Origin of the sequence: Nostoc sp. (genome assembly GCF_036919495.1) — a bacterium.
GTDB lineage: Bacteria > Cyanobacteriota > Cyanobacteriia > Cyanobacteriales > Nostocaceae > Nostoc.
Window position 1 is genome coordinate 1 of the sequence record NZ_JBALBZ010000179.1, and the last position, 57,671, is coordinate 57,671.

General features: G+C 41.2%; 37 protein-coding genes and 1 pseudogene. 14 read left to right on the forward strand and 24 right to left on the reverse strand.

The genetic code is table 11. The features are described 5' to 3' along the window. Positions 1–61 precede the first annotated feature (61 nt). From V7K25_RS25725 to V7K25_RS25735, 3 genes are all read right to left on the reverse strand, one after another. Positions 62–904, reverse strand: a complete 843-nt coding sequence (locus V7K25_RS25725) for a hypothetical protein (RefSeq protein ID WP_335161869.1) — start codon at positions 902–904, stop codon at positions 62–64. Continuing rightward, positions 894–4,277 (reverse strand): tubulin-like doman-containing protein, encoded by a 3,384-nt coding sequence (locus tag V7K25_RS25730; protein WP_335161871.1) that lies wholly within the window; start codon positions 4,275–4,277, stop codon positions 894–896. The genes V7K25_RS25725 and V7K25_RS25730 overlap by 11 nt, the downstream gene beginning before the upstream one ends. A gap of 616 nt (positions 4,278–4,893) precedes the next feature. Further along, entirely contained in the window at positions 4,894–5,556 is a 663-nt protein-coding gene (locus V7K25_RS25735) for a GIY-YIG nuclease family protein (protein ID WP_335161873.1), read from the reverse strand. 125 nt (positions 5,557–5,681) lie between these two features. Between V7K25_RS25735 and V7K25_RS25740 the strand changes: the two genes are divergently transcribed. After that, entirely contained in the window at positions 5,682–6,611 is a 930-nt protein-coding gene (locus tag V7K25_RS25740; RefSeq protein ID WP_335161875.1) for a carbohydrate ABC transporter permease, read from the forward strand. Positions 6,612–6,797: 186 nt separating this feature from the next. Continuing rightward, the gene (locus V7K25_RS25745; protein WP_335161945.1) at positions 6,798–7,454 is read left to right on the forward strand and encodes an Rpn family recombination-promoting nuclease/putative transposase; all 657 of its coding nucleotides are present in this window, start codon (positions 6,798–6,800) and stop codon (positions 7,452–7,454) included. A gap of 28 nt (positions 7,455–7,482) precedes the next feature. On the opposite strand, the gene V7K25_RS25750 is transcribed toward V7K25_RS25745, so the two are convergent. Next, positions 7,483–13,200, reverse strand: coding sequence for a translocation/assembly module TamB domain-containing protein (locus V7K25_RS25750; RefSeq protein WP_335161877.1), 5,718 nt, complete (start codon positions 13,198–13,200; stop codon positions 7,483–7,485). A gap of 265 nt (positions 13,201–13,465) precedes the next feature. Between V7K25_RS25750 and V7K25_RS25755 the strand changes: the two genes are divergently transcribed. From V7K25_RS25755 to V7K25_RS25785, 7 genes are all read left to right on the forward strand, one after another. Beyond that, positions 13,466–13,912 (forward strand): DUF3110 domain-containing protein, encoded by a 447-nt coding sequence (locus V7K25_RS25755; protein ID WP_335161879.1) that lies wholly within the window; start codon positions 13,466–13,468, stop codon positions 13,910–13,912. Positions 13,913–14,022: 110 nt separating this feature from the next. Further along, positions 14,023–14,949 (forward strand): N-acetylmuramic acid 6-phosphate etherase, encoded by a 927-nt coding sequence (murQ, locus tag V7K25_RS25760; RefSeq protein ID WP_335161881.1) that lies wholly within the window; start codon positions 14,023–14,025, stop codon positions 14,947–14,949. A gap of 648 nt (positions 14,950–15,597) precedes the next feature. Then, entirely contained in the window at positions 15,598–16,800 is a 1,203-nt protein-coding gene (locus V7K25_RS25765) for a response regulator (RefSeq protein ID WP_335161883.1), read from the forward strand. Between the two features lie 590 nt (positions 16,801–17,390). Then, on the forward strand, positions 17,391–17,753 hold the full coding sequence (locus V7K25_RS25770; RefSeq protein WP_335161885.1) for a response regulator transcription factor: 363 nt from the start codon (positions 17,391–17,393) through the stop codon (positions 17,751–17,753). Between the two features lie 123 nt (positions 17,754–17,876). Beyond that, positions 17,877–18,350, forward strand: a complete 474-nt coding sequence (locus tag V7K25_RS25775; RefSeq protein WP_335161887.1) for a chemotaxis protein CheW — start codon at positions 17,877–17,879, stop codon at positions 18,348–18,350. 119 nt (positions 18,351–18,469) lie between these two features. Beyond that, the gene (locus tag V7K25_RS25780) at positions 18,470–21,778 is read left to right on the forward strand and encodes a GAF domain-containing protein (RefSeq protein ID WP_335161889.1); all 3,309 of its coding nucleotides are present in this window, start codon (positions 18,470–18,472) and stop codon (positions 21,776–21,778) included. Between the two features lie 338 nt (positions 21,779–22,116). Then, on the forward strand, positions 22,117–25,764 hold the full coding sequence (locus tag V7K25_RS25785) for a hybrid sensor histidine kinase/response regulator (protein ID WP_335161891.1): 3,648 nt from the start codon (positions 22,117–22,119) through the stop codon (positions 25,762–25,764). 161 nt (positions 25,765–25,925) lie between these two features. Here the strand turns inward: V7K25_RS25785 and V7K25_RS25790 are convergent, their stop codons facing one another. Genes V7K25_RS25790 through V7K25_RS25800 form a run of 3 tightly spaced genes read right to left on the reverse strand, consistent with a single transcriptional unit; the run spans position 25,926 to position 28,734 of the window. Next, positions 25,926–26,651, reverse strand: a complete 726-nt coding sequence (locus tag V7K25_RS25790; RefSeq protein WP_335161893.1) for a Uma2 family endonuclease — start codon at positions 26,649–26,651, stop codon at positions 25,926–25,928. Positions 26,652–26,705: 54 nt separating this feature from the next. Continuing rightward, positions 26,706–27,602: an ABC transporter permease gene (locus tag V7K25_RS25795; protein ID WP_335161895.1), complete on the reverse strand. Its 897-nt coding sequence runs from the start codon at positions 27,600–27,602 to the stop codon at positions 26,706–26,708. A gap of 46 nt (positions 27,603–27,648) precedes the next feature. Continuing rightward, positions 27,649–28,734, reverse strand: coding sequence for an ABC transporter substrate-binding protein (locus V7K25_RS25800; protein WP_335161897.1), 1,086 nt, complete (start codon positions 28,732–28,734; stop codon positions 27,649–27,651). A 423-nt stretch (positions 28,735–29,157) separates the two neighbouring features. Between V7K25_RS25800 and cruF the strand changes: the two genes are divergently transcribed. Together cruF and cruG are read left to right on the forward strand one after the other, a co-directional pair. Next, positions 29,158–30,069 (forward strand): gamma-carotene 1'-hydroxylase CruF, encoded by a 912-nt coding sequence (cruF, locus tag V7K25_RS25805; RefSeq protein WP_335161899.1) that lies wholly within the window; start codon positions 29,158–29,160, stop codon positions 30,067–30,069. Positions 30,070–30,231: 162 nt separating this feature from the next. Continuing rightward, entirely contained in the window at positions 30,232–31,461 is a 1,230-nt protein-coding gene (gene cruG / locus V7K25_RS25810; protein ID WP_335161900.1) for a 2'-O-glycosyltransferase CruG, read from the forward strand. 85 nt (positions 31,462–31,546) lie between these two features. Here the strand turns inward: cruG and rnhA are convergent, their stop codons facing one another. The 3 genes from rnhA to V7K25_RS25825 form a co-directional block, all read right to left on the reverse strand. Further along, positions 31,547–32,455, reverse strand: a complete 909-nt coding sequence (gene rnhA, locus V7K25_RS25815; RefSeq protein ID WP_335161902.1) for a ribonuclease HI — start codon at positions 32,453–32,455, stop codon at positions 31,547–31,549. A gap of 427 nt (positions 32,456–32,882) precedes the next feature. Beyond that, the gene (locus V7K25_RS25820; RefSeq protein WP_335161904.1) at positions 32,883–35,081 is read right to left on the reverse strand and encodes a CHASE2 domain-containing protein; all 2,199 of its coding nucleotides are present in this window, start codon (positions 35,079–35,081) and stop codon (positions 32,883–32,885) included. A gap of 174 nt (positions 35,082–35,255) precedes the next feature. Then, positions 35,256–35,540 carry a hypothetical protein gene (locus tag V7K25_RS25825; protein WP_335161906.1) on the reverse strand — a complete coding sequence of 95 codons (285 nt, stop codon included), beginning with the start codon at positions 35,538–35,540 and terminating at the stop codon, positions 35,256–35,258. A 414-nt stretch (positions 35,541–35,954) separates the two neighbouring features. Between V7K25_RS25825 and V7K25_RS25830 the strand changes: the two genes are divergently transcribed. After that, positions 35,955–39,815: a hybrid sensor histidine kinase/response regulator gene (locus V7K25_RS25830; RefSeq protein WP_335161908.1), complete on the forward strand. Its 3,861-nt coding sequence runs from the start codon at positions 35,955–35,957 to the stop codon at positions 39,813–39,815. Positions 39,816–39,832: 17 nt separating this feature from the next. Here the strand turns inward: V7K25_RS25830 and V7K25_RS25835 are convergent. The 3 genes and pseudogenes from V7K25_RS25835 to V7K25_RS25845 all read right to left on the reverse strand — a co-directional run. Continuing rightward, positions 39,833–39,979 (reverse strand): annotated as a pseudogene (locus V7K25_RS25835) (ABC transporter substrate-binding protein); the annotation flags it as partial. 329 nt (positions 39,980–40,308) lie between these two features. Next, positions 40,309–41,349 carry an aliphatic sulfonate ABC transporter substrate-binding protein gene (locus V7K25_RS25840; protein WP_335161910.1) on the reverse strand — a complete coding sequence of 347 codons (1,041 nt, stop codon included), beginning with the start codon at positions 41,347–41,349 and terminating at the stop codon, positions 40,309–40,311. A gap of 214 nt (positions 41,350–41,563) precedes the next feature. After that, positions 41,564–42,457, reverse strand: a complete 894-nt coding sequence (locus V7K25_RS25845; protein WP_335161912.1) for a sulfonate ABC transporter substrate-binding protein — start codon at positions 42,455–42,457, stop codon at positions 41,564–41,566. 16 nt (positions 42,458–42,473) lie between these two features. Between V7K25_RS25845 and V7K25_RS25850 the strand changes: the two genes are divergently transcribed. Further along, complete coding sequence (locus V7K25_RS25850; RefSeq protein WP_335161914.1) at positions 42,474–42,698, forward strand: hypothetical protein; 225 nt, start codon at positions 42,474–42,476, stop codon at positions 42,696–42,698. 559 nt (positions 42,699–43,257) lie between these two features. Here the strand turns inward: V7K25_RS25850 and V7K25_RS25855 are convergent. The 11 genes from V7K25_RS25855 to V7K25_RS25905 all read right to left on the reverse strand — a co-directional run bounded on the left by V7K25_RS25855 (position 43,258) and on the right by V7K25_RS25905 (position 55,774). Then, positions 43,258–44,121, reverse strand: coding sequence for a TauD/TfdA dioxygenase family protein (locus tag V7K25_RS25855; protein ID WP_335161916.1), 864 nt, complete (start codon positions 44,119–44,121; stop codon positions 43,258–43,260). Positions 44,122–44,161: 40 nt separating this feature from the next. After that, the gene (locus V7K25_RS25860; RefSeq protein WP_335161918.1) at positions 44,162–45,268 is read right to left on the reverse strand and encodes an aliphatic sulfonate ABC transporter substrate-binding protein; all 1,107 of its coding nucleotides are present in this window, start codon (positions 45,266–45,268) and stop codon (positions 44,162–44,164) included. Between the two features lie 311 nt (positions 45,269–45,579). Beyond that, on the reverse strand, positions 45,580–46,761 hold the full coding sequence (locus V7K25_RS25865; protein WP_335161920.1) for an acyl-CoA dehydrogenase family protein: 1,182 nt from the start codon (positions 46,759–46,761) through the stop codon (positions 45,580–45,582). Between the two features lie 273 nt (positions 46,762–47,034). Next, the gene (locus V7K25_RS25870) at positions 47,035–47,526 is read right to left on the reverse strand and encodes a hypothetical protein (RefSeq protein WP_335161922.1); all 492 of its coding nucleotides are present in this window, start codon (positions 47,524–47,526) and stop codon (positions 47,035–47,037) included. Between the two features lie 78 nt (positions 47,527–47,604). Next, on the reverse strand, positions 47,605–47,739 hold the full coding sequence (locus tag V7K25_RS25875; protein ID WP_335161924.1) for a hypothetical protein: 135 nt from the start codon (positions 47,737–47,739) through the stop codon (positions 47,605–47,607). A gap of 56 nt (positions 47,740–47,795) precedes the next feature. Further along, entirely contained in the window at positions 47,796–48,854 is a 1,059-nt protein-coding gene (locus tag V7K25_RS25880) for an ABC transporter substrate-binding protein (protein ID WP_335161926.1), read from the reverse strand. 19 nt (positions 48,855–48,873) lie between these two features. Beyond that, entirely contained in the window at positions 48,874–49,203 is a 330-nt protein-coding gene (locus tag V7K25_RS25885; protein WP_335161927.1) for a ferredoxin family protein, read from the reverse strand. Beyond that, positions 49,200–50,825 (reverse strand): FAD-binding protein, encoded by a 1,626-nt coding sequence (locus tag V7K25_RS25890; RefSeq protein WP_335161929.1) that lies wholly within the window; start codon positions 50,823–50,825, stop codon positions 49,200–49,202. The genes V7K25_RS25885 and V7K25_RS25890 overlap by 4 nt, the downstream gene beginning before the upstream one ends. Before the next feature lie 549 nt (positions 50,826–51,374). Beyond that, the gene (locus tag V7K25_RS25895) at positions 51,375–53,189 is read right to left on the reverse strand and encodes an iron uptake porin (protein ID WP_335161931.1); all 1,815 of its coding nucleotides are present in this window, start codon (positions 53,187–53,189) and stop codon (positions 51,375–51,377) included. A 767-nt stretch (positions 53,190–53,956) separates the two neighbouring features. Continuing rightward, on the reverse strand, positions 53,957–54,961 hold the full coding sequence (locus V7K25_RS25900; protein ID WP_335161933.1) for a glycosyltransferase family 2 protein: 1,005 nt from the start codon (positions 54,959–54,961) through the stop codon (positions 53,957–53,959). Between the two features lie 105 nt (positions 54,962–55,066). Continuing rightward, on the reverse strand, positions 55,067–55,774 hold the full coding sequence (locus V7K25_RS25905; protein ID WP_335161935.1) for a TVP38/TMEM64 family protein: 708 nt from the start codon (positions 55,772–55,774) through the stop codon (positions 55,067–55,069). A 663-nt stretch (positions 55,775–56,437) separates the two neighbouring features. Here V7K25_RS25905 and ssuD point away from each other — a divergent pair. Further along, positions 56,438–57,586 carry an FMNH2-dependent alkanesulfonate monooxygenase gene (gene ssuD / locus V7K25_RS25910; protein WP_335161937.1) on the forward strand — a complete coding sequence of 383 codons (1,149 nt, stop codon included), beginning with the start codon at positions 56,438–56,440 and terminating at the stop codon, positions 57,584–57,586. The last annotated feature ends 85 nt before the right edge of the window (positions 57,587–57,671 follow it).

Here is a 57,671-nt window from a genome sequence, read left to right on the forward strand (position 1 = left end):
TAGTCAACCGTTTTGAAAGTTCTTGGCATGAATTGAGATGCATTGGTATCTTACTGTGTCACTAAATGCGGTTCTCCGACAACCTGCTAGATAAGACAACTGTATACCCCTGCTGTCGAGCTTTGGTGATATAAGGCTCCCAGAGAACAGCAACTGCTACATTTTGATTGGGGTCTTGCAAAAGCTTCCAAGCTTCAGATGCATCTGCTACCTTATTCACTTGAAAATCTGACAACTTGAACTGCTCAAATTTAGTACTTAGCATGAGAGCCAGATATTCACTGGGGGTATCACCAGCAAAAGTAATGCTCAACTGCTTTCCCTGCGATCGCAACTGCTGTATTAATACATTAAGATCCAAAAGTGACTTCAAGTTGGAATACTTTTTTGTATTCAAAACAACCGCATCTGCACCGATTGTGCGGTCAATTAGCCCAACAATTTTCCCTTGAGGTTTTTGTTTGAGAAATTGATCCAATGTCGTTACTAATAAGTTAGCTTTCCCCTGGTTCAAAAGTTCAGAGCGTTTAGCCTGATCGAATTCATCTTCATAATGCAGGTTAACTCCCGATTCTTTGCTAGATTTAAACTCTTTACTCCGAAAGGTACTGTAGCCACTAAAGGTGTCACCTAGAAGAGTTAGTTCTTCAGTTTTATTAATGTTATTTTGGACACTTGGAATGAAGTTGAATGACTTTTTACTTAGTAACCAAAAACCACCTATCCCTAAACCAGCAGTAATAATAATAGCTAAAGGTAATATTACTCGATTATTAGAGTTACTTTTTGTAGGTGAATTACTCTGATCTAGCTTTTTTCCGCAAATTTCGCACTTTTTTAGAGTTGAGGCGTTCTTATCATGACCACACTTAGAGCAAGTAATATTATTGTGTTCATTTAGCATCTTTTTGTCTCGCTTCTGTTAATCCCAGTTCTTCTTGTATATTTGCTTCCATAGTAGAAACTTGTTTGTTAGTCAGCCCTAATTCTTCTTGAAGTTCAAGCAACTGTGTCTGTTGCTCAAAATCAATTTCAGTATTGCTTTCTAGAAAAGCTCGATACATTAAACCATATTCATAGAGAGCTTGTTGCTGAGAATGCCCACAGGAGAATTTAGCAATAATTTGGTCAGAGGTTGCTTGAGAAATGCCATATTTTTGGCGAAAATGATTTAGCATTTGTACTTGATTTTCAGAAGGATTGCCACGACGGTAACAGGTTTCTACTAACTTGGTGAACTTTTCTAAATTACTGTTCAGGTCTTCTGATGCTGTAGAATTGGCTGGTGAAGTTTTGGGAAGTTCAGCAGATTTTTGCACAGATGCAGATATAGTTTCAGCAGGGATAAATAAGCTGTAATTCTTTACGTAATCCTCGATTGCTATTTCCTGCTTACGGAAGTTAATATTGTCTTTACCACCAGTAAGAGTCTTTTCTAGTTCTCTCAAATGTGCCATAAGTTTTTGGTAAAGCCCCTGTTTCTCAGATTTAGTAACCGCTTTTTGACCGACATTTTGTAGTGCATCTTCCAAAATCTCCCGGACTCTGCGATTATGGTCACTAACGAGGTATTCTTCGGCTTCTTGCCAGTCATTTCCAAGAATCTGGGTCTTTTTCAACCCTGTCAATTTGTCTTGATAGTGAAAACGTATTTCAGAGTATTTGGTAATTGAATTTTCTTCCTCAACCACTAAGCCAAAAACTTGAGCCAGAATCAAATTTTGTTTAGCCTGGACTTCAGCTTGAGTTGCCGGCATATGGTCTTGAAACTGGCGATAATCCTGATGGGTATGCAAAGGATTCTTATCTGACTGAGACACAGACCGATAAACTGTCCGCATCCTATCCATCCCCTCAATCAGCCTGAGAGGAAAGGCTCCTATTTCTTGAACAAAGTAAATGTGGTGAGAGTCACCTAAAGGACGAATATCTTTATCAGTAAGTGTGCTAGTCTTACGAATCATCGGGAGTATTATACTTACAGCCGGGTCTGTAGGTTTATTACCACCTTGAATACCGACTATGGTTTGCCGCTTTTCTGCTCTATCTTCCCAACCTAATCGAGCCTGCTCTTGACTGAAGCGTAAGAAAGGCTCACTTTTTTCAAAGATAGTTTTAATCTGAGCTTCCTGTTGTTCTACAGTTGGGTACTCTTCCAGGAATTTGCGAGCCGTAGAGATTTGCATCTTACCACTACCGACAAATTCATCTAGAGAGCGATTGAAAATCCGCTCAAACAAATCCTTGAGCCTCAAGTTGTCAAAAGTATATAAATCAAATAGTTTTGTCCCTAACTCTGTCAATATCTGCTGCGAAATTGTCTGGTAGATATTCTCCTGCTTTTCTGCAATAGTCTTGTTATAAATTTCGTCTACATCTTTGCTGTCATAAATTAAAATTCCGTTGACTGTTAGTACTCCAGTTTCACGAACATAAGTTTGCTCTTGGTCAACAAATCGAGCTTTTAATATCTCGCAGTTGCGTTCTAGAGCAGTTAAATCTACCAGTAAACGCTCAATTTGTTCCTTCAAACTATCTAACAGAGATACTGCTAAAGTACGGGCTTTTACTTCTACTTTTGATATATACAGCGATTCCAAAGCCTGTGTAATTCCCTTGAAGTCTTCATCAATTAGACTTTTGCGATTCAGTGCATAAATGAGTTGTTTAGCATGATCATCTATCTGCTTGAGTAGAACTTGTAAGGTATTAGTTGCAGAATTCTCTTTAGGCAACCAGTTTTTTTGTCGGTCTTGGTCAAACTGGCTACGATACTCTGTAAAGATGTCTAGAAGTACTTCTAGGAAATGGCGAGCAAACTTTGGGCCACGAAAACGGTCTTCAATGATTTTGTAGACAACTTGACGGAGTTCTTGGCGTTTTTGGGGAATCAGTTGGTTCAAGTTATCCCACATCTTCTGAAAGTAATCACTCCAGCGCCTTGGGTCTGTATCACTGTCGTAAAAGTGAGACTTGTATTTGTCCTGTTCTACTGAGATGAAGCGCTGTAGGTTCTCGAAGGGAATATTTAGGTCGTTGCGACGTTTGCGTAAGCCTGCTACCCAATCAGCCACCTCCTTGCTATAGGGTTTCATGTTATCGCCAAGGCTAATGCTGTTGAGTAACTGATGCTCATTTTCAGATTCTGCTAATCGTAAATTAGGCAGGATTTCTGTTTTAATCACATCACGCATCGCCGCCGGGGAGGGAGTAGGGTTAGTCCACCAAGTAATTAAGTGACCTCCTAATCGTAAGGCGCAAGCATTGAGAACCCGCTCTACGGGAAATTGAATGCTTGAAAGCCCGAAACTAATAAAATTCTGAGGATAACCTTTGGAATCAGGACTAGCCCAATGTTTGCGAATATTGTCACGGACAAGTTTTTTGTATTGACTGAATCCAGAACTGAAGTCCAGAAAAATATTTTGGGAAACCATCTCCAAAACAGAATTTAGGCTAGGAAAAGTTACTTTATCGTTGCTGTTACCAACCAAGTAACAGAAGTTAAAAGGTACATCCTGGCTACTTTGGGAACTGATGCGATCGCTCGGATTCGGGCTATACTGAGTTTCAAAACGAGTATCGTTGCGTGAATAATGGTTTAGTTCCATTAGGGCAGTATAGGCATTAGCTATTACCCTGTCACCAAGCCCTGCAAAGGCTCCTGGAAGCACTAAATAAGCTGAGGATTGAGGCAAATCAGAAGGAGGAACCCAGTCTCGTAAGTTATAGGCAATGTCAAGTACCATACCAGAGCCAGTCCCCCCTGAAAGAGAGCAAACTATGAAAATGTTGACACCTTTATCTAGCTGGACTCCCCAACGATCCAGCATAAACTTTTCATGGCCAACAATCCTGGATCTAACGTTGTTGAAGCTAGTTTTAATATTTTGGTAGTTCAAAGTGAAAGCAAACTTTCCCAGCGATCGGATTTGTCCGGCTCCAGCTAAGATTGAATCAGTGCCCTTAAGCTGACTGGGAAACCATTCAGCTAAATGTTCGTAGGCAGAAAGCTTATTTAGAATAGCCTTAGCGTCTTCTACCTTAGCCCACACCTGTTCAGATGGGCGAAGTGAAATGTCTTGCTTTAACACAACCTGTGGTTCAGAAACCTTTGCATTCTGTTCGGTGTCAATGTGTAAAAATGACAGAATAGGTAAAGCATCCAGGGAGCCGTAAGTCTCTACAATCATTCGGCGGACTTTGATTAAAACTTCCTTTCCAGTTCCTCCCAGTCCAATTACTACAGTGGGAGTCATTCCGATGTAATCGGCCATTTGTAACACTCACTTTGCTAAAATTTACTATATTATGTAGTTTTAGTAACATTTGCTAACTTTAGCTATTTCACACCACTGCAATGGCTGCAACGCGCTAAAGCCTGTGTTTATTAAAACTTAAAGTTTTTGCTATGTCACTTGAAGCAGGCAGAAAATTTTGACCAATAATCTGCTTTATACTGCTTGATTAAATAAAGTCGAGCTTATTCCTTCCAAATTCGTGAATGCAACTATGTTGCTGTCATAGTTGATACTTGAAAAATTATCTACTCAAGCTTAGAACAAGCTAACCTGTCAACCCATTGGTACATTTACGGTTCTTTTGAAGAGTTGCAACAAATGACTCTAATAACATTGAAGATATACAGCAATGCTAAATAGAGCATTGCTGAAAAAGTAATAATTTACAGCAAAATTCAGGAGCAGAGCAAGGAAAGCTTTGCTAAGGAGTCAAAATTGGTGAATTAAGTAGTAAAACAGCCTTTTATAGATGGCTTTTAGGTTTAGGTTGTGTACTTGAGCAAGTTGAAATCCGTTGTATAGCGGTTTTCTTTTGGATGAGCTACGCGATAGGAATTACTTTATCAATATAAACAACTAATTTAATTGACACCTAATACTTGGTTTCTTGTGTCTGTGCGTCAATAATTACACTCCAGTCATCATTTGTCACAGCAGCTTCAAGTTGACGCTGACGTTCGGCTATAGTCGCATCTATTATTTCTGACTCTTTAGAGAGGGTTGTATCAGCCATTGCTTTCCGCAGTTTTAGCTTTTTCTCCTCGTAAGCTTGACGTTCCGCCTCTGACATTACCGCTTTTGCAGCTTCGCCTACTGTACTAGCCCACATTTCGCTTTCAGTTGCATTACCAGGTGGTGTATTTTCAAGTTCTGCTATCCACGCATCTCTCAAATCTTCCATTTCTTGACGCTTGGGGAACTTGAATGCTTGCACACGTACAAAAGCACACTTTTGCTGACCATTTTGACTGACATGACCGTTTAGGGAAAGCAACACATTCCGAGAATAGCCAATGTACTGCGTAGTGCGTTCTGCATCCAATACTGCATAAACACCTGCAATTTTAGCGTTCTGAGCAGATGCACTCCAAGCCTCAAGGTTAATAATTTCAGTACCATCGTTTGCCAGTTCAGGGGTTATACTCACCTCAGTGGCGGTGTGTTCGTCGTCAGAACTATACAAAAATTCATGCAGTCCACGGTGGTTTATGGGGACATTTTGATGTTCAATTGGCGGGTTATGTTGAGTTTCCATCACAGTTTATCTCCGAGTTATTAATTAGCGTTACGCAAATATATCCCTTTAGAATATTGAAGCTTAAATCTACTCACATCCCCAAATTGTTGCTGACAAAGCGAAAACAACTATTAGACCTTATTATGAATCAATTAACACCTAAAAATTGGATATTTATTAAACAGCGACTGACCCCTTATTTATTTTTACTACCCGCTTTAGTTCTTTTAGGCTTAACAGTCTTTTGGCCTGCACTGCAAGCGTTTTACCTCAGCTTTACCAGCTACGAAGATATTGCCCAGCCGCCACAATGGATAGGTTTTGCCAACTTCCTCAAGCTTTGGAAGGATGCAGTTTTTTGGAAAACCTTGGAAAACACTTTTTTATATCTTGTGGGTGTAGTCCCAATTTTAGTAATTGCTCCCCTAGTGCTGGCAATTTTGGTAAATCAGAAACTGCGGGGGATGAATTGGTTTAGATCCGCATACTACACTCCAGTGGTAATTTCAATGGTGGTTGCCGGAATAGCTTGGAAATGGCTGTATGCAGAAAACGGATTACTGAATCAGTTTTTGAAAGCTTTGGGTATTTTTCCAGAGGGTATTCCTTGGTTAACTAGCCCAGAAAAAATTTTTGGTATTGTACCAATTTCTCTTGCCAGCGTCATGGCTGTCACCGTGTGGAAGGGACTCGGCTACTACATGGTGATTTATTTAGCGGGGTTGCAATCAATTCCTGCTGATGTGTACGAAGCTGCTGCGATCGATGGTTCGGATGGTATCAGCAAACATTGGGATATTACCATACCTTTGATGAAGCCGTATTTAGCACTAGTGGCGGTGATTTCGGCTATTTCTGCCACCAAAGTTTTTGAAGAAGTATACATTATGACCCAAGGAGGCCCACTCAGTAGCTCAAAAACGATTGTTTATTATCTATACGAGCAAGCTTTTGGTAACTTGGAAATCAGCTATGCTTGCACAATTGGTTTAGTGCTATTTTTGATAATTTTAGGATTATCAATTTTGCGATTAGTTATCAATCAAGAAGGCGGAGATAATATCACAATCTGATATTGCCCTATCAGCCACGATAATCTTAAAATATTTAAATATCCAGAGTGCATGAAAACAGACACGATTTTTTATACATTATTCCAAACTATTCCAGGTGTCTTATTTTAACTTTTGGAACAATCTCAAGCTCTGGCGTTACACTACCAATTTACCTCAGTGTAAATCAAAGAACTAGCACGTCGTATCGATGGTTTATTCCTACCAAAACCTGACTTCCCAGAAGACCCAATCTATTTTGTTGAGGTACAGTTTCAGCGCGATGATGATATTTATTGGCGAATAATAACAGAAGCTTTCCTGTATATAAACCAATATAAACCTCAACGTCGTTGGCAAGCAGTATTGCTTTTTGCTCAACGCAGTCTCGACCCAGGTGTGCCATTTATTTATCAAACATCATTGGCTCAACAGCAAATTCGGATAATTTATTTAGACGAGTTAGATGATGTCCCATCGTCTTCGATTGGGCTAGGTGTGATTAAGTTAGTAGTTGCAACAGAAGATAAAGCCGTACAGCAAGCGAAAAACTTGATAAATCAAGTACAGCAAACGGATGAAGCTAACCGTAGCAATCTCTTAGAATTAGTAGAGAGAATGCTTATCTATAAATTTGTCAACAAAACTCAACAGGAGTTGGAAGCGATGTTTGGATTAACCGATTGGAGACAAACTAAATTTTACCAAGAAGTAAAGGAAGAAACAAAACTGGAGACTATACCCCGTTTGCTTAAGTTTGGTTTAAGTATAGAGCAAATCGCCCAAGCATTAGAATTGGATGTTAAACAGGTACGACAAGCTATTGATAAGCAAGGAAAAGAGGGAACAGGAAGTAATTCGTAATTCGTAATTCATAATTGAAGAGATTTATTTAAAACCGTGTTTGATACTCCACTACTGCACGACTATCATCGCTTAAATTAGTGGAGGCGCGGACACGAAACTTATCGTTTATCCGGTAATTCACACCCCACTGAAAAGGGTCATTTGTTGTCAAAATTTTGATGCTGGAAACTGAGATTTTAGAAGAAATATCAACCCCAGCCTCTGCTGCTAATTCCAAAGTTGAACTGCTCCTTCCAGCTTCGGGATTATCAGAAATAACAGTAGGAAATATCCGCAGTTCACTTAAGCCAAAGCTACTCCCAATCTGGTTAAAAGCTGACTGAAAATTGTTGAACACAGCCGAACCTGCGATGTTAATCAAACCCAAAGTACTGTCACCTCGTCCTTGGGTGTCTACAAACCCACCTCCTAAAAGTGCCACAATTTCGGTTTGACTACGTGACGGACTACTTGTTAATTCTAGATTTTCATTCAGTTTGCTGGCTAGACCGTTGATAGTGGCTTCGACTCGAACACTCTCTAATGCTGATAAACCTGTGGTATTTACCCGGCTGAAGTCATTACTTTGGGTTACGTCTAGTACCTTGGCAAATAGCCGAATATCTAAGTTGGGGTCGCGGGGTTGAGAGGGACTAAAAGTTGCGGTGTGTGTATAGCCACGAGCAAGGTTAAATTGGGTAGTAAATAAATTTACCCCGCCTTGTTCTAATCGGATAGTACCATCGGGTATTGGCTGATTGATTGAGCCGTTAACTATGAGATTACCAGTTGCGCGGAAACTGAGAATAGGTGGACGGGTAATTTGAACGTTTTTACCGAGTTCTAAATCTAGATTATTAAATCTAGCAACCGTATTTACCGTCCCATTCTCAATTTGAGATTTACTCTGCTTATTGGCTTTTGTGGGTGATACGCCAATACCACTATTTGCAGATGAAGCGGTGCTGGTAGATTCTGCCAGCAATACCTGACCATCAAATAAATTTATTTTACCGCCAATTACCGGGTTAAGGACAGAACCGATAATCTGTAAATTACCGCTAGCGCCTCCCAAATAAAGTCCCTTCAAATTTAGCTCCAGCTGATCGAGATTAACAGTCAAGGGATTGTTGATAGTCACGTTCTCATTGTTGAAAATGGGAATTTCTCCAGCAGCTTCTACCTTCCCACGGCTAAAGCTACCTTGAAGATTTTCTACTAAGATGCTGTCAAAATTAAACAGCACTCTACCTGTGACATGTCTCAGCTTACGTGGCAAAGCCTGGGCTGAAAAAGTAGCATCATTAATAGTAGCAGTTCCATTTACTTCGGGTTTTTGCAATGTTCCGCGTACTTTGAGGTCTACTTCTCCTCCACCTTTCTCAAATACCACTTGATTAGTCAATGCGTTTAACAGCGCCAATCCCTCGTTTTCTAACTTCATGTCTAAACTGATTTGATCGCTGTCTGGTGCGACGGAAGCAAAAGGCAATTTATAAGGGATGCTACCAGTAATATCAACAGGTTTTGGCCCAGCAACTGCTACGGTACTATCAAAGTTTAAGCGTCCGTTAGCATAGCTGAAACTTGTGATCGCTGAATCTATTTTGTTCTGATTCAATAATCCTTCTGTAATTTGCAATTCTCCTCTAGCTTGGGGATTAGCAATGCTGCCTGCTAAAGCTGCTGTACCGTTAAGATTACCTCTGATTCCAACTGGTAGTTTGACAAAATTATTCAGTACTTGTGCTGGCAAATTATTTACCCGCAACTGGCCAGATTGTTCATCACCGCCAACGTTACCTGTAAAAGCAATCAGCCTGTTTGCAGATTCAAGCCGTAAAGGTCGCAAACTCAAAACACCGTTTTCAAAGTTGCCTTCGGCAATCACTTTATCGGCAGTATAATAACGATTCAGTTCTTCCTTTTTACCCCAGGCAAAGTCTTGTCCATTCAAATTAAAATCCACTGATAATCCATTGGCTGTAGCTGTATTTACAGCCACTTCCCCGTTGAAAGTCCCCTTTAAGTCTGCCAAATCTGGTATAGGAGTAGAATTAAGTCGCTTTTCTTCCTGTTCTTCTACCAAAGCTTCTATTTCAGAAAATCGTTGGATTTGAGTTAATAAAGGTTGATTTTGCGTTCCTTGGGGGGTGGTGGTTAGATCCTCTGCTGTGCCGTAGATTTCTGCTGAACCACCTGGCAAGTTTTGTAAATCAAATACCTGCGCTACAGTTAGAACATCTTGGATCTCTCCCTGGTTGACTTTCAGTTTACCTTGCAGCTGAGGGCCTTTCGGGCTTTGAGCAAAACTACCGACAAAGGCGTAGCTACTTTTGCCTTTGACAAATTCGCTACTGGTGAGTGTGCCTTTACCATCACTGTAGCGGAATTGAGCAGCTATTCGATCGCCTTTAACCCTGCCAATTTGCGGATTAGCGATCGCTAAATTCCCCGTTGCTGCCAATGTCTGCTGATTAAACAACAAATCCCCAGTTAACAAGCCAGCTATCTTACCAGTACCCAATCTAGTAATTGCTGGTGGAGTCAAATTCAATATTTGTAAGGGGAAATTTGCAAGTTTGAGCGTCCAATCATTCCCTTGAGCATTACCTATAGCTGATGCTTGCTGCCATTTTACTAAGAAGGATTTCGGGCGATTATTGGCATCTAAATTGAAGGCCAGGCGATCTCTGCCGAGAAGCCCCTTTGAATCTACGCTATTACCCGCCAAGTTCAAATTTAAACCGCGTCCCTGTGCTGAATCGATGTTTCCAGTTAACAACGGCTCAAAAGCAATATCTTGAACAACCAAGTCTCGTAAATTAATTTGCCCTACCACATTTGGCAAGGGCAGCTTACCAGTGATTTGACCATTAAAATCTACTCTCCCCGCCACAGCAACCTGATTAGGAAGATTGATCGGTAACTGTTTTAAGTTGTAATTCTGGGCTTGGACGTTGAGATTTAGAGCAGTAATTTCCGGTATACCTGCTTTTCTTGCATTGGCTAATATGTTACCAGTAACACTTAAACCGGGAGCAGTTGCTCGTTCAATGGTAAGCCTTTCACCACTCCAAGCGATCGCAGCCGTCAGAGGTTGCTCAAAACCAGGGATACCTTGAGATAATTGCACCTGTCCAGCAGCACGTACATCAGCTAATTTGGATGATCCAAACGTCCCAGCTAATTGCAACTGACCGCCAAACTTACCCCGCAATTGTTGATTTAATCGATTTAATTCCAAACCTGAAGCATTAACTACAGCTTGATAGCGACCATTAGCCAATTGGATATTAGAGGCTGCGATCGTTCCACCGGCAAGATTCACCCGTCCCTGACCACTGGCTTGGATAGTTTGCGGTTGAAAGGACTCAACAGAACCCGCCACGTTTGCTTGACCAGTTAACGTCCCTCGAAACTGCGGTGGTACTGCTGCTAACTGCTGCAACGGGACATTATTTGCTTGAACTTGTGCCTGATATACACCATTCGCCAAGTGGATATTAGAAGCTGTAATAATCCCACGCGCAACATTTATCTGCGCTTGACCGTTGGCTTGAATAGTTTGCAGCTTAAAAGAATTAACAGAACCCGCGACGTTGAACTGACCAGTTAACGCTCCTTGGAACTGCTTTGGTAGTGTTGCCAACTGCTGCACAGGAACATTATTTGCTTGAACTTGCGCCTGATATAAACCATTCGCCACTTGAATATTAGAAGCTGTAACCGTACCACCGCTAATAGCAAGACGACCCTCGCCACTGCCACGGAGGGTTTTCAGGCTAAAATTATCTCTGTTGCCTGCGATTTGGAACGTACCCGTCAATGGGTTATTTAAAGCTGGGGGAGACTGTTTCAATATTTGTCCCAACCGCACACCATTAGCTACGAGTTGAGCAGAGAAGCTTTGGTCTTGTAGTTGGATATTAGAAACTGCAACTGTACCGCCGCCAATTTCAACTCCTCCACCATCAGTGCGAATCGTGGCAATTTTAAATGGTGCTGTGCTTCCTGAAATGATGAGACGACCATTAAACTGTGCTTCCGCCAAAGAGACATTTTGCAGTTGACTTTTGTCTACAAAGGGTTCCAATTTTACCCCAGAGGCAACAGCCACAGCTTGCCAACGCTGATTGACATAGCTACCAGTTGCCCGGACAGTACCACCACTTACATTCAGAGCTACATTGCGGAAAGAGACATTGCGATTTGGAGCCATGCCTGTGGCAACTCCAGAGAAGAACGCAACTTCACCCGTTCCTGGGTAAGTACCGTTAGGAGCCTGGTATTGTACCGTAGTTTGGGCATTTGTGGGAGGGCCAGTTAGTTGGGCAGTACCTGAGACATTGCCGATTTGAAAGTTGGGTGTTATGTCATAAACTTTTGCGATCGCATCTCCTGGAACATTCTTGGCGGCAAAATTTATATCCAGTCGCGGATTTTTACCGAGTTGAATTGTCCCAGCGCCCGTGATATCACCACCAACTTTAGCTTTACCTTGAATATCTTTCAGGGTAATTAAAGAGGAACTAGTAGCAAGTTCAAACTTACTACTGATGCTATTAAAATCAACTTTGTCAATCCGAGCAGTTTGAATAGTGGTAACTGTACCTGAGAGAATTGGCTCTTTAGTTGATCCAGTAATCTGCAAATCAGCTTTTACTTGCCCCGCAATCGGCATAGGTAGTTTTACCTTGAGAGTCTCTTGGGCATTAGCCAAACTCACCGCATTTACACGCGCTGCCAACTTAATGCCTGCTTGAGAGTCGATGATTCCCGTAGCCACGAGGGGAATTTTGCCGTAGTTGCTAGTAACATTGTTTAACTGCAACTCCGTTCCCTGGAAGCGAAGATTTCCTTGGCTATTGCTCAACAGTTGTGGGACTTTGGGCACTTGAACTGTTACGCCTTGCACAGTAGCGTTGCCATACAATAAAGTCCGTTGTCCTGGTGCTAACCTAACTAACAAGTCGCCATTGGCTCGACCCGCCTGTAAGCTCACTGGTATCTTAATTAATCGATAAATATCCGCAGCCAGGAAGTTTTGCGATCGCACTTGAAAGTTCCCTGCTAGCACCCTAGAACGCGTCTCTCCCTGAATAGAAATACTGCCACCACTGTCTGCTTGCCCCCCCACATCAAACCTGATCAACTTGTTATTTGCTAAAAGTTGGGCAGAACCGTTGATTTGAGAAAATGTTACGGGAGATGAGGGGGATCTTGCTCCCCCTGCCCTCTTCTGCGGCATCAAGGCCAGCTTGGCATTGCGAAACCACAATTTGTCCAAATCGGTTTTAATAGCAGCGCCTTCACGCGACGGCGCTATATTAGTGGAAACCCAGCGCCCTTGTTTATCCTGTTCAATGTAAATATCTGGGTTGACTAAGGTAACATCTAGCTTTAGGTGGCGGTTAAAGATTAGTTGTAAAGGGTCAAAACCAACCTCTACAGCTTCAATTAGGGCCCGATCTGGATCTGTGGATGTGGCTGGGATAGCTGAAGCCCCAAACTGCACTCCCGTCAACGAAAATTGTGTGACTTTTCCCAGTTTTACCGGACGGTTGAGTGTAGTAGTGAGATTTTGTTGTGCTAAGGGTGTTAACTCTGTTTGGACAAAAGTCCACAACCGACAAATACCAACAATAACTCCTAACAGCAAAAGTCCGCCCAAAGCAATGCTACCCCGACTCAACACCAGCAACCATAGACGCTTGCGGATAGGGCACAGTGAGGGAATATCTTGATTGGGAGATTTAGTCATTTGCTTTTACAGTATTAATTGCCAGATGTTGCTGGCACACACAAGCATTAACTGACACGCTGATTCAGTATGCCATTTCCAGGATACGCCAACTAAACCCAAGACCTCATTGGTTGAGTTACGGTATTTGCTTAATCCAATACTTATGCTTCATAATATTGGCGTTTTCAGTTAAATCTGATCTGAATAGAGTGAAAATTGTTCCTGTGACTTTCGCTGAGGCACAACGTAGAACTTTAATATAGATAGACCTTAAAAAAGACAAATGATTACACCAATGCGTGTTTTTGTGTTAATTTTTAATGCTCGAACAGAAAATGAGGGAATTCATACCATTCGGGAAGGCGATGCTTACGGCGGCAAGCTACGCAATAAAATTCTGATGTTCGAGTCAGAAGACGACGCCACCCGCTTTGCCCTGATGTTGGAAGCTCAGGATTTTCCCTCACCTACACCAGAGCCGTTCGATGCTGAGGAAATCAAGGAATTTTGCGAAAGTGCTGGATATGAATGGGAAATCATCCCAGAAAACAGCAATTTAGTTGTAACTCCCCCAGAACTTAACGTCGAACAAACCGACTGGCAAGTAGATGCCCAGAAAGAGGATACTGTTGAAGACCCCTTCCCTCTCAATCAACAGCCACTAGAAGAACCAGAATTGTCTGATTCTGAACTAGAGAAGATGCGTCGCAAATTGGAAGGATTGTTGTAATTAGTCATTAGTCATTGGTCATTGGTCATTGGTCATTGGTCATTGGTCGTTAAGTGACTAATGACAACGGACAACGTGACAACGGACAACGGATAAAGGACAAAGGACAAATGACAAACTTGCAGGAACGTGGGCATCTTTTAACCGAGCTGGTAAATCCTAACAGTCTTAACTTAGACCAGCTCAGTTCTCTAGAATTGGTGGAGCTGTTTAATAGCGAAGACCAAAAGGCAGTCGAGGCGGTTGCGGCGGCGAAAATTCAATTGGCACAAGCAATTGATAGCACCGCAGAGCGTTTGCGACACGGAGGACGCTTATTTTATATTGGTGCGGGCACAAGTGGCAGGTTAGGAGTATTAGATGCTGCTGAGTGTCCACCTACTTTTTGTACGCCGCCAGAGTTGGTACAGGGGATAATTGCTGGTGGTGCTGGCGCACTGGTACGCAGTTCGGAAGATTTAGAAGATAGCATCGAAGATGGGGAGGCTGCGATCGCAGGGCGACAAATTACCCAGCTAGACGTCGTAGTTGGCATTACCGCAGGTGGGACAACGCCTTATGTCCACGGTGCGCTTCATGCTGCTCGTCAGAGGGGAGCCAAGACTATTTTTATTGCCTGTGTTCCCGCAGAACAAGTTAGCTTTGATGCCGATATTGACATTCGCCTATTAACAGGGCCAGAAATAATCGCTGGCTCAACTCGCCTGAAAGCTGGTACAGTCACAAAATTAGCTTTAAATATCCTTTCCACTGGGGTGATGGTCAAACTAGGCAAAGTTTACGGTAATCGGATGGTAGATGTGGCAGTAACAAATCAAAAGTTACGCGATCGCGCCTTGCGAATTTTGCAAGACCTTACAGGTTTAAGTCGGGAAGCAGCTGGTTTTTTATTAGAACGCAGTGGTAAATGGGTGAAGCTAGCGCTATTGATGCACTGGACTGGTTTAGAAAAAGACGAAGGCGATCGGCTTCTTTCAGAACACCAAAGTAATCTTAGGGCAGCTGTTATCAGCTATCAAAACCACAACAAACCTTAAAGAAGTTTTCCTAAATAAATACTTGATACACTTAAAGATTATTAGTGATAATTTCAGGTGTGTAGAAAGACGCATTAGCGTTGGCGTAGCCTCTCCAAGAGTTGCCCAGTTCAATTTTGCGTCTCTCTCCAAGTAATAAATATTAATAAATGTAAATAATAATAAACACTTTATAAGATATATTATATTGCCAATCTAAAAAGTGAAATCTAGAAAGAGACTGCCAATATTTTTTAAATAAAAAATCAGAAATTATACGGATATAATTTCGTATGGAAATTATTAAACTTAAAGATATAAATACTGAACGCATTTTTTTTAATGATGTGGGCTACACCAACCTATTTGAGTCATAAAAATTGCCGAGAATTAACTCTGTGCTATATAACTTTATTTACTAGTAATATTTTTGCTATTATCCTATATCCCTTGATTTTAATAAACTTGATTTAGACTGCTACATTCAAAATGTATTGGCACTTATTGACCTAATCTGCTGACCACTATATAGCTAATACAGGTCAGTGGAAATAAACCTACCATTCCCAACAGCCAGAAAGCACAAAAAATTAAAGCCTTTTGACTTTTGACTTGCGGTATCAGTGTGGGTTTTTCAATAGCTGGCTTTATTAATACAAGGAACAAAGTATGACCCACTCCGAACTTATTTTTTCAAATAACCTAGTTAATGAATTTAAAACTTGTACTCAGCTACAATACAATGGTAAATTAAATATTAAAAGTTCTAAAGGTAGCCAATGGACTTTTTATTATCGGCTGGGGCGGATAGTTTGGGCAACAGGTGGAACTCATCCCTTCCGCCGTTGGCGTAGACAGATGGCTCAAAATTGTCCCCAGATTGATGTTGATAAATTGCAGTTGCGTTTGCAAGACGTAGCAATAGATTACTGGGATTATCGCCTTCTAGAAATCTTTCATAAAAAACAAAAAGTTCAAAGAGAACAGATTCAGTCTATTGCCGAAAACACCATAGCAGAATTATTATTTGACCTAGCTATGCAAGGAAATTTTGCTTCTATAAGTTGCAATCGCAACCAAGAAGTTATCTTAGAAACACCAATAAGCTTCACAAGTGCAGAAATGTCTGTAAAGCACATGCAAGACTCATGGAAAATTTGGTCAGAAGCAGGTTTAGCAAATTTTTCTCCTGACTTGGCACCAGTTCTACGCCGACCAGAACAACTTCAGCAGATTGTAAGTCCATCTGTCTACAAAAACTTTGTAAATTTAATCAACGGCAAATTAACTCTGCGAGATTTAGCCGTGAAAATGAAGCAAAGTGTACTGCCACTCACCCGTTCATTGCTTCCCTATATCCTTAAAGGAATCATCGAATTGGTGGAAATACCTGACATGCCCTTAGTAGTGATGGAGGGCAACAATAAGCCTATCACCGCACAACCAAAGAAATCAATTGCTCCACTAGTCGCCTGCGTAGATGATAGCCCTCTGGTCTGTAAAATGCTAGAGGATATTATCACTTCTAATGGACTAAGGTTTATCAAAATTCAAGATGCTGTACAAGCTCTCCCAACCCTCATTCAGGATAAACCAGACCTGATTTTCTTGGATTTGATTATGCCAGTCGCCAGTGGTTACGAAATTTGTACTCAGTTGCGACGAATATCTGCCTTCGCCAATACACCAGTAATTATATTAACAGGTAGTGATGGTCTTTTAGATAGAGTTCGTGCTAAAGTAGTGGGTTCTACAGATTTTATAACTAAACCTGTAATGCCTGATAAGGTAATGAGTATAGTACGTAAATATTTACCTACGCCGAGTATATCCATCGACAAGAGTCAAGCTAATTTAGAAGTTTGTAAGTAGGGAGAATTAATAATTTTTATTAATGATTAATTATCAACTAATCTGATTAGTTTTACAATTTAATTCCTCAGCATGATCCTATTGCTTAACAATAGCCATCAGAAAAAAACTTACAACCGATAAACTTTTCCACCACAGTAAACATAAAATTACTGGGGTGATAAATAAGAAGTCAAAATTTATAAGATGCAAGTAGGTGTTGCTATTGAATCCACCTAATTTTTTATATAAAATCGAAGTTTATTACGTAACTAAAACATATATTAAATTGTGTTCATTAAGTACTTTTTCGGAGGTTAATATATAAAGATTGTATCAAAATTAGACAAATACAGATTTTGTATTTATAGCAGTCCTATTTTATCTGTGAATATTATTTACGACAAGGAGTTAGGAGCTGGTAACACAAGCCAGAAGTCAAAATCTACGCATATTTTAATTTTAGGCTTTCTAACTGTTTTCAAATGGTAAGTTGATTTCTGCCAACCTGTACTATTTTTTAGTCCCTTGGATGTCTTTGTTCACACAGAATTTAGGATTTATATGTCTAATTTGTTTACATTCTTAAAAAGTTTTAAAGGGTAATTACCATGAATACTGTTTTAGTTGTTGAAGATGGCTTAACAGATATGGAAATAATCAGCCGTTACTTGCAACAGGCAGGTTACTCTGTCATTAGTGCCACAAGCAGTGAAGAAGCTCAAGACAAAATCGATAAAAATAAGCCAGACCTAATATTTCTCGACGTAATTTTACCAGGTAAAAGTGGCTTTGAAATTTGCCGAGAGTTGAAAAATAATCCCAATACTAGCAAAATACCTGTGGTTTTTTGCTCTACAAAAAATAGTGATGTAGATAAAATTTGGGGTAATATGTTAGGCGCTGATGGTTATTTATCAAAACCGATTGACCGAGAGGAACTAACGGTAGTGTTAAAACGATTAATTAGCTAGCAAAAATTTGATAAATTCGCAAAAAACTAGAAGTCTATATTTCTAATTTAGAACCTCTACAAAATAAAATAATACTGCAAATAGTGGCTAGAGATAAATAATCAAGCACAAAGGAAAATAATTTTGGAAACTAAGGAAAAGTTCTTAAGTTTTAATTTGGGAGTTAGGGATACAGCGATAATTTCGTTACAACACATCACAGAAGTGTTGCAAATATCATTACCAGAAATATGTGGCGTTCCTCAAATGCCTAGTAGCGTCTTGGGTATTTATAACTGGCGCGGTGAGATGCTTTGGTTAGTAGATTTAGAGGCAATGTTAGGTTATCCTCCAATTTCGCAAGGAGCAAATTTACTTTCAAAAATGATGGCGATTGTTCTCGAAAATAAGGGTAAATATTTGGGGCTATTAGTGCGACAACTGATAGATATTGAATGGCTAGATACTCAGAGAATGAAACCCCCAACTAGCGAATTATTTTATCCTAAAATCTCACCTTTTTTACAGGGATACTTTATTAATGATTCTGAGGATATGATTTTTAATTTGGATGCCATAACAATTATCCAATCTCCCATGTGGAAAATTCATAATTGAACGGTTAATTGTGGGTGATTAGGCATATTAACAATTCCTAATCGTTTTAGCCAAACACTAGTTCCTTGTTATCTACCTAATAACCAACTATTACTCTAATAAATCTTGAGGTTAATAAAATGACATTTTTGTATAACAATAGCAATGAAAAGCAGGATTTAATCTCTGAAGTAGAAAATATAAATGGGAGCGCTAATATAACAAATATTGCTAGCAATGAAATATCCTTATTAAACGCGATCGCTCAGGAATTTAAAACTTGGCGGCGACAGTTGCAAGACATTGCAACTCACATGCGCCAAGCGCCAGACTTTGATACACTACTCAAAATTACTGTAGCCCAGATTAGAGAAAAAATTAGCTGCGATCGCGCCTTAATTTATCAATTTACTTCCCTTGATTCAGGTAATGTTTTAGCAGAATCAAGAACACTAGGTTGGACACCAACTTTAGGCGAAAACATTCCCGGAATTATTTTTGGTTTATATACCAATCAAGACTATATAGAACCTGTAGTTATTGACGATATCAGTCAGATTCAACTTAGCCCTTATCAAAAGCAACTCCTAGATAAATTTCAAATTAAAGCCAGTTTGAGTTTACCGATTGTAGTAGAAGGTAAAGTATGGGGGTTACTGGTAGTAAATAATTGCTTATCAACGCGGCAATGGCAAGAAGTAGAAATTAGCCTCCTATCCCAAATTACAACAGAACTGATCTACAAATTGCAGAGTTTTGAATTCAAAAAAGAAGAACAACAACGACTACTAGCAAAAAAATCAGTAGCTAAAGTCATCGACAAAATTTTGCGGGTATCAAATGTCGATAAACTTTTTCAAACAACTACTCAAGAAGTACGGCAATTACTAAAATGCGATCGCGTCGGCGTTTATCGCTTCAAACCTGACTGGAGTGGCGAGTTTGTCGCTGAGTCAGTGGGTAATGGCTGGGTAAAAATGGTCACCCCTGAGTTTTATATGGTTTGGGAAGATACCCACTTGCAAGACACTCAAGGAGGGCGTTATGCCAAGGGTGAAAGTTTTGTGGCCAAAGACATCTATAAAATGGGTCATGCTCAATGCCACATTGATATTTTAGAGCAGTATGAAATGAAGGCTTACATCATTGCGCCCATATTTGCTGGAGAGAAATTATGGGGCTTGCTGGCAGCTTATCAAAATTCTGGGCCTCGTGATTGGCAACCTTGGGAAGAAAGCTTTGTAACCCAAATTGGACTGCAATTTGGTGTGGCTATCTCACAAGGCGAATATCTAGAACAGATGCATAAGAAATCTGAGCAACTAGCCCAAATAGTTGAACAAGAAAAAGCTTTTACTAAGATAGTAGGCCGCATCCGACAATCTTTAGATGTAGATAGCGTCTTCAAAACAACCACTCAAGAAGTACGTCAATCACTACGATGCGATCGCGTTGCAGTCTATCGTTTTAACCCTGACTGGGGTGGCGAATTTGTGGCTGAGTCTGTGGGTACTGGTTGGACAAAACTGGTAGGCCCTGATATTAAAACCGTTTTGGACGATACCTACTTACAAGAAACTAAGGGAGGTAGGTATGTCAGAGGCGAAAACTTTGTTGTTAATGATATCTATCAAGTAGGGCTTGCTCCTTGCCATATTGAGATTTTAGAGCAGTTTGAAGCCAAAGCTTACATAATTGTTCCTATATTCTTCGGGGAAAAATTGTGGGGTTTGCTGGCAGCTTATCAAAATTCTCGCCCCCGTGAGTGGGAAACCTGGGAAGTGACTTTTTTGGTTCAGACTAGCTTGCAATTTAGCCTAGCTAAATCACAGATAGATTATTTAGAATTAGTTCGGTTGAAATCTGAGAAACTAGCTCAGATAGCGGAACAAGAGAAAGCTGTCACTAAGATCAGTAACCGCATTCGGCAATCTTCAGATGTAGAAGAAATCTTCAAAACAACCACTCAAGAAGTACGGCAATTACTGCGATGCGATCGCGTCGCAGCCTATCGCTTCAACCCTAATTGGACTGGTGAATTTGTAGCAGAATCAGTAGCTCATACTTGGGTAAAACTAGTAGGCCCCGATATCAAAACTGTCTGGGAAGATACCCACTTACAAGAAACTCAAGGGGGTCGATATGCCCAAGGGGAAAACTTTATTGTTAATGACATCTATCAGGTAGGTCATTCTCCTTGCCACATTGAAGTTTTAGAGCAATTTGAAGCTAAAGCTTATGTAATTGTTCCTGTATTTGCTGGGGAACAATTGTGGGGATTGCTGGCAGCTTATCAAAATTCTGGAACTCGTGATTGGGATGAATCGGAAGTCACCTTGTTAGCACGTATTGGCAACCAGTTAGGGCTAGCATTACAACAGACTGAATATTTGCAACAAGTACAAGGGCAGTCAGCCAAATTAGCAGAAGCCGTAGCCCGAGAAAAGGCAGCCAAGGAGTTACTACAACAACGATCTATTCAACTGCTAACAGCCCTTAGACCCGCCCTAAATGGCGACTTAACAGTACGCGCACCCATTACAGAAGACGAACTAGGCACGATCGCCGATGCTTACAATAATACCCTGCAAGCACTGCGGCAAATCGTTCTTCAGGTACAGGGGGCTGCTCAACAAGTTGCTCAAACTTCCGGTAATAGCGAGGCTTCACTAACGGGACTGACTAATTTAGCACAACAACAATCTGAGGAAATTACCGCAGCTTTAGGTGAGATTCAACAGATGGTGGACTCTACTCAAGCTGTAGTGACGAATGCTGAGTTAGTGCAAGTAGCGGTGCAACAAGCCAATGAAACTGTTGTGTCTGGCGATACTGCAATGAACTTAACTGTAAAAGCAATCCAAGGAATTCGTGAAACCGTTGCTCAAACCAGCAAGAAGATTAAACGCCTCAGTGAATCTTCGCAAAAAATCTCCAAAGTGGTGAATTTGATTGGTAATTTTGCCACACAAACAAACGTACTGGCTTTGAATGCAGCCATTGAAGCCACCCGTGCAGGCGAATATGGCAAAGGCTTTGCAGTTGTAGCTGATGAAGTCCGTTCTTTATCTCGTCAGTCAGCAGCAGCAACCATCGAAATAGAAAAATTAGTCCAAGAGATTCAAGCAGAAACCGGAGAAGTAGCAGTAGCAATGGAAACTGGTATTCAGCAGGTAGTAGAAGGTACAAATCTTGTCAATGATACTCGCCAAAACTTGAATGCGATCGTTTATGCAACTGCCGAAATTAGTCAGCTAATCGAGCGAATTACCGCAGCAACTCAAAAACAAATGACGCAATCTGTAACAGTTACAAAATCAATGCAAGATGTAGCAGAAATTGCTAATAAGACTTTTGCGGAATCTCAAGAAATTGCTGCTGTGTTCCAAGATTTATCAGGGATGGCGCAAGAGCTATTAACAACTGCTAGTAAGTTTAAAGTGAAATAGGGAATAGGGAATTAGGAGTTATTGGGTTAAAGCATTAATTAGATCAATCACTATTTTGTTGACAAATTTAAAAATACTTTGACCTTAATTAATTGAAACTTTTGAGTTGAAGATATATTGCATATAAAGAAGCTAAGTAAACCAAATACTAGCTACGTTTACTACAACAGTCCAAACTAGTAAATATTGATTTAACCAATGAACTAATCTATGCAGACGAAATCATTCGGATTTGGAGTTCAATAGTCAAGACAACTGAAAAATCAATTGGTTGATCAACTCCCAACTCCCAACTCCCAACTCCTAACTCCTAACTCCTAACTCCCCACTCCCCACTTATGATTACAGATAACGAGATCCGCGAACAAGGATACATTTACTTTCTGGCTGAAGCTCCAGAATTAGTCCAAATTATTGAACAAGAACTATTTAGCTTATCGGAAAATTATAGCACTGCTAAAGTTCATAACTTAATGCGGGCTACTCATACACTTAAAGGTGGTGCTGCTAATGTTGGGTTAGAAGTAATTAAGATGATAGCCCATTTTTTAGAAGATGTATTTAAGGCTCTATATAATCCAAAAGTTGCAGTTGATGCCGAATTACAAACACTTTTGCTACAAGCTTATGAGTGTCTTAGCATAGCATTAAATACCGAATTAATTGGCAGTACTGTTAATGATGAAGAACTCCTCCATCGAGCAACTTTAGTATTTGCACAGTTGCAAGAAAAACTGGGTGATGCATTTGGTGCTGAAACTCATATTCCCACTTCTGAAGAATTGGGATTTGATATTGTTCAGTCCGTTTTTGAAGTGGGAGTAGAGCAACGGATAAACAGTATTGCTGAAGCTGTTAACAATCCACCCAGCTATGACGAATTTATCGAGTTTTTACACTCTCAAGCTGAGGTGTTTCTCGGTTTAGCGGAATCTCTAAATTTACCTGGATTGGGAGAAATTTCTCAAACAATTCTGTCAGCGCTACAGGTAAACCCCACTCAGGTGCAGCAAATCGCAGAAATTGCCCTTGCAGATTTGCAACAAGCACAAAAATTGGTATTAGAAGGCGATCGCACATCTGGCGGAAAAACTTCTCCAGCTTTACGAAAACTCACGACAGTGGCAAATAATGAGTTATCTGAAGAATTACAAAATAATTCAGAAGAACAATTTTACCAATTTCTCACTACATCTGATAATAATAAAAACCAATCAGTAAAGCCAACAACTGCCAAGTTTTATTTAAAAGTCATTCGTTACATTTTTGGTTGGTTTAATCACGAAATCAAAATACCAGAGGCAGAGCTTAATTTTGATTTAATGATTCCCCGGTTAGAAAAAGAAAATTTACTTGATTATATCGATAGTTGGCTAAAAAACTTTCTTGATTTTGTTCAGGATGAAGAAGATAGTCAAAGCCTTTATCTTTATCGACATGGGATAATTTTAATCATTTTATTTGCAGTTGCAAAATTTCAGCATTCTGTTAAAAAATCTGATAGCTACATCTCAGTCATTAAAATATTACAAAATCGAATTCATAGATTAGCAAAAGAATATAAAAACTGTCCTCCTGTTACTATTAAAGAGAAAAACTGGCTTGATAAACCCAAGTTACAAATGCTCTTATTTATTAAAGAAATACCCAATAGTTATTCTCAAACAACTGAGAACCTACTAGAAGCAATATGGGGAGAAGAAGCTAGAGAAAACTTTACAGAGCAAGTGGTGACAACCACGAATGATGATTCTTCAGTAAAGCTTGATTCCTTAACTGTCAATGGGCAGGGAGTTGTAAATGTTCCTGAAACAGCTATTGAAGTCATGCCTGATTTAACTACACAAATCAACAAAGAAATAGAAGATAAATCAGAGTATGTTCAAACTAAAAACTTTCGCCAACCTTCATTTATTCGAGTAGATACAGAGAGACTGCAACACCTTAATTATCTAGCTGGGGAATCGTTGATTTACCAAAAACGGCATAGTTTGCAAGATGAACAAGTCAAAGAAATAATTGACCAATTAATCCAACAACTAACTAGACACCAAACAACTTTAAATGAATTACGTGATTTACCATTACAAATACAAAATATCGCCTCACAACAAACGCAAAATTATGCAGTGAATTTTGACTCTTTAGAAATGGATGTATATACAGATTTCCAGATGACATTGCACGAAGCAATAGAAGAGACACTGCAATTACAAGAAACCACAGAGTCTCTTGACTTGCTTGTAACGCAAGCTGCACAAATTGGTGACAAACAAGAAAATTTAATTCTTAATATTATAGATAGCTTAGTAGATGCACGAATGTCGCCTTTAAGCAATATCCTGAATCGGTTCCCCCACATGGTAAATAAGTTGGGGAATGTTCATGCCAAACTTGTAGAATTGAAACTTAGTGGTACTGAAGTACTAGTTGATAAAGCGATCGCAGAAAAGCTGTACGATCCCTTGTTACATTTAGTACGTAATGCTTTTGACCACGGCATTGAAGCTCCGCAACTTCGCCGAGAGCTTGGTAAACCAGAACAAGGGTTAATCGAAATCCGCGCCTATCATCAAGGTAGCCAAACTGTTATCGAGGTTCGCGATGATGGACAGGGATTGAATTTAGACAGAATTCGCAGAAAAGCTGCTGAATTTTATCCTATACAAAGTGAAGAAAAAACTATCACCTATGCTTCTAATCTGGCTGAATCTGAATTGTTAGATATGATATTTTCACCTGGATTTTCTACTGCTGCTAAAGTAAGTGAAATCTCTGGGCGTGGTATGGGGTTAGATATCGTGCGGACTCAGATGAACGCACTTAATGGTTCAATTTCAGTTCAATCCTTACCCAACCAAGGAACAATATTCATACTCAAAATTCCTTTTTCTATGACTACCGAAAAATTAATGCTAGTTCAAGCTAAAGGTGTTGTATATGCACTTCTTTTGGACAGTATCGAAAAAATATTGATTCCCTTTGAGCAGCAGATTAAAGAAATTGAAGGTACAAAAATCTTACATTTGAGTACAGACGATGATGAAACTATGGTCAGCCTCCGTCAACTTTCAAACTTGATTAATTATAATGACTCATGCTTTAATAATGATACTCTATACAACACATCAAGTACTCATGACCCAAGCGTAGCCAAAAATCCGGTGCTTTTGCTACGACGAAATCAGGGAAGGTTTGCTTTAGAAGTAGACCAAATAATTGGTGAACAAGAACTGGTAATCAGACCTTTAGGAAATGCGATCGCACCGCCAAAATACATTTATGGTTGTAGTAGTTTAGCTAATGGTAATCTCATCTTAGTGATTGATGCTTCATTGCTGGTATCTAACGAGCTTCAACAAACAACACTTGATATTATGGCACTACCAGTACCTTCTTTGTCAAATAAAAAAGCCTTAGTAATATCAGGAGATACCTTTTCATCTACACCATTACTTGCTGCATCTACTTCCACAACAACTATAGAAACCCAACCTAGTTATTCTCAAGAACCAGATTATAACTCACCAAAAGAAACCCAACCCCGTTACTTTCAAGAGCCAGATTATAAATTACCAAAAGTTGTTTTAGTTGTAGATGATGCAATTAGTCTGCGCCAAACTATCTCTCTCACACTGCAAAAATCTGGTTATCAAGTAATACAGGCTCAAAATGGTGTAGAAGCTTTAGAAAAGTTACAGTTACATCCAGAAATACAAGTTGTCATCTCCGATTTAGAGATGCCACGAATGAATGGTTTTGAGTTGTTGGGCAATTTCCGTCAATACCCCAATTTAGCAAAAATACCTGTAGTGATTCTTACTTCTCGCAGCGCTGAAAAACATCGCCAGCTTGCTCAAGAATTGGGTGCAAAGGCTTACTTGACTAAGCCTTATTTAGAACATGAGTTTCTTTCTACAATTAAGGAGTTAATTAACAGTAATACAAATGATTTAAACCATTTAGTCACGGTGGGAAATGATTAATGAATTAGTCATTAGTCATTGACTATTGGTCTGTTTCCCTAACGTGTCATAAAAAACTTTCTGATTAAAGGCTAATTCAAAACACGTTAAAGAGTGGGTGTGGTATTTCTAGAATTAATGACTCTCGTGTTGCGGTTTGATATTTTGATAAATCCATCACTTTAATTACCCGGTAGATTATTTGGATCTACACCTAAAGAACGTAAATACTGCGCTAAATGGTCAGCCCTTTGTCGTTCTTGTTCAGCCCGCAATCGCTCTTGTTGTGACTGTTCTGCATCTGTCAAATAGCGATTTCCTCGCTCATCATACCAACACAAAAACTCCTGTTGTATCCCGGCAATTACAGCTTGGTGTCGCCCAATACCTAACCCCACCTCTGGCATCAAATAAGGTTCACCTATTTGTAGTTGGTAGTTTCCATCTATTAACTTATACACTTCAAAGGGTTGATGTTGGTCGCGTCGCCAAAACTCAGGGTTATAAATTACGTAGTACAATACGCCGAGTTTTTTGTATATATCTAGCTTCTCGTCGTATTCACCTCCTGGTGTGTGGGATACCATTTCTAATATGAATATTGGAACTACCCCATTTTCTTCCCAAACCGCGTAACTTTTGCGTGATTTGCCACCCTTTTTCCGTTCTACTCCCACACTTAAAAAAGCATCGGGTACTACAGGTACTCTAGGATTTATCCCTGTGGTGTGATATACTGCCATATCTACTCCGAAATACCAATCCATACGATTTGCCCAAATGGAGTTGAGTAAGAAGAGTAAAATATTGGGCAAAAAATTTTGATCTTCGTTATCTACTGGCGTATCGTCTGAACAGGGAAGTTCATCAGTAGTTGGTAACGCATTTTTGAGATCAGGTGAGAGCATAACCGTTGTCTCCCTGGCGTTTGATGCCCTTATTATATATGAGTGACCAAAAGTTTAGCGTTTGGGTGCAGTGTCGCCAAACTTAATTAAAAGCGCGATCGCAATACTAACAAGCAAAATTAACGTCATACTTAAAGCTGAACCAAATCCCCAATTTTGCGTTGCTCCCAGAAACTGGTTATAAACTAACCGCGCCGCCGTCATACTAGAAGCACCACCAAGTAATTCTGGATCGACAAAATCCCCCAAGCCTGTGATGAATACAAGCATAGAAGCAGCCGCAATTCCAGGAAAAATTTGCGGTACGGTTACTTGGCAAAAAGTTTCCACCGGATTTGCACCTAAATCAGCCGCCACTTCTAGTAACCGCTTGTCTAGCTTTTCGAGAGAAGCATATAAAATCAAAACCATATAGGGTAACAAGCTGTAACTCATACCAATAAATACAGCTTGACTCTGGTTAAGTAATTCCAAAGTAGGCAAGCCTAAATTGCTGAGTAAAGTGTTCAATAAACCAGTAGGACGAAGAATTGTAATCCAAGCATAGGAACGAAGTAACGAGGAAGTCCACAAAGGCAAGACAAAGCCTAATAGCAGTAGATTCCGCCAACGCTGCGGCGCTATCTGAGCAATCCAATAGGCGACGGGGAAGCCCAAAATTAAACAAATTATTGTAGTACCAAATGCAAAAAATAGCGATCGCACAATTACTTGCACATAAAGAGGGTCAAATATTCTAATGTAGTTTTTGAATCCGTTGGGATTGACCAAATCTCCTGGACGGATGTCTGCAACTAAACTTAACTGGAAAATTATTAAAGTTGGCAGCACCAATAAAAGTAATAACCAAATCCCAGATGGTGCAAGTAATACCAAAGGTTGCAACCAATTCGCTCGTGGACGATGCAATTCTTGTATTTTAGAAATATCACTTTTTTGAAAATTTACCACTCCTAACTCCTAACTCCTAACTCCTAACTCCTAACTCCTAACTATTTTACCCACTAGTTAACTGAGTCCAATAGCGATCGTAAACCTCTTCAAATTCTCCTACAGGAGTAACACGTTCACAATTTGCTAAAAGTGACTCTGAGGGAAATAAATTAGGATTATTTTGGATTTTTTTTGGCAATTGCTCAAATCCAGCACTATTAGGCGTAGAAATATTCAGACGTTGAGTGATTTTGGCTGCTAATTCTGGTTGCAAAATCATGTTAATCCAAGCGTAAGCTCCAGCTAAATTAGGGGCTGTTTTAGGAATTACAATAGTGTCTGTCCACAATGAAGAACCACTGCGAGGAATTACATATTTGAGTTTAGGGTTTTCTTGAGAGATTCTTACCGCATCTGCTGAATAGCACATTGCCAATAGTAAATCTCCTGCTAGAATTTGATTTTGCCAAGCGTCTGTGTCAAAACGCGCGATCGCAGGTTTTAGCACTTTCAACTTTTCATAAGCTTGTTTGATTTCTTGTTCATTTTTTGAATTGTAAGAGTAACCTAGCATCCGTAACGTCGCACCCATAACCTCTCTAACATCATTGAGCAAGGTCATCTGCTGATTAAGTTGCTTTTGGTTTTGCCAAAGGTAATCCCAATCTTGTGGTGCATCTTTGATTTTTTCGGAATTGTAAAGTAAACCTGTTGTCCCCCAATTAAAAGGGATGCTATATCGGTTATTGGGGTCATAGCTAGGATTCTGAAACCGGGGGAATAAATTTTCTAAACCGATTAAGCGATCGTGATCTATTTCTGTTAATAAACCTTTCTTTACCATCTTCTGCACCATGTAATCGGATGGGTAGATGATGCTGTAAGTGCCACCGCCTCCAGCTTGCAATTTAGCCAGCATGACATCATTGGAATCATAAACATCCGCTAGCACTTTCATGCCTGTTTGGGTGCTAAAGGTTTTCAATAATTGGTTGTCAGTATATTGCGTCCAGGTAAAGATATAAAGTTGATCGCGTTGACCCGAAGTATTAGAATTAGCACGTACTTCAGCTAGCCTCCAGCCACAACCAGCTAAAGATAAGCCAGAAAGCCCTGCCACCCCTTTTAAAAATTGGCGTCTGTTAGTCATTAAGTTAGAAGCTGTTTATCAACAACCTCTAGATTACGGTATACCTAGTAGCCCCTGCCGTGATTTTTAAGGATAAATGTGTCAATCTTCACACTTACTGTAGAGCTTGCTTAATCTATGTTAATTGTCCTGCCTCAACAAGATCCTTGCATGGAAGGAGTTCTTCATGATACGGGTATCAGTGGGACAATAAACCCAAAGTTTTTACAGATGAAATTATGTAGATTTTGACTATATAGCTTAGACTAGTAAATCTATCATCATATTTTTTATAGCTTCAATCAATAGGCTGTTATGCTCTTCCCAAGAAAGCCAAACAAGTTTGTAGAGAATTGCGGCACAAAGTAGTTAAATATGTTGTTAAACATTTGTAAACTGTTAGCAGCCGAGTAGCCGCGTGTCACATCTTGTTAAGGAATTATCATGAGACAACTTGTTATTGCTGAACGCGTATGCCTCATTGGTCATATCGTGTCAAAAGCCTTTGGACTGGTAGGGATGCTACTGGTCGTACCTAATGCTGAAATACTTTTCAATTTATCGCAGGTTGGAGAAACTGCCGTACAGTTAAGTATGGCAGGTGGTGGTGTAGTTGATATCATCTTGGGGACAATAGCTGTCTCTATTTATGCCTACCGGACGTTGGGATTGGGAACTTGGCTAGCATTTATGCTGCCGGCTATGTTTATCTCCTTGGGTAGTGAACTACTGGGAACCAGCACGGGTTTTCCATTTGGTGATTATAGCTACTTGAGTGGCTTGGGTTATAAGATTGCGGGGCTAGTTCCTTTCACAATTCCTTTATCTTGGTTCTATGTTGGGCTGTCGTCTTATTTAATTGCGAGAACTGGTTTGAAAGTGGCACAAAAACCCAGTTGGGGACGCCATATTGCGGCTATAGCCGTTGGTGCTTTACTCTTCACTTGCTGGGATTTTGCCCTTGAGCCAGCGATGAGTCAAACTTCTCTACCTTTTTGGTATTGGGAACATCCAGGAGCTTTCTTTGGCACACCTTACCAGAACTATGCAGGTTGGTTTGGTACTAGTGCCCTGTTTATGACTGTGGCAGGATTGTTGTGGAGAAACGCTTCGATTAAATTAGAGCGATCGCAACTTAATCTACCCTTAGTCGTTTATTTAACTAACTTTGCCTTCGCCGCCGGACTAAGCTTGGCCGCTGGGTTCTCCATCCCAGTGTTGCTCGGCTTCTTCTTTGGTGTAGTTCCCTCGGTGGCGCTGTGGTTAAGCAGTTCAACCACTCCCACTCCAGTTGCTGTTGAACCAGCAAACAAGGAAGTCTCAGTGGCAAGAAGCGTTAAAGTTGCCTTGAAATAAATCGATAAATTAGGGAGTAGGGAGTGGGGAGTGAGGAATAAGGGGATGAGGGAGCAGGGGGAGCAGGGCAAGAAAGAAGAATTTTCCCCTCTGCAAGAGCAAAACCCCACCCCTCTGCCTCTTTTCAATGACTAATGACTAATGACTAATGACTAATGACTAATGACCAATGACAACGCTTTGATGGTAGAAAGCGCCATCTCTCTTTTATTGCTACTTATCCAAGTACCAGCAACGGCGATTCTGTTTTCGCGCCTGCTAAAGGGGCCAAGACGGCTTCCTCCAATAGAACCGCAACAGCCGACATTGGAACTTTTGGGTAAGGTTAGCGTCGTCGTTCCCACCCTGAATGAGGCGCTTCGTATTAGCCCGTTGTTAGCTGGTTTAAGTCAGCAAAGCTACGAAGTTCGGGAAATTATTGTTGTAGACAGCAAGTCTGTTGATGGTACACCCGACTTGGTAAAAGCGACACAGCAGAAAGATCCGCGCTTTCGCGTGATGACAGATGACCCCTTACCCTCTGGTTGGGTGGGGCGTCCTTGGGCGTTGCATAACGGGTTTCTATTTAGCTCTGAGGGTAGTCAGTGGTTTCTGGGGCTGGATGCTGATATTCAACCGCATCCTGGTTTGGTTGCTGGTTTGGTGAAGACGGCCGAAACACAGGGCTATGATCTCGTTTCCCTTTCACCCCAGTTCATCCTCAAATATCCGGGAGAGTGCTGGCTACAACCGGCTTTGTTGATGACTTTGCTTTACCGATTTGACCCGGCTGGGATCAATACAGAGCAGCCAGAACGGGTGATGGCAAATGGACAGTGTTTTTTGTGTCGCCGCTCGGTTTTAGCTGCTGTGGGTGGCTATAGCAGTGCGAGTGGTTCTTTTTGTGATGATGTCACTTTGGCACGAAATATTGCTGCTCAAGGGTATAAGGTGGGCTTTTTAGATGGCGCAAAGGTGCTGAAAGTAAGGATGTATGAAGGGGCGATGGAGACGTGGAAGGAATGGGGGCGGAGTCTTGATCTCAAAGATGCAACTTCTCGTTCGCAGTTGTGGGGAGATTTATGGTTACTCACATCTGTTCAAGGTCTACCTCTTTTAATTGTCCTCGGTTTTTTGTTGATTTCTCCCCCACTCTCGTACTCGCTACAGACGGGATTAATCGCGTTACCCACTCCCCTACTTCTTCTGCTGGGACTGAATTTATTCTTGGTGGTAATTCGCTTTGCTATGCTAATTGCGATCGCACCTTCTTATGATCGCAAAAGCGCCAAAGGTGGCTGGTTATTCTGGCTTTCCCCTTTTGCTGATCCCTTAGCTGTGCTGCGAATCTTCTTATCTGCGTTCCACAAGCCACGCGAGTGGCGGGGACGCAAATATAGTGGTGAGTTATGAGTGGGGCATGGGGCATGGGGCATTGGGCATGATCTATTAGTTCTTCTCCCTCATCTCCCCCTGCTCCCCCTGCCTCCCCTGCTCCCTACTCCTCTTCACCTCCTACTTGATCCCCTCGTTCCAGTTCCCAAAGAATTTGATTTCCTTCACGGCGTACCCGTGACACTATCCAGTTTCGCCAGCGCCATTGATCTCCCCGACTGGTAACAGCGCTGGCGTGGACATCCATCAAGTCTGCTAACTCAGAACTGGTGATTAAATAGCCTTTCTCTGAAATTTCGTCAGCGATACGCAGAGTTTCGACCAAGCTGCGGAGTTGCGAAACCCTCATTTCTGGCGGTTTTTCATCGATTGCGGCCGCAGTTGGCCCAGTAGATGGTTCCATAACGGTTATTTCTAGTGCAGAAGTACTGATTTCTTGGGGACTTTGGTTAATTATTCGAGAGTTTTTTTCATAATCAGCTACTTTTGCTACATTTAGTTCATTTTTGCAAGGTAAAGATTTATAAAAATTTGTAGGAGTTAATTGTTGTAGCGAAGGAATTTTACCACTGGCGTAGGTGCGAGCGATCGCATCACAACGTTCGTTACCTATGTTACCAGAATGTCCCCTAACGTGTTGCCATTTTACCTGTTGGGTATTAAGTTCATCAAGAGTTTCCAAAAGCTCTTGATTTTGGACGGGTTTACCATCTGACTTTTTCCAGCCTTTGTTTTTCCAGCCTTTCACCCACTTGGTAACGCAGTTAATTAGGTATTCGCTATCGGTATGAAGGATGATGGGTTGGGTTTGTTGAGATGTTTGCAAAAATTGGAGGGCTGCGATCGCAGCTTGCATTTCCATTTTATTGTTAGTGGTATGAGGGGATGCATCGCCCATTTCGTGGATTGAACCATCGCTAAAATAGACGACAGCTCCCCAACCACCAGGGCCAGGATTTCCGGTGCAAGCACCATCGGTGTATATGCTTTGGATTATGGGTTGAGTGGACATGGTTAGGGTATCGAACCGCAAAGGACGCTAGGGGAAGAGTGATTAGCTGCGAATTTTTTAAAGAACATCCAGGCTATTATACTGGTTCACACTCCGGGAACAACGTTCCACAAGATTGTGGGAAAAAATAGTATTTTGCTATTCGGTGCTTAATGCTTATGCTCAACCGACTTACTTGTACTGGAAAAATATGTCTGGCTTTAGGTTCTAGTACAATTGCTCCACAAGACATATTACATCAATGTGAAAGTGACTGTCATTGTCACAAAATATTGACTCAGATTATAGAAAAACAAGGTCAATATGGGCTAAAGATGAATAGTATTAATAACTAAGTATCTATCGATAACCCTTGTAGAGACGTTGTAATGCAACGTCTCTACATACCATAACACCCACCAATAACCTTAACCGAACCGTATTGGGGCTACATACGTTTTAAATCTTGTAAAACTGCGGCGGCTGATTGATAGCGATCGCTAAAATGATAACAAACCATTTTATCTAAAATTGCCGCTAATTCTTCACTCACTTGCACTGTTTGCCGCCACATAATATTACCCGTTTCTGGATCTGGGTGGAGGTCTTGCGGTGGTATCCCAGTTATGGCTTGAATGGCAATCATTCCTAAAGCGTAAATGTCACTGCATAAGCGCGGATGACCGGCAAATTGTTCTGGAGGTGCATAACCCCGCGTCCCGATGGCTACTGTGGCTAATTCTGTTTGCTCACTACTTGGCGGTTGCATCAATTTGACAGCACCAAAGTCAATTAATACCAAGCGATTATCTTGAGCACATCTAATAATATTAGCCGGTTTGATATCACGATGAATCACTCGATGCTGGTGAACAAATTCTAGAACTTCTAAAACTTGTTTGAGCATCTCCATCACAAATGATTCATTCTGCACATTCTGCACAGGTGGTAATTCTTCACTTAGGGTATGTCCCTCGATATATTGTTGAATCAAATAAAATTCTTGGTCATCTTCAAAATAAGCAAGTAGTTCGGGAATCTGATGATGTTTACCCAAAGATTGTAATATTTCAGCTTCACTATTAAACAACCTGCGAGCAACTTGCAAAAATCGTGTATCTTGACGGGCTGGCATTAACTTTTTAACTACGCAAATCGGATTACCTGGGCGTTGAGTATCCCGTGCTAAATAGGTGCGGCCAAATCCACCTGCACCAAGAACTTGAGAGATTTTGTAGCGTCCACCCAAAAGCAAATCACCTGATTTTATTTCTGGTGAATCAACTGGGGGAGGAAAATCAAGATATGAATCGGGAAGTGCTGTTTTATCTTCTAAGAGTACATTTAATTGAGCGATCGCTTCTTGTTGTTTTTCAACTTGCAGAATAATCACCTGAGTTTGTCGCTGATTTTGGTAGCTAGTATAAGTAATCACACAAATGCTACTAATCACCAAAGCGAGGCCAGAGGGGACTAATGGTATCCATCCGCCTTGCAAAAACAAAGCAACGCAGATTCCTACTAAGCCAAGTAGAGTTGTCCCGACCACTACTAGCAACAGCAACGGATTTTGCCACCGCCATGCTATAATTCCACCTAAAAGCGACCAGCCCCACACCCATATAAGTTCCGCCCAGTCGGGCCAATACCAAATTAGAGGTCGCCCATCCAACACTGTACTGATGAGTTGACTTGCTATCTGTGCATGAATAAGCAAAGCGGGCATTCTGGGTGGTTGATCTGGCAAAGCACTGTAGGGTGTATAAAAGCTACTTTGAGGAAAATTAGCTGCTGTAGTGCCAATAATTACAAGGCGGTCTTTGATTAAACTGGGTTTGACTTGTCCACTGAGGACTTGTGTGAGAGTTACTTGGTCAGCGAGGCTGTTGGGATGATGGTAATTTAATAATATTTGATAGCCATCTGCATCCAGATGTTCGTAACTACCGGAATTAGCTTGTAAACGCGGGAACAGGATTTTACCTAACTGAAAATTTCCTTTATTTGTGAACTTGTATTCAATGCCTTGTTTCTCCAGATAATTAATTGCTATGAGCCCACCAAATGCAAATGGTGTTGTACATTTTTTATCTGGAGAGTAAACAAATAACAAACTGCGGCGGAGAATTTGGTCGTTTTCATTGTCAGCAACCACATTGCTAAACCCAACATTATCTATAGGGAAATTTGGTGGTGGTGGGATTTCATCTTTACCCAAGGTGTTGAACAAACAGGTGCTGACGATGTTATCTTGATTTTGCAAATTAGCCGCCAAATAGTTATTTTCTGGTTGGAAAAGATATAAACCAACAATTCGCGGTTGATAAGATTCTATTTTTTTTAATAGCTGATTGATTCTACGATCTGATATAGTCCCTTTGTCTTGTTTAAGATCCTCGTCAGTGATTTTTACCAGCAAAATCCGCCGTTCAGGTGCTTCTGGTGGACGCGATCGCAACATCTGATCGTAAACTCTCAACTCCCAAGGCTGCAACCCTTTGAGTTCCCGAACTCCCCAGATAAAGGCGGTGACTCCTACACTGGTAACTAAAATCATTTGCAACCAGTTCTTGCTCTTGGAAGTTTCACGAGAATCCTGAACTTTGACAAAAGGCGCACGAAATTTTTCTAATAGTCTACTAATCACGGCGTTGCGGCGGTAGCCTGAATTGGGTAGATGTTGCAGGCGCAGAAGTTAGTTTTCTGACTCTAGGTAAAAGCTAATCAACCTGAGCTTCTCTATTAATGTAGCAGTTTACTTGCTGCTTAGATACTAGACAAGCGATGTCTACGACGGGCTATTCGGCGTCGCGCTATGCAGCTAATCATCCGTTTGAGATGTTTGAGCATCTTCAATAGGACTGGCGATTGGGAAAGAAATAGGATTAGTAGATGGGGTTAGTGAATCTAACTCGGATTGTTCGAGTGATGCTTCAATGCTTGAATCAGCAAAATAAGAGTCGAATATCTTATCATAGTTAGAAGCAACAGCTAAAAAAGCGCCACCCAAAATATAGATAGGTAATGGCAAATTAAATTTTTTTAACCAGTCAAACAGTTCCGCCAAAGCAAATAGCACTAAAAAGCAGGCAAGCCAAACCCTCATGTTTTCATTCCCTAGATTGAAACAACTCTATTACTAGCTTAAATAAGTTGCCTAATAGTTGATGTAGAACATAATCACCAACTTACAACCTCTATAACTCTAGATAGATGTAGTGAGAGTTATAGCATCTGCTATATTCCAATATCTACTATAAAAATAAAAATATATTTAGCTTATGGCTGCAATCGAAGAGCCAGAGATTGCATAGTTAGTTCGTTAGACTTGGCAGTGCCTCAAACTTTCACAGGTAATACTGGGAACAATATTAGGGGTTTCGTTCCACAGTATAAACCAATGGAAAAACGGATGGACACGTCACCGGATTTTGGAAACCTCAGGTATCTCGATTGAGAAAGAAAATTTTCCCCTTGTTAAAAATTTAATTGATCATCTAAAAGCTCAAGAGGTACAAATTTGCGGCAATATTTGGGCGAACAGGAGCAAGTAGAAGAGAATCTGCGTCATAGTGAAGCACGCTACCGCTCACTGGCAGAAGCAAGCGCATCCATTGTCTGGAGCGCGGGGCCTTGGGGCAACGTTGTTGACGAGATTCCGACTTGGGAGGCGTTCACTGGGCAAAGTCCCGAACAATCTAAAGGATGGGGTTGGGTTGACGCACTGCACCCCGATGATCGTACATCTGTAGCTGCTATTTGGAGACAGGCTTTTTTTGGACGCAGCGTTGCAGTTGCCGAGTATCGTGTTCTGCGGCATGACGGCGAATACCGTTACATGAAGATACGCGGTGTGCCTATACTCGATGAAACAGGCGAAATCGAGGAATGGGTAGGAATGTGCGTAGATATCAGCGAACGCAAGCAAGCTGAGGCAGAACGTGAGCAATTACTGGCGCTATTAAAAACAGAACAGACTCGCTTGGTTGAAGCTAACGTTTTGCTTGATACCCTCTTCAATAACGCACCTATAGGTATTGGTTTATGGGATGAGAAATTAAGATACGTTCGATTGAATGACGCTTTAGCTGAAATTAACGGTTTTCCCCAAGAGGTGCATATCGGTAAGACCGTCGCCCAAGTGCTACCAGGGGTAGATTATGCGGTCATGGAGGCTTTCCACCATGTGATCGAAACGGGAGAATCTATTGCCCAAGAGGCCAGTGGAGAGACACCCGCCGCGCCTGGGAAGCAGCGGCATTGGTCGGTGAATTACTATCCGATTCAACTACCAGGTAATATTACCTGGGTGGGTGCAATATGTCAAGAAATTACTGATCGCAAGCAAGCAGAAGTCGAACGTCAACAGCTATTTGAGCGAGAGCAAGCGGCTCGTGTTGAGGCTGAAGCTGCCAAAGAGCAAGTTACCAAGATTTTAGAAAGTATCACTGACGGCTTTATTGCCTTTGACAGTGAGTGGCGGTTCACCTACATCAATCATGAGGGAAGCAGAACTTTAGGGCGTTCCTGCGAGGATCTGCTTGGGAAGAATTTGTGGGAGGAGTTTCCAGAACTGGCTGATACTAGCTTTGGTCAACTTTATCAAAGGGCAGTTGCTCTAGAAACGCCCCTTGAGCTTGAAGATTATTACCCACCCTTTGATGCATGGTTCGCGGTTCGTGCCTATCCTTCACCCACAGGGTTATCACTTTATTTCCGTAATATTAATGTACGTAAACGGGCAGAGGCAAAACTGCGCGAGAGTGAGGCGTGTTTTCGCCTGATGGCTGAGAATTCAACTGATATTATTTCACGCCATAGAGTAGATGGAACTCTTCTGTACATTTCACCAGCTTGCTACACAGTATTGGGGTATCAACCAGAGGAATTAGTAGGTAATCACAGCCAGGAGTTAGTTCACCCTGACGATTTGGCAGATATTGCCAGAAATTATCCAGTCAATGCCGATTTACCAGATATTTATACTGTTACTCACCGCGCTCGTCACAAAGACGGACATTATATTTGGTTGGAAGCAACTATTCGAGCTATCCGCGATCGCCAAACTAAAGAAATTTTAGAAATGCAATCGTCTTCACGGGATATTACAGAGCGCAAGCAAGTGGAGTCGGAGCAGCGTTTTCTAGCTGAAGCTAGTGAGATTTTGGCAGCATCATTGGACTACGAGACAACCTTAGCCAGTTTAGCGCGTTTGGTAGTGCCTGAAATAGCTGATTGGTGCTTAGTTGATATTATTTGTGACAATCAATTAATTCGCCGGGTTACAGCAGCCCATGCCGATCCAAAAAAACAAGAATTGGTAGAACAGTTACAAAATTATCCGCCTGATTTGACACGAAAAGAAGGTCTTGGTGAGGTAATAGAGACAGGTAAATCACAAATTACTCATTTTATTTCTGATGAACAGATACAAGCAGTAAGCCATAATGCCAGTCATCTAAAAATTTTGCAACAACTAAATCCTACATCCGGCATTTGTGTACCGCTCATAGTTCGGGGAAGGGTGCTGGGAGCTATGACTTTGGTATCTTCTTTAGGCCGTCGCTACCATACCAAAAGCCTAATGTTAGCTGAGGAGTTAGCTCGCCGGGCTGCCGTAGCCGTTGATAATGCTCGACTTTATACAGAAACACAGCAATCTCAACAGGTGGCTTTACAGGCAGCATCTCGCACTGCGCGTCTGCAAGCCATTACCGCCGCACTTTCTGAATCTCTGACTCCGGCACAGGTTGCTGAAGTAATTGTAGAGCAAGGTATGGCAGCTTTGGGAGCTAGTTCTGCTTTAGTAGCACTAGTGACTAAAAGCGGCACTGAGCTAGAAATTGTCCGTGCAGTAGGTTATGAGCAAGAAGCGATGGATACATGGCGTCGATTCTCTATTCATACATCCGCACCACTGGCAGAAGCAGTACGAACCAAACAGCCTATCTGGCAGGAGCCAACAACAACAAGGGTTGCTCGTTACTCACATCTAGCTCAGGAGTATGCACGGTATAATTACGGAGCTTGGATTTCAATTCCATTGATCATCGAGGGACGAGCCATAGGTGGAATGTCTCTAGCTTTTGCCGAAATTCAGGAGTTTAATCAGGATGACCAACCCTTCATTCTGGCACTAGCACAGCAGTGCGCTCAAGCGATGGAACGGGCCCGCCTATACGAGGCAGAGCAAACGGCACGGGAAGCAGCAGAAAACGCCAACCGAATTAAAGACGAGTTTCTCGCAGTCCTTTCTCATGAATTGCGATCGCCACTCAACCCAATTTTAGGATGGTCTAAGCTACTCCAAACCAAAAAACTTGATGAAAAGACAATTCCTCAAGCGCTGAAGACTATTGAGCGAAATGCTAGGTTACAAGCTCAACTGATTGAAGATTTGCTGGATATCTCCCGAATTTTACAAGGTAAACTTAGCCTGAATATCTACCCAGTGGATTTGGCATCTGTGATTTCGGCTGCAATGGAAACAGTGCGGTTATCAGCAGAAGCTAAGTCAATTGAGATGCACATCAGCCTGGAACCACATTTAGGGCAAGTTTTAGGTGACTCTGGCCGATTGCAGCAAATCGTTTGGAACCTGCTCTCAAATGCAGTTAAGTTTACACCTGCGGGGGGACGGGTTGATATTCGATTGGAACAAGTAAGGAGTAGGGAATTGGGAGTAGGGGGTAAAGAAATACCAAACCACTCCCCGCTTTACGCTCAAATTATCGTCAGCGACACAGGAAAAGGCATCGATCCTAATTTTCTGCCTTACGTGTTTGAATATTTTCGCCAAGAGAACAGCAGCACCACCAGAAAGTTTGGTGGACTGGGGTTAGGGTTAGCTATTGTCCGTCATTTAGTTGAATTGCATGGCGGGACAGTGCAGGTAGAAAGCAGAGGCGAAGATCAGGGGGCAACTTTTACCGTGAGACTCCCGTTGATTCAAAATCAATTAGAGATTAAACAAGACAGTAACGACTCAGAGACATCTTCAAATTTAAATGGTGTCAATATTTTAGTAGTGGATGATGATGCAGATACGCGAGAATTTATTGCCTTCTTACTAGAGCAGTATGGGGCAAATGTGACAGCAGTGGCATCAGCAAATGAGGCACTAGCCGCTTTAAGCCAATCTCTGCCAGATATACTTTTAAGCGATATCGGGATGCCAGAAGTGGATGGATGTATGTTCATGCGGCAGTTGAGAACAATGCCAGCAGAGCAAGGAGGGCAAATTCGAGCGATCGCACTTACTGCCTATGCTGGAGAAATGAACGCCAAGCAAGTACTTGCAGCCGGATTTCACAAGCATCTTGCCAAACCAGTAGAGCCAGCCGAATTAGTAGATGCGATCGCTAACTTAATAGCTGAATAAACCTGTTTGTAGCTGTGAATAAAAGCGTCACGGGCTTCAGATGGAGTTAAACCAACAATTTTAACATCCTTAATTTTTAACCCCACCTCTTGCAAGGCTTTTGCTAATAAATAGTGTGCATTCGATCCCCTCTGAAAAGCAATTTTCTTACCTTTAAGATCCGCCTACTAAGGGAGTTGATAGAGTAAAAAATCCCAATACAGAAAATAGGGCAATGCGTTTTAAAACTGTGCGGCGTTGTAGAATAAATGGTATTTTCATTACTGGAATATTTTAGTTGCAACTAATTGTTATTACCAAATCACATCTGTAAGGAAGTTAGCGATCGCTTGTTATTTTGTTCCTTCCTCGGTTTTTACTTAACCAGACAATAGGCTTAACAAGTTAGTTGAGAAACTTGTTAAGCCCTTTGTTAAAGTTAGGCAACCTTTTGCTACAGTGTAGTAGCTAGCCAAGTTAATAGCTGAATAAACCTGCCTCTACCTGTTTAACGTTACTTGATATTATCAGGTGTGATAGCTTGATATTGTAGATTAGGAAGAATCGCTTGTTGGATATCTACCTGACGCGGGATGGCTTTTTGTGCAAAATAAAAATCAGCAACGCTCTGCTGTTGGGCAATGATGGCAGGTGTCAGTCTTCTCAATCTATAAGCACTACGGCGTACCACCTTTTCTACAATTGATACATCTAATTTCAGATCAGGTGCTAACTCGTTGGCAATTATGGTTGGGTTTTTTTCAGCAAATTCTCCTGCAATTTCTGCTTCCTCTAAAAACACTTGTACCAATGCCGGATTTTGGGTGACAAATGAACGCCTGCCAAGATAAAATCCGCCTAGAGTGTTAATTCTGGCTGCATTTCTCAAAATCCGAATCGGAGTAGTATTAGTACTTTGCACAATAGCTAACAACGGATCGCCACCCACCCAGGCGTCAGCATTGCCTTGAAGAAAGGCGTCGCGGGCTTGAGTTGGAGTCAAAGCAACGATTTGAATATCGCTAATTTTTAACCCTACCTCTTGCAAGGCTTTTGCTAGTAAATACTGTGCATTCGACCCTACCTGAAAAGCAATTTTCTTACCTTTAAGATCCGCTACTGTCTTAATGGGAGAATTAGCTTTCACTACAATACCTTGGTTTGTCCCATCGGTGGGCGTGCGTCCAGAAATATAGACAAATTGAGGGGCGCCTGTTGTTGCGGCTTGGGAAAATATTGGAGGTGTCTCTCCGACACTACCGATATCCACCTTACCTGCATTCAGCGCATCTATCAATTGCGGCCCTGCTGCAAATGGCCCAACCCAATTCACGGTTATACCCAATGCTTTGAAACGTGGCTCAACAAGTTTGCTAGCTTTGACAATATCACCAGAACTTTGATACGCCAAGTTAATTACTTTGGCTGTCTGCGCTTGGGTGCTTTGCACAAGGCTACCCACCAAGGAAGATGATAAAGTAAACAGTCCGAGTACTGAATATTGGACAATACGCTTTAAAACTGTGCGACGTTGTGGTTGAGATGGCTTGTTCATCAGTTGTGATTTCCCTCGTAAGTTTTAGCTTTTAGGTTGTCAGTCTTACTTTATTTCAGCAAGTAAGATAATAGGAAGTTGTTATTTAAACCTCCTAGAACACCAATTTATGATTAAAAATTGAGATTATGCTAATTCAGCTAATCTCTTTTTGCATTTAGGAAATTGGTATTCTAGTTTGTTTAACAAAACAAACTTCATATTTGATTATTCTCTACTTTTCACTTATCAGTGTTGGTGGAGTAATAGCTGCATATTCTTGAGGCGTGAGCAATGCTTCCTGAACATCAATCTTTTTGGGTAAGATTTTTTCGTTATAAAATAAATCTGCAACACTTTGTTGAGCTTTCATCAACTCTGGAGTAATTCCTCTTATTCTATAAGTAGCTCGTCCTGAAATTATTTCTTGAATGGGTAGATCAATTTTAAGCACTGGTGCTATGAGTTTGGCCACCTCTTTACGATTTGCTTCTGCCCATTGACCGTTTTTATCAATCTCTTCCAAGATAACTCTAAGTAATTCAGGATTTTCCTTAGCAAACTCGCGTGTTCCTACATAATATCCGCCTGGGGTTCCAATATTTGTGGCATCTCGCAGTACACGCGCACCGTGGAGTTTTTCAACCAAAGCTAAGTGAGGATCACCAGTTACCCAAACTGGAATATTGCCCTGAATAAATGCACCACGGGCTTCAACGTTAGGCATACTCAAGACTTTAATATCGCTATATTTTAAGCCCACTTCTTTTAAGGCTTGGATGATAAAATAGTGAGAAGCAGAACCTTTTTGAAAAACGACTTCGTGACCTTTGATATCAGCTAAAGTTTTAATTGGAGAACCTTTAGGAACTGCGATCGCACTCCCTTTACCGGTAGTAGCAGTAATTCTTCTACCAGCAAGATAGACGATTCTAGCACCAGCTGCTTGGGCAAAAATGGGAGGAGTTTCTCCAACTAAACCAACATCAATTTTACCAACATTCATCGCTTCCATGAGTTGCGGCCCTTGAGCAAATTGCGCCCACTCAACTTTTACACCCAAGGGTTCCAAACGTTTTTCTAAAACTCCTGTCACTCTAACTAAATCACCAGAGCTTTGGTAACCCATTCGCAGTACTTTGGTTTTGAAAGTAATAGTTTTTGTTGCTGCTGTCTCTGCTTTAGCGTCAGTTGCATTATTTGTATTATTACTGGGTGAAGTACAACTTATTAAAGTGGTAGATAAAGCTAAAAAACCAGGCATTACAAATAATGCAATTTTACTGATTATTGTTGACTTATTTTTTACAGTATTGTTAAACATTTTTTCCACTCCAGGCTTAACCAATCTTTTAGTTAAAGTAAATTAATCAAATCATTAATAATTTGATTACCGCTTTTTAAGCTAGTTGCGAATATTTTTAACTATCAAGTATTGTCTACATATTATCTAGCTTCTTGAGCTAAATGAAGTATTTATAAACACTATTTTTAGCCAAAATATAATTAATAAATAAAATTTATATAGTTTTTTAGAGAAACAATAACCAATATATTTATACTTTTGAAAAAGATAATATATTTATTGCTTACTCTAGTTACTTTAAAACAATTTAACCTAGTTATTCAAGCTTTTTGTCTTATCGTATTTAAAAAATATGGGGATAAATTTTACTTATAATTCTAGCTTTTTAGAGACGCAATTTATTGCATCTCTACTTCAGATGTAGAGGTTAAACCAATTCGCAATTCGCTTTTTCTTAATGACGCTCTCTACGAGACGCCCAAGGGACGCAGACTCGCTAATGCTAAGTTCGCGGAGCGTCTGGTAGAGAAGAGAGCAATTAGGTGAAAGTGACGGAGATTTAGCTTAGGCGTTCAATTCGCGTTGCTTGATAGAAGATATGCAACTTAAACCCCCAAACTTTGTTAAAATGGACGACTACCTGCGAGGCTAACCCGCTTTAATACTCGTCGCTCATTTGGATCAAATGCTTGACGGTAGTGCAAGGTAGCTTGATTATCCCAGTAGACAATATCACCTATAGACCATTTATGTTGGTAGTAGAACTTGGGTTGAGTTAGATGTTGTCTCAACTGTTCAATCAGTTTAGATCCTTCTTCCGGCTCTAACCCGACAATTTCCACTTCTGTAGCAGCATCTAAGTAAAGATGCTTTTTACCACTTTCTTGATGTGTTCTAACTAAAGGATGGGGAAAGATCGGACTGATTAAAGGAATAGTTTTGTCTAAACGATACAAAGAGCGGGGTGCATTCCGGTCTTGCAAAAATGGGTTGTAGGTAATTAACTGTAAATCTGCAATCCGTTCTTTGGTGGCTTCATCTAAAGCCTCATAGGCTAAATTGGTATTTAACCAATAAGTATCTCCACCATGAGTTGGTATTTCCAACGCATAAAGAAGTGAACCACTAGATGGGATAGGGGTCCATTTGTGATCAGAATGGAAAGTGAGTTCTCCAGTACCGGTATAGCCACCATCCACATTGGAAATCGGAATCACCACCGGAGTTTCTCCTAGTTTAGAAGCCAATACTGGAGTTTCATCAGATGGTACAAAGAGTGCGCCAAAATATAGAGAAAAGTTCAAAAGCTGTTCATCGGAGAGCTTTTGGTCTTTGAAAATTAAGATGTGGCGATCGCGCAGAGCTTGCTTAAGTTGTAATATAACTTCAGGTACGATAGGTTGACTGGCATCAAGATTGGTAACGATGGCTCCCAAAGGGGCATCAATAGACCTAATTTTAACCTCTGTTAAAGTCGAGGTAGGCATCACATTCTCCTTCCTGTATTTTAGTTTATTCTTGGAATAACTACTTATTTGCTAACACCTCTGAGGGAGTAATTTTGGCGTACTCTTCAGGCGTCAAAAACCCATCTCTAACATTCACTTTTTTGGGGATAAGTCCTAAGCTGTACCACTTATCTGCAACCTCTTGTTGCTTGGTAATGGTTTTCTCAGTAATCGGTAGCAGCCCATAATCATATTTATCATGCATGATTTCTAAAGTAGGTGGATCTAGTTGAGTTACAGGAGCAAGCAGTTGTGCTACTTCTTTGGGATGATCCTTAGTCCAAATTTCTGCCTTTTCTAGCTCCTCTAGAAAGACTTTGATAACATCAGGATGAGCCTGATAAAACTGGCGTGAGGTTGAGTAAAAATTGCCAGTATCCCGCAACTTACCACCATCTGCTAAAACACGAGCTACCTTATTTTGTACATTTCTGGTAACGAATGGCTCCCAAATATACCAAGCATCCACCTTGTTCTGACTAAATGCCACATTTGCGTCTGGCGGCGGTAGAAAAACTGATTGGACATCACTTAGTTTCAATCCCGCGTCTTCTAATGCTTTAACTAATAGATAGTGTCCAATGGAGGCTTTTTGAAAAGCTACTTTTTTGCCCTTTAAATCGCTAACACTTTTAATCGGAGAGTTTACAGGAACTAAAAGTGAAATAGCTTTACCACTAGGGTGTGTAGTAGCTAGATAAACAAGAGGCGCTCCTGCTGCTTGTGAAAATATAGGAGGCGATTCGGCTGTAGATGCGATATCCAGTCCATTTGCATTCAAGGCTTCTAGCTGTTGTGGCCCAGCAGCAAACTCAGCCCACTGCACTTTAAAACCCAGAGGCTCTAATCCCTTTTCTAAAGAACCCTGTTTTTCTAAAATTGCTAAAGCGGTAAGTTGTTTTGAACGTACAATTCGTACTATTTGTTTCTCAGTTGACTTCTCTATATTACTAGATGAAACTGCCGATTCAGGGGAAGCTGCTGACTGCTGAGTATTATTTTTTGCTTCACTACAACTCGATAGGGTCGTCGATAGCATTAAGCAGTAACCGAGAGCAAACAACAAGGAACGACGTGTTGTTTTCTGGTTTTTTCTGAATTCAAACTTTCCTTTTAAAGCTGACATGGGTTGTTTTATTGATTTCCCTCTAGGTGGTTAGAACAATGATGATTAATTGCCATGAAAAAAACAAAAAATCTTTTATTTATATTAAGTTATTTACAAACTCCAATGCATATTTTTTCTAAGTTTAAAAAGTTTATTTATGATTTTAGGAAATGGGTGGGTATTACCCACCCCGCAACGACTCGAGGAAATGAAAATTTAATAGTGAGGAGGGAAAATTTGGGAAGTTGAGTGAGAAGATCCCACTCCAATATCGTGCTACTGGAAGATTATTTGTGAGTGAAACTTTGCATTATTCAATGCCTAATGCCCTAAGAATATTGGGTAATGACAGGTAGCTGCTCGTTGAGTACCCAATCACCGATCGCTCGCAATTTGTAGTCCACAGGATCGTGCAGGGTAAAGGTTCGTAAATCCCGCCAGTAACGGTCAAATCCATATTTAGTTGCTGTGGCGCGAGTTCCGGTAACTTCAAAGATACGGTTGGTAATATCTATACCTACACGGGTAGCTAATGCCTTGGACGTGGAAACTGCGACCGCAACTTCTCCTCTCTCTTGATGAGTCAGCGCTACATCCTTATCCCATGCTGCTTGCAGCTTCTCGGCTGCTTGGTCAGCTAGAGCGATCGCAGCTTGTATTTCCACCCAAAAGTCTCCGTAATGATGTAGAAGATATGGGTCTTGAGTAGCACTATCTACCCCTGATGTAATCCACGCTTTAGTAGTAGTTTTTGTATACTCACGAGCGGCGGCGAAGGCTGCTTTAGTAATTCCCAGATAAACATTGGTTTTTGTTAGCTGGGCAATAATACCAAGAAAAGTTGAGAAGGCACTATCAGGAGGATTCGATGGCCCTAAAATTTCATCTTTCTCCACTAAAACATTATTAAATGTATAACTACTGCTATCAGTGCGACGTTGCCCGATATTATCCCAATCTTGATTAGAAACTAACCCTTCTCTGTCTTTGGTAATTATGAATATGAAGGGCAATTCTACACCATCTTCTAAAGCGGAAAATACCCGATAATCTGCAACGGAAATACCTGTACCAAAGCTTTTAACACCATTAACCCGAAAATTTTCGCCTTCTGGGTTAATTTTCAGCCTAGTATCTCGCGTATTAATAGCATTTGCCCAAAATAAGTTATTCTTAGCAGTTTCTCGATAATATTTTTCCTTTTGGGCTGGTGTGCCGGAAACGTGACCCAAAGCCGTCAAATTCAGATGATTACCATACAACTGGCCAATAGAACCATCGGCTTTTGATAGCTTTCTAACAATTTTTAAAGCATCAATCCAAGTTGCACCAATTCCACCATATTGCTTAGGCACAATCAGTGGTAACAAACCGCTTTCACGCAGTTTATTAATTTCCTCTTCGGGAACTCCGGCTTGAGCATCCCGTTCAACTGCGGATTGAGCAAGTTCCTTAGATAGAGAAGTTGCTAGGTCAATGTAATCCTTTGGTTTTGTAATATCTAGTACCATAATTAAATCATTTTTGTGTAGGTTAGTTTTTGCAAGTCGATGCAATAAAGGTACAAACCGATGCATCAAAGGTGCAAGTCGATGCAATAAAGGTGCAAACCGATACAATAAAGGTACAGATTGTTGGTATTAGACACAGAATTTAAGAGAAATGTAGAGTGGGCAAGGCCCACGCTACAAGTGAACAGAGGAAATGGAACATGGAACGTTGTAATTGTCCTTTGTCATTAGTCCTTTATTATTAATGCTTTGTCCTTTGCAAATGACTAATGACTAATGACCGGCAATGGGTGTTAAGCGATCGCTATAAGGACGGAAAATATCAGCATGGTAAGTATTAGCTGTACGGCAAACAGCCCGCCGCATCTCTTCATTACCGATGTGTGGTGCCATTGTTGCCAAGTTGGGGTATACAACGGCAAAGTCTGTACCAGCTTCTTGTAAGCGTTCGTGTAATAGCTTTGGCAAACTAACGGTAGCTAAATTTAGAGGATCATTAGTGGGACGAGTCCAGAAAGGAGGACGGGCGGTGCGGTAAGTGCGGCGTTCATCCCAAGATTGGTTAAACCATTTAGAGCGAGATGCACCTGGTAAGTGTTCTTGGAAACGTTCTGCAATCGCAGTTCCAGCAACTTGCTCTAAATAGTCTAAGAATGCTGGGGGAAACTCTTGGGTATGTACATCGGTGTCAATGATCGGATAACCTAATTTTTCCCGAATTTGAGCAGACTTGGTTTTTTTTGGACGGTCTAGTGCAATAGTCATAGGTTCTACCTGATTTTTCAATTTGATTGGGTAGATAGTACTGATTAAGAAGGTCGTCTACTTTCTTCTTAACAGCATTTATTTGAAGAAGTTGGGATTTTTATTTACATATAATGTGGCGAGATTAGTAAAGAGAAAATCTCGATAATCAGCTTTGCTGATTATTTCCTTCTCCACAAACTTGTAGATATTAGCTGTAACAGCAATAGTCATAAAACCTTTTTCCAAACTGAGGAGTATTTTTCTATAACAAGCTAATACAGATAAAATTAATGCGACTTTTCATTAACAGCCCAATCTGTTAATTTAAAGTCTGACTTTGCTAAACCCTGCGAGACTAAAAATTTCTTCGTGCCTTCTAAAAGTTTCACACCCTCAGCTGGTAATGGTTCTTCTGATACCTGTTTGAGTGGAAACGATACTTTGATAATATCAACGGGATATTTAGTAGTTTGAGCATGATACTGATAATATTCTTCAGAATTAGCTTTTAAATCCTTGGCTGCTTCTGTGAGAATTGCATTAAATCTGTGTGGAAAATCAGGCTGTTTCGCTAGAAAACTTTCGGTTGCTACAACTAATGATGTCCCTGACAGACCTTTATGATTCGCAGAAGAATCAATAACTGGAAACCCTTGTGATTTCAGAAAAGGCCCTAGATCGCTTGAAGTTGCATAAGCTGCTACATCACCACGTTCTAAAGCCGCTTTTGCCTCAGTAGTCATCAAGTGAACAACTTTTACATCTTTGGCAATTTTAGCTTCAGCTAATAGACCCAGCAGGTATCGATGCATATAAGAACCTTTTTGGGTAGCTATTGTTTGACCCTTGAGTTCAGCGAGCGATCGCGGGCCATTCTTTTTCGCTACTAACCAGGCGGTTGTATTAAATTGAGTAATCCGCAGCAGTCGGGTTTCCTGACCCCTTGCTCTCAAAACTATGGCTGGTGTATCGCCTAAAGAACCAACATCTAATTGTCCTGCAACAAGCGCCTCATTTAGATCCGGCCCGTTAGGAAATCGCGCAAAAGTAATGTTTTTAAATCCTACTTTTTGCAACTCCCGATCTAAAATTCCTTTTTTCTTTGCCCAACCAAGTGGCCCTGTAGGGTCTGAACTACCTACATAACCTATACGTAGTGTAGAAATATTATTGGATGCAGCAACAGTATTATTGACATTAACAGCCTCAATGGATTGAGCAGATTTAGTTTCGCCTTGGCTACATCCTGTAGTTAGTAGCAGTAGGACATAAGCCACTGAAGTTGAGAATCTGGAAGTAAATTTATTTTTATTGATATAACTTGTTCCTACTGGTAACAACAGCATGACTATTTTCTCCGCCGCACTATTTCATCTGCTTCAAAATTTGGAATGTTTCATCGGCTTTTGCTGTTGAGGTGCGTTTATGTCCCCAACCAACGTTTTCACGGTAACTACCCAGTAGTCCAACTTCTATCAATTCTGCCTCGTTGACCGAAGTCGTCACATCGCTTTCTGGTGCAACATAAAGAGCATCAACTGGACAATACAATTCGCACATATAACAAGTTTGGCAGTCACTCTGTCGAGCAATGGTTGGCGGCGCATCGGGTACTTTGTCAAACACATTAGTTGGACAAATATTCACGCAGATATTACATTTTATGCACCGCGATTCGCTGACCAACTCAATCACACTGCTGCTCCTATTTTAGATAAAGACTTTTCTGTACTTTCTAAAGGCTGAATCTTTACCCAGACTTGATCTAATCCGCCGCTAATCAGGTGATGTTGCTGGTTAGGATCAAGTTCTGGATAATCTTGATGTTTATGCATACCACGAGTTTCTTTACGTTCAATGGCGCTGCTATACATCCACCGGGCTGTGGCTACCATTGCCGCAGCTTCTCGCGCCCGGATCAGCTCTTTATATGAACTTACGTGGCTACTGCGGAGTTCTTGCCAAAGATGATTTAGCTTACCCAAAGACTCAGTTAAGCCTTGTTCTGTACGGAAATAGTTCTTTTCGTAAGGAAATACTTCCGCTTGGACTGCCTGAATTACTTCATCAGTTGTCAAGGTTTGAGAGCGATCGCTCCCACACTCTAATACTACCTCTCCAACACCCTTAACTTGTCGTTGAGTTTTGTGTTCCCCCAAACTGCGGCTATATTCAGCAGCCGATTTCCCCGACCAATAGCCAGAAGATATTGCCCAAGCCGCATTATGGCTACCACCACCAGTAAATCCGCCACAAATCAGTTCGCGTGTAGCAGCATCTCCTGCTGCATAGAGTCCCCGCACAGAACTGGCACAACTCTCATCTACAATCCTAATTCCCCCCGTACCGCGCACAGTTCCCTCTAGGCGCAGAGTTACAGGAAAACGTTGGGTAAATGGATCGATACCTGCACGATCAAAAGGTAAAAAGAAGTTGGGCTGTGCTAAACGCATAGATGGCCGCATCGATTCAGCCGCTTTATCTATGATGGCGTAAACAGGCTGTTGCAGCAATGTCTGGGCAATTACTGAACGTCTATGAGAACTTGCCCCCGGAATCACACTACCGTCTTCGTAGGTGAAGGTTGCCCAATTATAAAACAGGGTTTTGGTAACTGAAGAAAAGGCGGGAGAGATGCCATAAGCATTAGAAAATTCCATACCCGACATCTCAGCACCAGCTTCTGCCGCCATTAAATAACCATCCCCTGTCAGGACGTTGCATCCTAACGCTTTACTAAGAAACGCACAGCCCCCAGTTGCGATAATTGTGGAGTGCGATCGCACTATCCATTTCTCACCAGTTTGACGGTTCACACCTGTTGCACCAGCAACAGCACCATCGTCATTTACCAGTAGTTCTAATGCGGGGCTGTTGTCTAAAATTTTGACTCCTCCTCGTTGGATTTGTCGCCGCATCAGGCGCATATACTCCGGCCCTTGCAGCGATCGCCGGTAGGGTTTACCATCATCGTCGGTAGGGAAGGGATAACCCCATTCTGCTAACTGATTAACGTTGATATATGTCTGATTTAGTACCCGATCCATCCAGTTGCGATCGGATAAAAACCCACCCAATGATTCCCGACTTGCCTTAGCTGTTTCTCTTGCTTCGGGATCGGGTGGCACGTACCACACACCATTGCCAGATGCAGCAGCACATCCAGTTGTTCCACAATACCCTTTATCTACGAGGATCACCCTAGCTCCACTTGATGCAGCACTCCAAGCCGCCCAAGTTCCAGCTGGCCCACCTCCAATCACAAGCACATCGCTTTCTAAGTCGAGTTCAAAATCAGTTGTTAACGTCTTCAGCATCTACAATTTTCCTCCATCGATAAAGTCTTAAGCATCAAGTCTTCACCCCATCGATGCTGCACACCATTTCATAAATCTATTTGCCTATCTACTTGATGACTTACAACAACACCAATTTAGTAATCCTGGAATAACCCTTCGCCTACAAGGGAAGTGGGCTGGAGGTCAGGTCTTTAATTACTGAATCGATAGTTTAGTAGCCTTAAATTGTGGCTCCTGTGGCTCTTTAAGACAGGTTGCCACCAGATTGATAGTCATAAAATACTTTAACCTGATAGATAAACCGTAGTTTTAGATATAACAAAGCTTTTCACAGTTTTCGACAAAAAGCAAGTATTTTAGTAAATAAATTCAAACGTCAAGTTATGTAAAATAAATAAATTTTATTACATCTCTAAAGAGAGTTGCTTTTTAAATCTTTTCATGGATTTATCCAAGCTAATGTGTTTCTACTTGGGAGTTAAGCCGCTCCCTAAGACTCAAGAATCCCCAGACTTTTCGATTAAACGAGTGTAAGCAAAGTTTAATCAGTCCGGGGAGTGTCAAAGGTTAAAACCTAAAGACAGTACGAACCCAAGCAAATAAACTATCAGGATTGCTAGCATCAGAGTTCGGTGCAGTAATCCAGATCACACCTGGCGTCACCTCAATATGATCTCCGATTTTATATTGATAGAATGCCTCAACGTGTAGGGAAGTATCTTTGTCAGCTTGTCCCGCACCTGCTCCCAAATCTACACCCCTACTGAGACTAATCATTTTTGGCTCCATACCAACTAAAACCCCCCCTAGAGCACCTTCACTAAAAAGATCCGGGAATGCCAGTCCTACAGCCCAATCCATAGCTTCGCCATCTCCGCGCCCCACATAGCGGTGTGCTGCATAACTTACCCACGCATTGATTGCAAGCTTGGGATTAACTTGATAAAACGCCTGTAGACCATAAAGGTTGCCTATAGTTGCCGCTCCCGGCACGGTGCTATTTACCAGATTACTCCCGTCTGCTGGGCCGAAATTTGTTCCACTAAAACCTAGAGTATTTGGTGGGCTATAGGTATTAACGTAAGTTGCTGCCACTCGAAAATTCCGATTAGAAGAGTAGTATATTAACTGTGCTAAAGCTAAATACCTGCCTTTAAATAAGCCATTATTAGGTGTGGGATTGTTACCGTTTGGTGCGCTGTACGCTATCCCGAATTGAAGCTGTTTGCCTAATCCCTGGAGTATGGCAATACCGGGGCCGCTATCTCCATAGTTATAGACCAAAGACCGCCGTGAAAATCGTGAAATCCCATTAGCACCAGTGGCAGAAGACGATTCAAAATATGGGTTAATCGGGCCAGAAAGCCCTATCTCACTAGCTCCATCGGACAAGGGATAAATGTTAACTTGAGTATTTGGAAAAGGTAAAAACCGATAGCGAAGACCACTGAGAATAAGAGTGTTGCGTGCAAAAGTAATACTGGAGTTATCAGCAGTTCTCCCCTCATAAGTTCCCAATAATCCAGCTCCTTTTTGTCCCAATGATTCTTGATTTCCACCTCCTATTGTTATAGCTAGTGAATCTTTACCGTTAAAACTGGTGTTTAACCTTAAAGTAGTTGAGCCTTGAAGTGTGGCATTGTGAGGTGCTGGTCTTTTGGTGACGACGTTATTGCCTGCTATAACTTCGCCAAGGACAATCTGAGATCGACCTATAAGTTTGGTTGTGGTCGTAAACTGAGTTGCTTCTAACTCCGCAGTTCGCGCTTCTAAGCTATCTACGTGTCCGCGAAGTTGAGCGAGTTCTGGAGAAAACTGTTCTTGTAGTTTTTTGATGGTATCCAAGTCTTCCCGTCTGACTAAATCTGCCGTTGAAGTTGCGATTAGTTCATTGAGGCGATCTAAAGCTGCATTCAACCCAGCTGCAAATTCATAGCGCGTTAGGGAACGATCGCCTTTAAATGTGTTATCTGTATATCCCGCAATTACACCGTAGCGCTCAACTAGAGACTGTAATGCTTGAAATGCCCAATCTGTCGGCTTAACATCTGACAGTTGGGAGACGGATGTCACTTGCCCCGCAGAATTATTTGGAGCTTTTTTGTCAGTTGGTGGTGCAACTTGCAACAATTGTGAGACAGGTGTCACTCGCTCTCGGAGATCATTTGGAGCTTTTTTACGAGTAACTGGTGCAATTGAAGTGTCTACTGTTTGATTAACAACTCCTTGTGGAGCTTTGTTATCTACTACTGAAGTAGTAGATACATCAGATTTAGGTAGTTCAGCCTGACTTTTGGCTGGATAAAAAACCAGGATAGCTAGAATATCTAGCAAAGAAAGCAGGAAAAATATATATCTATAATTCCAGCGCAAATTCAACATGACTCCTTAACTCCTCAACCTAAAAAATGAATAAACTAGCTGTCAATCTGACAGGAAAACAAGATAAATCATTTATTAAAATGCTTTTAATAAAGCATTGAATTATAGATTTACCAAAGTTTCTCTGACAAGCTTAAAATCAGTACTAAGCAGTTGAATGTACAATCCATAATTCGCAGCAAACTATGAATTCTGAAGATTGACAGAATCCCATAAACCTCTTAGATGAGACAATCACTGCTTTAAAAAAGACTTTTCTTCTTTTAAGAAAAACTCAAACCCATGCTATATAAACTGATACTTTTGAGACATCGTAATGGCATTTTTTTGTTATGCTGTACAAAGTTAATCAATGGCTACTGACATTGACTAAAGCTTGATTTAGATGCAAGTTATTATTTGCCAGGTAACATTAACTGAAAACACTAATTTGTAATCAGCTATATTTTGACAGCATCAATTGTTAATCAAATACGATACTTCTATCGATTTACCGTACTTTTGTAGAATTATCTTTGCATAGAGCTTGCTACAATGCAATACCCAGTAATTTTCTATGAGGCGAAAATATGTCAAAATTCTTGGCTAAGTTAACTTTAGCAACTGCGATCGCTTACTTTCTCGTAGGTAATCGCCGCAAATAGTCAGTAAAAATGAATGAAAAGCTACAAATCGCCCAAGCTGTGAGATAATTTGGGCTACACAGGCTGTTACCCCTCCTGTCTCCAGCAATAATTGTCCTCTGCCTTTCTTAGGTCAATACTTGTCTAATTTTGAATAGTAGGATCTTCTAAATTTTCTAGTTTGTCAGAATTGCGCGTTGAGTTGGAGGATTTATGATAAAAACCACCTACCTCTGCCAAAGTATAAAGAGGTCTGGCTTTAACTTCCTCATAAATGCGCCCTATATATTCGCCTAAGATGCCAACACTGACTAACTGCACAGATCCGAGAAAGAAGATTGCCATCAAAATAATCGTAAACCCGGTTAAAGGCGAATGGGGGACAAAAAGGCGCCAATACAAGACTAATAAAGCCATGAAGATAGCCGCCGCCGCCGCTACTAACCCTAAGTATGTTGATAACCGCAGTGGCACTATTGAAAAAGATACTAGACCATTGATGGCAAGGGCCAAGGATTTGCTAAAAGTATATTTAACTTCCCCAGCAAAGCGGGGGTTGCGCTCGAACCGAATTGCTGTTTGCTCAAAGCCAACCCAAGAACGCAGACCACGGATATAACGGGTGCGTTCTGGCATAGAATTGAGAATATCTACGATCTGCCGATCCATTAAACAAAAATCACCAGTATCAGTAGGAATCTCTACATCTGCAAGCTTCTTAAGGATGCGATAAAAGAAGTAGGCAGTAAAACGCTTAAACCATCTTTCCTTAAGGCGTTGAGTGCGTTGAGCGTAGACAACTTGATAGCCCTGTCGCCATTTCTCAATCATGTCGGGGATTAGTTCTGGTGGATCTTGTAAGTCAGCATCAAGGATGATGATAACTTGACCCCGGACAAAATTAAGACCAGCCGTAACTGCTATTTGATGACCAAAGTTACGAGCCAAGCTTAAATAGCAAATGCGTGGGTCTTTTTGATGGAGTTCTCGCAGTAGTTGTAGGGAGCGATCGCGGCTACCATCATTGATTAAAATTAATTCGACAACACCATCCAGCCGATTCATTACTGCACTCAGTCTGCGGTATAGTTCAGGAATAATTTCTTCTTCGTTATAAATTGGAACAATCAATGAATACTTTGGTAGCATCTGAGAATCTCGTTTAATTTGAACAGCCAAGCTGACAGACTGCTTGTCATCATCAATGTTTCGTTTTCAGTATACCTACCAAGATTCAAGTCCCATTCCGATAATTTATTTGTTCTTTGGATTCATGTAATCTGAATCTGATTCTTTAAGGCTTTCTACAGCTTTTTTGGGAAAAGTCCGACGATGACGATACCAGGTAGATCCTGCTACCAGGGTTCCAGTTAAGCCCAAGGCGAGTACTAGGGGCAAAAAATCGCCGGTCTTGACTGCCTTCAAACCAGAACTACCTAGTAGTACAAAAGGTAATACACTAGGAACAGTACCAAGTGTTGTACCTAAAACATAATCTTTAAAGCTGATCGAAGTTAGTCCAGCTACAAAGTTGACCAAGCCATAGGGCATGATTGGTACTAATCGGATGGCAAACATATAAAAAAGCCCTCCACGGCGCACCTCAGCATCCATAGCTTGCCAGCGTCCTGCTAGTCGTTTCGCAACTGTTTTACGTCCGATAGTCCGAGTAAAAATAAAGGCAATTATTGCCGCAATGACTGCTCCTACACTAGTCCAAAAAGTACCCAGCCAAGGGCCAAAAATTGCGCCTCCAGTCAAATTTAGCACTGTTGAAGGCAAAACTAACATAGTTGCTACAACGTACAAAGCAACATAAATAACAGGTGCCCAGATACCAGAAGATTTTAGCAAAGCTTGAATTTGTGCTGGTTCAATGCCGCCAATCAGATATACTGCTATACCAGTTGCAATTATGCAACTCAGTGTGAGTACTAAAATACCAGCTTTCAAGTTCCACACTAGAATACTCCTGCTTTTTTTGTAACCAATCCATCTTTGGCAAATTTTCCTTTTAATTCTTGAAAACCTTGGTTTTGGAAAGTGAGGTACACCCGTAGGGGTACGGCAGTGTCCATACGTGTCAACAAAAGCCTAGAAATAGCTTAACTGTTGGCTTGGCTGACTCACCCGCCTCGAACTAAAATTCTTTGGCTTTTAGCTAAAGTCTACTTAAGTAGACTAAAGATTTTATTGAGTCATCTTAAGATGACTTTCGCTATTAGCAAGGAACTTCAGTTCCTTGCGGGGCATAGCTTTTACGTTACGCTGACACCAATGGGGGCTGCCGTGCCCCTACACATGGCGATATAACGTTATACCGCATCTGAATAGGAACAGCTATAAATTATTAGGTACTACCAAAAAATAAATCATCCAATCTTAATTTGTAGGGGCGTTGCTTTCTTAACGCATCGTCTATATTAATCTGTTACGGTACGTTGTGCTTCTGGCTAACGCATCCTACAAGTTAGATATTTTTTTAATTGCAAGTCCCTTAGAGAGTTATTCCTGATGAATCGTGAATCTACACTAGTTTTTTAAATAATTTCCTGTAAAATACTAATAAAACTACGGTAACTTCGTCAAATTAACGGTGTTTAAATCTCTCATACCCTGACAAACATGCAAATTCTCTGGTTTATTCCTACTGGATCTCATGACGGACGCTATTTAGGCACAGATATTGGCTCTCGTGTTGCCACACCTGATTATTTGCAGCAAATTGCCCAAGCTGTGGATAATTTAGGTTACACGGGCGCATTATTACCCACAGGGAGTTCTTGTGAAGATGCTTGGATTACGGCTGCTGCTTTCATCTCTGTCACCAAACAGATGAAATTTCTTGTAGCAATTCGTCCAGGAATTACTTCTCCAGGTGCTGCTGCACGGATGGCAGCAACATTTGACCGGATTTCTAAAGGAAGATTGTTGATTAATGTGGTGACAGGTGGAGATCCGGTGCAACTTGCTGGGGATGGCTTGCATCTCAGTCATGACGATCGCTATGATTTAACCGATGAATTTCTTACAGTTTGGCGGGGTATCGTCAGTGGGGAAACAGTAGATTTTAAAGGAAACTACCTGGATATCAAAGGTGGTAAACTCCTATTTCCACCAGTTCAAAAACCCTATCCACCCTTATGGTTTGGTGGCTCATCTGCTGCTGCCAAGCGGGTTGCTGCTAAACATATAGATGTTTACCTGACTTGGGGCGAACCTCCAGAACAAGTAGCCCAAAAGATCGCCGAAGTTCGGCAACTAGCGGCTGAACAAGGGAGAACAGTCCGTTTTGGGATTCGCTTGCATGTAATTGTGCGAGAAACCGAATCTGCGGCTTGGGATGCTGCCAATGAGCTAATTAAGTATGTAGATGAGGATGCGATCGCAAAAGCTCAGAAAGACTTGGCTAGTTCTGATTCTGAAGGACAACGGCGCATGAGTCAACTACATAGTGGTAGTCGAAAAACCTTAGAGATTAGCCCCAACCTCTGGACAGGAATTGGATTAGTGCGGGGTGGTGCTGGTACAGCCCTAGTTGGAGATCCCGACACCGTTGCTGCTAGGATGCTGGAATATCAAAATTTGGGCATAGAAACTTTCGTGTTTTCTGGATATCCCCATTTAGAAGAAGCGTATCGCACTGCTGAATTATTATTTCCCCGCTTACCTTTACAGAGTGAACCTACACCGCTAACGCCACCAGTCGTGAGTACTTTTAGCGAATTTGTCACTAATGAAAAACTTTCTAAACAACTAACGAGTGCTTCATGACAATGCCAATTTTATATTTATGATTTGGGGAGCATCCCAAATGTGCAAGTTTATTTTTATATGGAATTTTGGCTTAGAACAATAA

What these genes read in the sequence shown, in the direction of transcription:
- murQ (WP_335161881.1), top strand. Translation starts at nt 14,023, where the DNA reads ATGACAAACTTGCAGGAACGTGGGCATCTTTTAACCGAGCTGGTAAAT.
- cruG (WP_335161900.1), top strand. Translation starts at nt 30,232, where the DNA reads ATGACCAATGACAACGCTTTGATGGTAGAAAGCGCCATCTCTCTTTTA.
- V7K25_RS25870 (WP_335161922.1), bottom strand. Translation starts at nt 47,526, where the DNA reads ATGACTATTGCACTAGACCGTCCAAAAAAAACCAAGTCTGCTCAAATT.
- V7K25_RS25900 (WP_335161933.1), bottom strand. Translation starts at nt 54,961, where the DNA reads ATGCTACCAAAGTATTCATTGATTGTTCCAATTTATAACGAAGAAGAA.
- V7K25_RS25840 (WP_335161910.1), bottom strand. Translation starts at nt 41,349, where the DNA reads ATGAACAAGCCATCTCAACCACAACGTCGCACAGTTTTAAAGCGTATT.
- V7K25_RS25845 (WP_335161912.1), bottom strand. Translation starts at nt 42,457, where the DNA reads ATGGGTTACCAAAGCTCTGGTGATTTAGTTAGAGTGACAGGAGTTTTA.
- V7K25_RS25800 (WP_335161897.1), bottom strand. Translation starts at nt 28,734, where the DNA reads ATGACTAACAGACGCCAATTTTTAAAAGGGGTGGCAGGGCTTTCTGGC.
- V7K25_RS25780 (WP_335161889.1), top strand. Translation starts at nt 18,470, where the DNA reads ATGACATTTTTGTATAACAATAGCAATGAAAAGCAGGATTTAATCTCT.
- ssuD (WP_335161937.1), top strand. Translation starts at nt 56,438, where the DNA reads ATGCAAATTCTCTGGTTTATTCCTACTGGATCTCATGACGGACGCTAT.
- V7K25_RS25785 (WP_335161891.1), top strand. Translation starts at nt 22,117, where the DNA reads ATGATTACAGATAACGAGATCCGCGAACAAGGATACATTTACTTTCTG.
- V7K25_RS25865 (WP_335161920.1), bottom strand. Translation starts at nt 46,761, where the DNA reads ATGGTACTAGATATTACAAAACCAAAGGATTACATTGACCTAGCAACT.
- rnhA (WP_335161902.1), bottom strand. Translation starts at nt 32,455, where the DNA reads ATGTCCACTCAACCCATAATCCAAAGCATATACACCGATGGTGCTTGC.
- V7K25_RS25740 (WP_335161875.1), top strand. Translation starts at nt 5,682, where the DNA reads ATGAATCAATTAACACCTAAAAATTGGATATTTATTAAACAGCGACTG.
- V7K25_RS25750 (WP_335161877.1), bottom strand. Translation starts at nt 13,200, where the DNA reads ATGACTAAATCTCCCAATCAAGATATTCCCTCACTGTGCCCTATCCGC.
- V7K25_RS25860 (WP_335161918.1), bottom strand. Translation starts at nt 45,268, where the DNA reads ATGTCAGCTTTAAAAGGAAAGTTTGAATTCAGAAAAAACCAGAAAACA.
- V7K25_RS25855 (WP_335161916.1), bottom strand. Translation starts at nt 44,121, where the DNA reads ATGCCTACCTCGACTTTAACAGAGGTTAAAATTAGGTCTATTGATGCC.
- V7K25_RS25890 (WP_335161929.1), bottom strand. Translation starts at nt 50,825, where the DNA reads ATGCTGAAGACGTTAACAACTGATTTTGAACTCGACTTAGAAAGCGAT.
- V7K25_RS25895 (WP_335161931.1), bottom strand. Translation starts at nt 53,189, where the DNA reads ATGTTGAATTTGCGCTGGAATTATAGATATATATTTTTCCTGCTTTCT.
- V7K25_RS25765 (WP_335161883.1), top strand. Translation starts at nt 15,598, where the DNA reads ATGACCCACTCCGAACTTATTTTTTCAAATAACCTAGTTAATGAATTT.
- V7K25_RS25730 (WP_335161871.1), bottom strand. Translation starts at nt 4,277, where the DNA reads ATGGCCGATTACATCGGAATGACTCCCACTGTAGTAATTGGACTGGGA.
- V7K25_RS25875 (WP_335161924.1), bottom strand. Translation starts at nt 47,739, where the DNA reads ATGACTATTGCTGTTACAGCTAATATCTACAAGTTTGTGGAGAAGGAA.
- V7K25_RS25825 (WP_335161906.1), bottom strand. Translation starts at nt 35,540, where the DNA reads ATGAGGGTTTGGCTTGCCTGCTTTTTAGTGCTATTTGCTTTGGCGGAA.
- V7K25_RS25735 (WP_335161873.1), bottom strand. Translation starts at nt 5,556, where the DNA reads ATGGAAACTCAACATAACCCGCCAATTGAACATCAAAATGTCCCCATA.
- V7K25_RS25755 (WP_335161879.1), top strand. Translation starts at nt 13,466, where the DNA reads ATGATTACACCAATGCGTGTTTTTGTGTTAATTTTTAATGCTCGAACA.
- V7K25_RS25790 (WP_335161893.1), bottom strand. Translation starts at nt 26,651, where the DNA reads ATGCTCTCACCTGATCTCAAAAATGCGTTACCAACTACTGATGAACTT.
- V7K25_RS25880 (WP_335161926.1), bottom strand. Translation starts at nt 48,854, where the DNA reads ATGCTGTTGTTACCAGTAGGAACAAGTTATATCAATAAAAATAAATTT.
- V7K25_RS25725 (WP_335161869.1), bottom strand. Translation starts at nt 904, where the DNA reads ATGCTAAATGAACACAATAATATTACTTGCTCTAAGTGTGGTCATGAT.
- cruF (WP_335161899.1), top strand. Translation starts at nt 29,158, where the DNA reads ATGAGACAACTTGTTATTGCTGAACGCGTATGCCTCATTGGTCATATC.
- V7K25_RS25770 (WP_335161885.1), top strand. Translation starts at nt 17,391, where the DNA reads ATGAATACTGTTTTAGTTGTTGAAGATGGCTTAACAGATATGGAAATA.